General features: G+C 33.6%; 44 protein-coding genes and 1 other RNA gene (2 of these 45 cut by a window edge). 32 read left to right on the forward strand and 13 right to left on the reverse strand.

Annotation, left to right across the window (positions count from 1 at the left end; genetic code table 11):
• The 6 genes from BUE10_RS11440 to BUE10_RS11465 form a co-directional block, all read left to right on the forward strand.
• On the forward strand, positions 1–613 hold the 3' portion of the coding sequence (locus tag BUE10_RS11440; RefSeq protein WP_073485154.1) for a translocation/assembly module TamB domain-containing protein. The gene continues 3,878 nt to the left of window position 1, outside the view; the window shows 613 of its 4,491 coding nt (coding positions 3,879–4,491); its start codon lies off the left edge, out of view; its stop codon occupies positions 611–613.
• A gap of 310 nt (positions 614–923) precedes the next feature.
• Positions 924–1,910 carry a 6-phosphofructokinase gene (gene pfkA / locus BUE10_RS11445; RefSeq protein ID WP_053470187.1) on the forward strand — a complete coding sequence of 329 codons (987 nt, stop codon included), beginning with the start codon at positions 924–926 and terminating at the stop codon, positions 1,908–1,910.
• Between the two features lie 94 nt (positions 1,911–2,004).
• A complete protein-coding gene (gap, locus tag BUE10_RS11450) occupies positions 2,005–3,009 on the forward strand; it encodes a type I glyceraldehyde-3-phosphate dehydrogenase (protein WP_053470186.1) in 1,005 nt (334 codons plus the stop codon).
• A gap of 123 nt (positions 3,010–3,132) precedes the next feature.
• Positions 3,133–3,984 carry an N-acetylglucosamine kinase gene (locus tag BUE10_RS11455; protein ID WP_073485155.1) on the forward strand — a complete coding sequence of 284 codons (852 nt, stop codon included), beginning with the start codon at positions 3,133–3,135 and terminating at the stop codon, positions 3,982–3,984.
• Between the two features lie 8 nt (positions 3,985–3,992).
• Positions 3,993–4,367, forward strand: coding sequence for a methylglyoxal synthase (locus BUE10_RS11460; RefSeq protein WP_073485156.1), 375 nt, complete (start codon positions 3,993–3,995; stop codon positions 4,365–4,367).
• Positions 4,368–4,578: 211 nt separating this feature from the next.
• Positions 4,579–4,953 carry a methylglyoxal synthase gene (locus tag BUE10_RS11465; RefSeq protein ID WP_073485289.1) on the forward strand — a complete coding sequence of 125 codons (375 nt, stop codon included), beginning with the start codon at positions 4,579–4,581 and terminating at the stop codon, positions 4,951–4,953.
• Here BUE10_RS11465 and BUE10_RS11470 read toward each other — a convergent pair.
• Both BUE10_RS11470 and BUE10_RS11475 read right to left on the reverse strand, forming a co-directional pair.
• Positions 4,934–5,314: a RidA family protein gene (locus BUE10_RS11470; RefSeq protein WP_073485158.1), complete on the reverse strand. Its 381-nt coding sequence runs from the start codon at positions 5,312–5,314 to the stop codon at positions 4,934–4,936. The genes BUE10_RS11465 and BUE10_RS11470 overlap by 20 nt on opposite strands.
• A gap of 25 nt (positions 5,315–5,339) precedes the next feature.
• A complete protein-coding gene (locus BUE10_RS11475) occupies positions 5,340–8,042 on the reverse strand; it encodes a putative LPS assembly protein LptD (protein ID WP_073485291.1) in 2,703 nt (900 codons plus the stop codon).
• Positions 8,043–8,124: 82 nt separating this feature from the next.
• Here BUE10_RS11475 and BUE10_RS11480 point away from each other — a divergent pair, with 82 nt between their 5' ends.
• From BUE10_RS11480 to BUE10_RS11515, 7 genes are all read left to right on the forward strand, one after another.
• Complete coding sequence (locus BUE10_RS11480) at positions 8,125–9,240, forward strand: N-acetylmuramoyl-L-alanine amidase family protein (protein WP_073485293.1); 1,116 nt, start codon at positions 8,125–8,127, stop codon at positions 9,238–9,240.
• A 52-nt stretch (positions 9,241–9,292) separates the two neighbouring features.
• Positions 9,293–10,258 (forward strand): MlaD family protein, encoded by a 966-nt coding sequence (locus BUE10_RS11485; RefSeq protein WP_073485159.1) that lies wholly within the window; start codon positions 9,293–9,295, stop codon positions 10,256–10,258.
• A gap of 5 nt (positions 10,259–10,263) precedes the next feature.
• Entirely contained in the window at positions 10,264–11,595 is a 1,332-nt protein-coding gene (locus tag BUE10_RS11490; protein ID WP_073485161.1) for a 4Fe-4S dicluster domain-containing protein, read from the forward strand.
• Between the two features lie 128 nt (positions 11,596–11,723).
• Positions 11,724–12,515: a (Fe-S)-binding protein gene (locus BUE10_RS11495; RefSeq protein ID WP_056203005.1), complete on the forward strand. Its 792-nt coding sequence runs from the start codon at positions 11,724–11,726 to the stop codon at positions 12,513–12,515.
• Positions 12,516–12,645: 130 nt separating this feature from the next.
• On the forward strand, positions 12,646–13,128 hold the full coding sequence (locus BUE10_RS11500; RefSeq protein ID WP_031455874.1) for a hypothetical protein: 483 nt from the start codon (positions 12,646–12,648) through the stop codon (positions 13,126–13,128).
• A 1,004-nt stretch (positions 13,129–14,132) separates the two neighbouring features.
• Positions 14,133–15,269, forward strand: coding sequence for an N-acetyl-alpha-D-glucosaminyl L-malate synthase BshA (gene bshA / locus BUE10_RS11510; protein WP_073485165.1), 1,137 nt, complete (start codon positions 14,133–14,135; stop codon positions 15,267–15,269).
• A 28-nt stretch (positions 15,270–15,297) separates the two neighbouring features.
• A complete protein-coding gene (locus tag BUE10_RS11515; protein ID WP_073485167.1) occupies positions 15,298–15,720 on the forward strand; it encodes a protease complex subunit PrcB family protein in 423 nt (140 codons plus the stop codon).
• 205 nt (positions 15,721–15,925) lie between these two features.
• Here BUE10_RS11515 and BUE10_RS11520 read toward each other — a convergent pair whose 3' ends face one another.
• Both BUE10_RS11520 and BUE10_RS11525 read right to left on the reverse strand, forming a co-directional pair.
• Positions 15,926–16,423, reverse strand: coding sequence for a hypothetical protein (locus BUE10_RS11520; protein ID WP_073485168.1), 498 nt, complete (start codon positions 16,421–16,423; stop codon positions 15,926–15,928).
• Positions 16,424–16,580: 157 nt separating this feature from the next.
• Complete coding sequence (locus BUE10_RS11525; RefSeq protein WP_073485170.1) at positions 16,581–17,405, reverse strand: UDP-2,3-diacylglucosamine diphosphatase; 825 nt, start codon at positions 17,403–17,405, stop codon at positions 16,581–16,583.
• A 188-nt stretch (positions 17,406–17,593) separates the two neighbouring features.
• On the opposite strand from BUE10_RS11525, the gene aroC reads away from it, so the two are divergent.
• Both aroC and BUE10_RS11535 read left to right on the forward strand, forming a co-directional pair.
• The gene (aroC, locus tag BUE10_RS11530; RefSeq protein ID WP_073485172.1) at positions 17,594–18,652 is read left to right on the forward strand and encodes a chorismate synthase; all 1,059 of its coding nucleotides are present in this window, start codon (positions 17,594–17,596) and stop codon (positions 18,650–18,652) included.
• A 51-nt stretch (positions 18,653–18,703) separates the two neighbouring features.
• Positions 18,704–19,990: a dicarboxylate/amino acid:cation symporter gene (locus BUE10_RS11535; RefSeq protein WP_073485174.1), complete on the forward strand. Its 1,287-nt coding sequence runs from the start codon at positions 18,704–18,706 to the stop codon at positions 19,988–19,990.
• Between the two features lie 102 nt (positions 19,991–20,092).
• Here the strand turns inward: BUE10_RS11535 and BUE10_RS24340 are convergent, their stop codons facing one another.
• The gene (locus BUE10_RS24340; RefSeq protein WP_255369093.1) at positions 20,093–20,218 is read right to left on the reverse strand and encodes a hypothetical protein; all 126 of its coding nucleotides are present in this window, start codon (positions 20,216–20,218) and stop codon (positions 20,093–20,095) included.
• Positions 20,219–20,310: 92 nt separating this feature from the next.
• Entirely contained in the window at positions 20,311–20,442 is a 132-nt protein-coding gene (locus BUE10_RS24345; protein ID WP_255369094.1) for a hypothetical protein, read from the reverse strand.
• 359 nt (positions 20,443–20,801) lie between these two features.
• On the opposite strand from BUE10_RS24345, the gene BUE10_RS11540 reads away from it, so the two are divergent.
• Positions 20,802–22,988 (forward strand): response regulator, encoded by a 2,187-nt coding sequence (locus tag BUE10_RS11540; protein WP_073485176.1) that lies wholly within the window; start codon positions 20,802–20,804, stop codon positions 22,986–22,988.
• Here BUE10_RS11540 and BUE10_RS11545 read toward each other — a convergent pair.
• Positions 22,985–24,232 carry a DEAD/DEAH box helicase gene (locus BUE10_RS11545; protein ID WP_073485178.1) on the reverse strand — a complete coding sequence of 416 codons (1,248 nt, stop codon included), beginning with the start codon at positions 24,230–24,232 and terminating at the stop codon, positions 22,985–22,987. The two genes, BUE10_RS11540 and BUE10_RS11545, sit on opposite strands and share 4 nt — an antisense overlap.
• 124 nt (positions 24,233–24,356) lie before the next feature.
• Positions 24,357–25,403 carry a formimidoylglutamase gene (locus BUE10_RS11550; protein ID WP_073485180.1) on the reverse strand — a complete coding sequence of 349 codons (1,047 nt, stop codon included), beginning with the start codon at positions 25,401–25,403 and terminating at the stop codon, positions 24,357–24,359.
• Between the two features lie 97 nt (positions 25,404–25,500).
• Between BUE10_RS11550 and BUE10_RS11555 the strand changes: the two genes are divergently transcribed.
• The gene (locus tag BUE10_RS11555) at positions 25,501–26,382 is read left to right on the forward strand and encodes a hypothetical protein (RefSeq protein WP_073485182.1); all 882 of its coding nucleotides are present in this window, start codon (positions 25,501–25,503) and stop codon (positions 26,380–26,382) included.
• Positions 26,383–26,705: 323 nt separating this feature from the next.
• Here the strand turns inward: BUE10_RS11555 and hutI are convergent, their stop codons facing one another.
• Together hutI and BUE10_RS11565 are read right to left on the reverse strand one after the other, a co-directional pair.
• Positions 26,706–27,941, reverse strand: a complete 1,236-nt coding sequence (gene hutI, locus BUE10_RS11560; RefSeq protein ID WP_073485184.1) for an imidazolonepropionase — start codon at positions 27,939–27,941, stop codon at positions 26,706–26,708.
• Positions 27,942–28,058: 117 nt separating this feature from the next.
• A complete protein-coding gene (locus tag BUE10_RS11565) occupies positions 28,059–29,108 on the reverse strand; it encodes a glutaminyl-peptide cyclotransferase (protein ID WP_073485185.1) in 1,050 nt (349 codons plus the stop codon).
• An 88-nt stretch (positions 29,109–29,196) separates the two neighbouring features.
• Between BUE10_RS11565 and ffs the strand changes: the two genes are divergently transcribed.
• The 5 genes from ffs to BUE10_RS11590 all read left to right on the forward strand — a co-directional run bounded on the left by ffs (position 29,197) and on the right by BUE10_RS11590 (position 31,954).
• Positions 29,197–29,294, forward strand: an RNA gene (ffs, locus tag BUE10_RS11570) — signal recognition particle sRNA small type.
• Between the two features lie 151 nt (positions 29,295–29,445).
• Positions 29,446–30,249: an SDR family oxidoreductase gene (locus BUE10_RS11575; protein ID WP_073485187.1), complete on the forward strand. Its 804-nt coding sequence runs from the start codon at positions 29,446–29,448 to the stop codon at positions 30,247–30,249.
• A 4-nt stretch (positions 30,250–30,253) separates the two neighbouring features.
• A complete protein-coding gene (locus BUE10_RS11580) occupies positions 30,254–30,466 on the forward strand; it encodes a hypothetical protein (RefSeq protein ID WP_073485189.1) in 213 nt (70 codons plus the stop codon).
• Between the two features lie 243 nt (positions 30,467–30,709).
• Positions 30,710–31,366: a fructose-6-phosphate aldolase gene (fsa, locus tag BUE10_RS11585; protein ID WP_056203046.1), complete on the forward strand. Its 657-nt coding sequence runs from the start codon at positions 30,710–30,712 to the stop codon at positions 31,364–31,366.
• 90 nt (positions 31,367–31,456) lie between these two features.
• Positions 31,457–31,954 (forward strand): hypothetical protein, encoded by a 498-nt coding sequence (locus tag BUE10_RS11590; protein ID WP_073485191.1) that lies wholly within the window; start codon positions 31,457–31,459, stop codon positions 31,952–31,954.
• 118 nt (positions 31,955–32,072) lie between these two features.
• Here the strand turns inward: BUE10_RS11590 and BUE10_RS11595 are convergent, their stop codons facing one another.
• The 3 genes from BUE10_RS11595 to BUE10_RS11605 form a co-directional block, all read right to left on the reverse strand.
• Positions 32,073–33,539, reverse strand: a complete 1,467-nt coding sequence (locus BUE10_RS11595) for an MFS transporter (RefSeq protein ID WP_073485193.1) — start codon at positions 33,537–33,539, stop codon at positions 32,073–32,075.
• Positions 33,540–33,709: 170 nt separating this feature from the next.
• Entirely contained in the window at positions 33,710–34,411 is a 702-nt protein-coding gene (locus BUE10_RS11600; protein WP_053470164.1) for a LytR/AlgR family response regulator transcription factor, read from the reverse strand.
• Positions 34,401–35,453, reverse strand: coding sequence for a sensor histidine kinase (locus BUE10_RS11605; RefSeq protein ID WP_073485195.1), 1,053 nt, complete (start codon positions 35,451–35,453; stop codon positions 34,401–34,403). Before BUE10_RS11605 ends, BUE10_RS11600 begins: the two co-directional genes overlap by 11 nt.
• A gap of 270 nt (positions 35,454–35,723) precedes the next feature.
• Between BUE10_RS11605 and BUE10_RS11610 the strand changes: the two genes are divergently transcribed.
• The 10 genes from BUE10_RS11610 to BUE10_RS11655 form a co-directional block, all read left to right on the forward strand.
• A complete protein-coding gene (locus BUE10_RS11610; RefSeq protein ID WP_159439060.1) occupies positions 35,724–38,921 on the forward strand; it encodes a SusC/RagA family TonB-linked outer membrane protein in 3,198 nt (1,065 codons plus the stop codon).
• Between the two features lie 11 nt (positions 38,922–38,932).
• Positions 38,933–40,456 (forward strand): SusD/RagB family nutrient-binding outer membrane lipoprotein, encoded by a 1,524-nt coding sequence (locus BUE10_RS11615; RefSeq protein WP_073485199.1) that lies wholly within the window; start codon positions 38,933–38,935, stop codon positions 40,454–40,456.
• Between the two features lie 76 nt (positions 40,457–40,532).
• The gene (locus BUE10_RS11620) at positions 40,533–41,558 is read left to right on the forward strand and encodes a glycosyl hydrolase family 18 protein (protein ID WP_073485201.1); all 1,026 of its coding nucleotides are present in this window, start codon (positions 40,533–40,535) and stop codon (positions 41,556–41,558) included.
• Positions 41,559–41,886: 328 nt separating this feature from the next.
• Complete coding sequence (locus tag BUE10_RS11625; protein WP_073485203.1) at positions 41,887–44,934, forward strand: SusC/RagA family TonB-linked outer membrane protein; 3,048 nt, start codon at positions 41,887–41,889, stop codon at positions 44,932–44,934.
• Positions 44,935–45,090: 156 nt separating this feature from the next.
• Complete coding sequence (locus BUE10_RS11630; RefSeq protein ID WP_073485295.1) at positions 45,091–46,668, forward strand: RagB/SusD family nutrient uptake outer membrane protein; 1,578 nt, start codon at positions 45,091–45,093, stop codon at positions 46,666–46,668.
• Between the two features lie 102 nt (positions 46,669–46,770).
• Positions 46,771–48,711: a glucosamine-6-phosphate deaminase gene (gene nagB / locus BUE10_RS11635; RefSeq protein WP_073485297.1), complete on the forward strand. Its 1,941-nt coding sequence runs from the start codon at positions 46,771–46,773 to the stop codon at positions 48,709–48,711.
• Positions 48,712–48,868: 157 nt separating this feature from the next.
• A complete protein-coding gene (locus BUE10_RS11640) occupies positions 48,869–50,935 on the forward strand; it encodes a beta-N-acetylhexosaminidase (protein WP_073485205.1) in 2,067 nt (688 codons plus the stop codon).
• A gap of 472 nt (positions 50,936–51,407) precedes the next feature.
• A complete protein-coding gene (gene chiA, locus BUE10_RS11645; RefSeq protein ID WP_073485207.1) occupies positions 51,408–56,141 on the forward strand; it encodes a T9SS-translocated chitinase ChiA in 4,734 nt (1,577 codons plus the stop codon).
• Between the two features lie 147 nt (positions 56,142–56,288).
• Positions 56,289–57,254, forward strand: coding sequence for a TlpA family protein disulfide reductase (locus tag BUE10_RS11650; protein ID WP_234984736.1), 966 nt, complete (start codon positions 56,289–56,291; stop codon positions 57,252–57,254).
• 255 nt (positions 57,255–57,509) lie between these two features.
• Positions 57,510–57,671 carry the 5' portion of an ABC-F family ATP-binding cassette domain-containing protein gene (locus BUE10_RS11655; protein ID WP_073485209.1) on the forward strand. It continues 1,458 nt past the right edge of the window, so the window shows 162 of its 1,620 coding nt (coding positions 1–162); its start codon is at positions 57,510–57,512; its stop codon lies off the right edge, out of view.

Below are 57,671 nucleotides of genomic sequence, written 5' to 3' on the forward strand. Positions count from 1 at the left end.
TCAAAGCGATTTATCTGGAACATTTGCAGAAACGGCTGCGAGTTTGTTAGGCGGCATTATAAAATCGGATAATGACCTTATTAATATAGACTTGAATTTTATATCAGCAGACAGAAGAATAGGACAGGAAGCTGACGGACAGTTTGTGGCCAATATTTCATCGCAGATTAATGAACGAATTTCAATAAACGGAAAAGTAGGGGTTCCCGTTGGAGGAGTAAACGAATCTGCCATTGTGGGAGATATTGAAATTTTATATAGAGTAAACGAAGATGGATCAATGAACCTTCGTTTGTTTAATAAAGAAAATGATATTAATTATATAGGACAAGGAATTGGTTATACACAAGGAGTTGGTATTTCGTATGAAGTCGATTTTGATACTTTCAGTGAACTGGTCAATAAGTTGTTTAAAAGCCATAAACTGGAAAAAGCTATAAAAAATTCAGATGAATTTCAGGATTCTAATTTAAATCCGGACTTTGTTAATTTCAATAACAATAAAAAGGAAGCTGAAAAAAATAAAAAGAAATCAGAAAAAGAAAAAGAAGAGGAGAGTAAACCAAAGCCTCAAAACAATAATGAAGGTCTGATTCCTGACAACGATTTCTAACACATTGTTAAAAAAGAGTATAAAAAAACCATTCGCCGCAACGAATGGTTTTTTTATGCCTAACTTTAGCGCTTTTAGTAAATTTTTGCTAAAGCACTGTTCTTAATATTTTTATAACACTTCATTTAGGTATTGTTATTTTTAAAGAATTAATTAAAAAATGGGGTATTTATTATTTTAAATGAAATTTTTAGTATCAAAAAACTTATTAACGAAAACGTTTGAATTTAACATATTTTACTAATTTATTATAAACAGAACCCGAAAAGTGCTGAATGTTTGCTAAATTTACAACTTTAATACTTAAATAATGTCAAAAACAATAAAAAAAGTAGGTGTTCTTACCTCAGGAGGAGACTCACCAGGAATGAATGCTGCAATACGATCTGTTGTTCGAACATGTGCTTATCATAATATAGAATGCATAGGAATTTATAGAGGGTATCAAGGAATGATAGAAGGCGATTTTAAAGAAATGGGTCCTCGAAGCGTTAATAACATTGTAAATAAAGGAGGAACGATCTTAAAATCAGCTCGTTCTGTTGATTTTAGAACTCCGGAAGGAAGAAAAAAAGCGCACGAAAACCTTTTAAAAGCCGGAATTGATGCTTTAGTAGTTATTGGCGGCGACGGAAGTTTTACCGGAGGTTTAATTTTCAACTCAGAATATAATTTCCCGGTAATGGGAATTCCTGGTACAATCGATAATGATATTTATGGTACAAGTTTTACTCTAGGTTACGATACTGCTTTAAATACTGTTGTTGACTGTATTGATAAAATTAGAGATACTGCAAGTTCACATAACCGTTTATTCTTTGTAGAGGTTATGGGTAGAGATGCAGGTCACATCGCACTTAATGCAGGAATTGGTGCAGGTGCAGAAGAAATCCTTATTCCTGAAGAAGATTTAGGTCTTGACAGATTGTTAGACTCTCTTCAAAAAAGTAAAGCTTCAGGAAAATCATCAAGTATAGTGGTTATTGCCGAAGGTGATAAAATTGGTAAAAACGTATTCGAATTAAAAGATTATGTTGAAGCTAATTTACCAGAGTATGACGTAAGAGTATCTGTTTTAGGGCACATGCAGCGTGGTGGTTCGCCATCTTGTTTTGACCGTGTTTTAGCAAGCCGTCTTGGTGTAAAAGCAGTAGAATCTTTAATTGAAGGAAAATCAAACTACATGGTTGGTCTTAAGGAAGATAAAGTTATTTTAACTCCGCTTGAGCAGGCAATTAAAGGTAAATCTGAAATTGATAGAGAATTATTGAGAGTGTCAGACATTATGTCTACATAATTATATAGAGAAAAGTTTAAAAGAGAAGAAGTTTATTGTGAGGAAATTAGACTTTGAATTAGTATAATAAAAACAAAAGCAAAAATTTAGTAAAATGTCAAAAGTAAAATTAGGAATAAACGGATTTGGACGTATTGGAAGAATCGTTTTTAGAGAATCTTTCAATAGAGATAATGTAGAAGTTGTAGCAATCAACGATTTATTAGACGTAGATCACTTAGCTTACTTATTAAAATATGATTCAGTTCACGGTCGTTTCAACGGAACTGTAGAAGTAAAAGAAGGAAAATTGTATGTAAACGGAAGAAATATCCGTATCACTGCAGAAAGAAATCCTGCTGACTTAAAATGGAATGAAGTTGATGTTGATGTAGTAGCAGAATGTACTGGTATCTTTACAACTATCGAAACTGCAAATGAGCACATTAAAGGTGGTGCTAAAAAAGTTATCATTTCTGCTCCATCTGCAGATGCTCCAATGTTTGTAATGGGAGTTAACCACGAAACTGCAAAAGCTTCTGATTTAGTAGTTTCTAACGCTTCTTGTACTACAAACTGTTTAGCTCCATTAGCTAAAGTTATCCACGATAATTTTGAAATCGTTGAAGGTTTAATGACAACTGTTCACGCAACTACTTCAACTCAAATGACTGCTGACGGACCTTCTAGAAAAGACTGGAGAGGTGGACGTGCAGCTGCAATTAACATTATTCCTTCTTCAACAGGTGCTGCAAAAGCGGTTGGAAAAGTTATACCATCTTTGAATGGAAAATTAACTGGAATGTCTTTCCGTGTTCCTACTGCTGACGTTTCTGTAGTAGATTTAACTGTAAAAGTTGCTAAAGAAACTTCTTATGAAGAAATTATGGCAGTTTTGAAAAAATCTTCTGAAACTGATTTAAAAGGTATCTTAGGATTTACAGAAGATGCAGTTGTATCTCAGGATTTCATTTCTGACAAAAGAACTTCAATCATTGATTCTACTGCAGGAATTGGTTTAAATTCAACTTTCTTCAAATTAGTATCTTGGTACGATAATGAATACGGATACTCAAGCAAATTGATCGATTTATCTGTGCATATTGCAGGTTTAAAATAATATTATATATTTTTACAAAATCCCGTTATCACCAAGTAACGGGATTTTCTTATTTTGTTCTGTCTTTAATTAATGTAAAAAACACACTTATTTGAAGAAAAACTAATTCAAAAAACAAAAAAAATGAAATTAATAGTTGATAGTGGATCTACTAAAGCCGATTGGATTGCAATTGATGATAATGGAAAAGTATTATTCACCACACAAACCTTAGGATTAAATCCTGAAATTCTTGACGGGCCGGAAATTCTTGCAAGATTAAACGACCGTTTTGATATTTTACAAAATAAAAAAAATGCAACACATTTGTTCTTTTACGGAGCAGGTTGTGGAACAGACAGAATGAAAAAAGCTTTAAAGCAAATTTTTCAAGAGTATTTTACTAACGCGATTGTTGACGTTCAGGAAGATACTTATGCTGCAGTTTATGCTACAACTCCAAAAGGAGAAGAAGCAATCGTATCTATCTTAGGAACTGGGTCAAACTGCAGTTATTTTGATGGAAAAGTATTGCACCAAAAAGTTCAGTCATTAGGATATATTGTAATGGATGACTGCAGCGGAAACGTTTTTGGAAAAGAATTAATTAGAAAATACTATTTTAATAAAATGCCTAAGGAATTAGCGGTTGAGCTTGAAAAAGAATACGACGTTGATCCTGATTTTATTAAAAACAAATTATATAAAGAAGCAAACCCAAATGCTTATTTGGCAACTTTTGCTAAGTTTTTAATCAAACATAAAGACACAGAATTCTGCAGAAAAATTATTTTCAAAGGAATGAAATCTTTCGTTAAAAACTACATCAAACAGTTTGATAACTGTAAAGAAGTTCCTGTGCATTTTGTGGGTTCTATTGCTTTTTATCTGAAAGATGAATTACAAGAAACTTTCGATAAATACGAGCTTAAATTAGGAAATGTGTTAAGAAGACCAATTGATGGTTTAATTGCTTACCATGTTGCTAACCAATAATTAAATTTATGGAAATAGCTATAATAGCACACGACGGAAAGAAAGCAGATATGGTTCAGTTTTTAAATAAAAACAAGGCCTTGCTTCTTTTAGAAAAAATTAATCTTATCGCAACAGGAACTACCGGAAGTAAAGCTGTAAATGCTGGTTTTAAAGTACGAAGAATGCTTTCTGGACCTATGGGAGGTGATGCACAAATTGCTGCAAGGGTAGCCGAAGGGAAAACTCAAATGGTTTTCTTTTTTAAAGATCCACTGGCGAGCCATGCCCATGAAGTTGATATTAATATGTTAATTCGTGTTTGTGATGTACATAATGTGCCTTTGGCAACAAATGAAGCTTCCGCACAACTATTGTTAAATGCAGTTGCACTGCAATTATAGATAAATTTTCCTTTTTAACATATAAGCTTAAAGACCGCTGCATATTAGATGTCGCGGTTTTTTTATGGAATTAATTTAAACTTTAAGCTGAAAGGCCTGCTTTTTTTGAGTTTTTAAATGTAAATCCTTGATTTTGACGAATTTAATGTGGGAATTATCTTTTTTTATTTAAATTTGGTAATAATTTTATTATAAATTCATGAAAAAAATCATTGAAATAGCGATTATTGCTCATGATAATAAAAAAGCCGATATGGTTCAGTTTTTAATTAAAAACAGGATCGTATTAGAGAGTGAGAGATTGAAACTTGTTGCGACAGGTTTGTTGGGCAGGAGCGCAGAGAATACAGGTTTAAAAGTAGTTAAATTACTGCCATGTTCTATGGGAGGTGATGCCCAAATAGCAGCAAGAGTAGCAGAAAGTAAAATTAAGGTTGTGCTTTTTTTTAAAGATCCGCTTGCGAGTCATGCACACGGGGTTGATATCAGTATGCTTGTTAGAATTTGCGATGTACACAATGTGCCGCTGGCAACAAATGAAGCAACGGCACAATTATTAGTTGATGCTATTGCACAGCAATTATAGAGATTTCAACATTTACATTTTTTGGCAGACATGCCACTTGTACCGTTTCACGTGCTGGAGCGGTTTTTTCGTTAAAATAAGAACCATAAATAGTGTTAATAGCACCAAAATTGTTCATATCCATAATAAAGATCGTTGCTTTTACAACATTTTCAAAAGTCATGTTAGCCGCTTCTAAAATAGCTGCTATATTCTCCATTACTTGTTTAGTTTCATCATTGATGTTATCAGTAACAAGTTCTCCCGAAGCTGGATTTATAGCAATTTGCCCAGAAGCATAAAGTGTATTTCCTGATAATACCGCTTGATTGTACGGCCCAATAGGAGCCGGAGCTTTTTCTGTAAAGATTATTTTTTTCATGATAAATTTATTTTAAGTCGACAAATTATCGATTTGAAGTACTGCGTTTGTTCCATTTAATGTCACTCAGCATACCCGATTTAATTCCAATGAAGAAGTTCCAGTTAGCGTTTGGTCCCATCGGATTCCAGTTAAAAGCCATTCTCCAGCTTAACAAATCTCTTTCAAAACGGAATTGAGTAAAAGTAACCCCTTTTTGAACAAAATCATAACCTGTAGAAACCCCGCCTTTCCATTTAGGCGTAATATCCATATTCGCAGAAATCATAATAGAGTTTCCGGATATTTTATTTTCTCTGGCAGTATTGGAATAAGTAAGCGAATACGCCATTGTCATATCCCAAGGAATTTTTGAGCTGAAAAACTCGCTTACAACATCTTCGTCGCGTTCCGGTTCATTCGCAAACTGACTATTTCGGCTGTCATTTAAGTCTGTGTTTGTTCCGAATAAATCGTCATTACGACCACCGTTTCGCTGGCTTTGCGTATTTTTTTCTTTTCCGGTTCCCTTATTCGAGAAAGAATAGTTCATGGTTAAGTTTGCACTAGTCATTCTAAACAAACTTCCTCCATTATCAATATTATACTTGTTTATAACATTTCCTGCATTGTCGATAGCATAAGGATTTAAAACAGCTCCAAAATTGACATTCATTTTATTGTCAAAAAACTGCGTTCCCCCGCTTACTACAATTGGCTGCCAGGCTAAAGTCTTTTTTCCGTCTGCGCTAAAATTATAACTTGTATTGAAGTTTAAATTGTTCAGCAGCATTATCTTCTTAGGTTCTGTTTTTGTGCTGTCTTTATCCCTTACTTTGGCTTCAAACGTGTTGCTTAATGAAAAACCTACAATATTTGAATTACTTTGCCCTGGAGCGCCATAAATACCATTTGCGAACCGCGAGTATTCATCGGTTGAAATTTTACCAGACGCATCAACCGTATAATGTTCATAATATTGATCAAAACTTGGCGTATAGGAATACGTAAGACTCGGCCTCATAACGTGGCGGATAGACTGAATCCTTTTGTCCTCACCAAAATTAAATGTACCATAAATAGTAGTTCCTAAATTGGTGCTTAAATTATATGTTCTGTATGAGTCAAAACCATTTACTGTTTTATCATCCACTTTTCCTGCAGTGTCGTCAAAACCTTTTTTAATAGTTTTGGTTACCCAGGTTTCCTGATAGTTTGTAGATGCCCCGGCACTAAAATATTTGAATACTTTAAAGTTAGTACTTATCGGAATAGAGTGCTGCATACCAATTTGTGCATCTCTAAACATTTGAGGCTTAAAAAACAAGGAATCGTAAGTAGTGATATTGTTTTTACCTGTTACGTTATATTGTAAGTTGATGTTTTTGATAAACCCTTTTTTAACTCCGTCTTTTCCAACAAAAGGATAAATACGATCAATACTCCCCTGAAGGTTAGGAAGGCTCATCTGGATTTGCTCTGTCTGTGTATTTTGCTGATGCGTAGCAGATAACGAAATACGAGAACCCGGAATCGTATTAAAAGTTTTGTTGTATGAAATAGACGAACTCAATGTATTGTTCAAATTTGACCCAACGTTAGCCTGATTAATAGACTGTTTAAAGTACTTACTGCTACCCATATTTACAGAGGCACTAAAACTTGAGTTGGGATTAGATTTTGTGTCTTTTGAATGTGACCACTGAATATTGTAAATATTTTGTTTCGAATAATCTGGATAACCTCTTTCGCTGCTAATTAAATTCTCAAATCGAATATTGACATTTCCTCTATATTTATATCGGGTTGCATAAGCCGATTCAAAACGCATGGCGTAACTACCATTGGTATAATAATCTCCTAAAACAGTTAAGTCGTAATTGTCGCTTAAAGCAAAATAATAACCTCCATTTTGTAAAGAGAAACCTCTGGTATTTGAATCATTATAACTTGGAATAATAATACCCGAAACACTTTTTTCCTGACTCAACGGGAAATAACCATAAGGCAATGCCAGCGGAGTAGGGACATCAGCAATAACCATTTGCGTTAAACCGGTAACAATTTTTTTTCCGGGAACAAATTTAATTTTGCTTGTTCTAAAGTAGTATTCCGGATTGTCAATATCCTGAGCTGTTGTAATACGAGCCTCTTTTAGATAATAAACAGAGTCATTTTCTTTTTTGGTAACCGCAGCTTTAATATTTAATTCACCTTGTTTGGTTCTCGAATTATAAATTAATGCTTTTTTAGTTTTAAAATTAAAGCGGATAGAATCGGGCTGGACTTCACTCTCGCCTTGTTTAAAGTTTGGGAACTGCACTAAAGCCCCGGCAGAATCTTTAATTCTTCCGGCATAAACTTCATCCTTTTCATAATTCAAAACAATTATACCAGATTTTAGTTCAACATCTTTATAGTATAATTCGGCTTCGTTGTATAAAGTAATCAGTTTTTTCTTCTGATCGATTTTTGCGTAATCTTTTGCCTTGTATCTAACCTTACCATCGAGGAAAGTCTTGGTAGGTCTGACAGTATCTAATTTTATAGTGTCATTTTGGGTTATTTGAGGCTTATCTGTTTGTTTTGCAGCTGGTAAAGGCTTTTTTTTAGATTTTATCTCTTGCGAATATAAATTACCACATCCCATTGTTAGGAAAAATGATATTAAAACGATATTAAATAAGTTTGTCTGCAAAGGTTTAAATGCTATTTTTGTAAAATTATGGCTTGTTTTTTGACATGTCAAACTTACATATAATTTTTTGGCAAAAATAATCAATTGTAAAAATTATAACAGCTGCATTTTATTAAAATTAACTTTAGGATTTATGAATAGATTAAATAAAATTAAGGTAATCTTTACCTTTTTTCTAACAATAGCGTCATTTTGCACATATAGTCAATCAAATGTTTTTAAAGTAACACTTGATGCCGGACACGGAGATCACGACTTTGGTGCAGTTTACAGCGGGCGGATTGAAAAAAATATTGCCTTGGCTATTGTACTGAAAGTAGGGAAAATTTTAGAACTTAATCCAAATATCAATGTAATCTATACTCGTAAAACAGATGTCTTTATTGATTTGGTCGAAAGAGCCAATATCGCAAATAGAGCCAACTCTAATATTTTTGTTTCTATACATTGTAATGCAAATAAAAATACAGCAGCAGATGGTACCGAAACGTATGTAATGGGTTTAAGTAAAGTTGCATCAAATCTTGAAGCGGCGAAAAAAGAGAACTCGGTAATTACTTTAGAGAAAGATTATAAACGTAAATACGATGGTTTTGATCCAAATTCTCCAGAACAAATGGTTGGAATTACTTTAATGCAGGAAGAATATTTGGATAATAGTATTTCGTTAGCAAGTAAAATTGAAGATAATTTTGAAAGACTTGGAAAAAAAATCAGACAAGGCGGTGTAAAACAAGCACCATTTATGGTACTTCATAAAGCTTACATGCCAAGAGTTTTAGTTGAAACCGGATTCGTATCTAATCCAATAGAAGGAAATATTCTAAATTCTGAAGAAGGACAGGATGATATCGCAAAAGCAATTGCAGAAGCTATTTTGAGCTACAAAAGAGAATATTTTGGTTCAGGAACTTCAGAAGCAGTTGAAGCCAAGCCTGTAAAAGACACTTCAACTCCAAAGAAAGTTGTGCAAACACCTGCGCCTGCAGCCCCAAAAGGAACATTCTTTAAAGTGCAGCTTATAGCAAGTATCAAAAAAACACCTTTAGAACCTAAAAATTTTAAAGGACTAAAAAATGTAACAATGATCTACGAAAACAATATTTATAAATATTTCTATCAGGAAACTTCCGATTATGAAGCTGCGAAAAAATATCTGGAAGAAGCTAAGGATAAAGGATATGGCGCTGCATATTTGATAGCAACTAAAGACGGAGAAAAAATCAGTATTCAGGATGCTGTTAAATAATCCTCGCAAGTTCGAATATTTATACTAATTTTGTAACAAAACACTTAGAATTTTGAAACTAACAAGAGAAATTAAAACGGCTGTATTAGTCATAGCGTCTATTTTATTATTTATCTGGGGCTACAGTTTTTTAAAAGGAAAAGACCTTTTTACTAATTATAAAACATTATATGCTGAATATGATAATGTTGAAGAACTGACACAATCAGCACCAGTTACCATAAACGGACTTGTAGTTGGTAAGGTAAATAAAATCACAATCAATGAAACAACAGGAAAATTATTAGTTGAACTTCAGTTAAAAACAGATTTTCCTATTTCAAAAACAAGTAAAGCATCTTTATATTCAGCAAGTTTAATAGGAGGAAAGCAAATCGCTATTATTCCAAATTTAGCAGATAAAGAACCTGCAGAAGAAGGGCAGACACTTGAGTCTGTTGTTAAGCTGGGATTAACAGAATCTTTAGGGGGTAAAATCGAACCAATTACATTAAAATTGGATAAAATGCTCTTAAATATTGATAATCTGGTTACCGGATTAAACAATGTTTTAGACCAAAAAACACAACAGGATTTAAAGAAAACTTTAGCAGAATTGAGCCAGACAATGGAGCAGTTTCATAGAGCTTCAGGAAGTATCAACAATATTTTAGATACTAACAAAGGCCAGATAAACGGAGTTGTGACAAACTTTAATAAAATGTCAAGCAACTTTAATAAAATATCTGATTCTTTAAATAAAGCCGATCTTGGAAAAACAGTTCGTAACCTAAACCAGACTTTAGCAAAAGTAGATGGTATTATGGCTAGTTTAAATTCTGGAAAAGGTACAGCAGGTAAATTGTTAAGCGACGATGCGCTTTATAACAATCTTGCAAAAACTTCAAAAGAACTTGAATTGTTATTACAAGATGTTCGACTTTATCCAACACGTTACGTAAACGTTTCTCTTTTTGGAAAGAAAAACAAACCTTATGTAGCACCAGCCGGAGAAACAAATTCAACTGATAAAAAATAATTGTAATGAGTTATTTAGATAATATTTTATTCGCCATACTTCTTGTCGTAGGTTTTGGTTTTTTTGCAGCGAGCGTAAAAAAAATCATCCGCAACATTAATTTAGGAGTTGACGTAGATAGAAAAGATAATCCTAAAGCTCGTTGGAAAAACATGGCTTTGATTGCTCTTGGGCAGTCAAAAATGGTGAGACGCCCTGTTGCCGGAATACTTCATATTTTAGTATATGTAGGTTTCGTAATTATTAATATTGAATTACTTGAAATTATAATCGATGGATTAGTAGGAACTCATAGAATTTTTGCTCCTTATTTAGGTGTAGTTTATGATGTTTTAATTGCTTCATTTGAAATATTAGCCATACTTGTAATTTTTTCTGTTACCGTTTTTTGGCTTAGAAGAAATTTTATCAGATTAAAACGTTTTATACATTCTGATCTAACAGGATTTCCTAAAAGCGATGCAAACTACATTTTGTATTTTGAGACCGTTTTAATGATCTTGTTTTTATTAATGAACGCATCTGACCTGCATTTGCAAAATGTTCCGGGAGGAGTTTTTCACAAAGCAGGAAGTTTTCCAATAAGTCAGTTCATCGCGCCAATTTTTAATGGAATGTCAAACGAACTGGTTGTAATATTGTTTGAAGCATTTTGGTGGCTGCATATCGTTGGTATTATGGTTTTTATGAACTATTTATATTTCTCAAAACACTTACACATACTTTTAGCATTCCCAAATACATACTTTGCGAATTTAAAACCAGAAGGACAGTTTGATAATCTGGAATCAGTAACAAAAGAAGTAAAACTAATGATGGATCCAAATGCAGATCCTTTTGCAGCGGCTCCGGTTGATGAAAATGCGGCTCCATCTAAATTTGGCGCAAGCGATGTTCAGGATTTAAACTGGGTTCAGCTTTTAAACGCATATACTTGTACAGAATGTGGTCGTTGTACGTCTTCATGTCCGGCAAATCAAACGGGTAAAAAATTGTCTCCACGTAAAATTATGATGGACACAAGAGACCGTTTAACTGAAGTTGGGAAAAACATAGATGCTAATAAAGGTGTTTTTGTTCCGGATAATAAAACATTATTAAACGATTATATTACACCAGAAGAATTATGGGCTTGTACATCATGCAATGCTTGTGTAGAAGAATGTCCCGTAAATATTAGTCCGTTATCTATTATAATGGATATGCGTCGTTATTTAGTAATGGAGCAGAGTGCTGCGCCAATGTCACTGAATGCTATGATGACCAATATCGAAAATAATGGTGCGCCATGGCAGTACAGCCAGCAGGACCGATTGAATTGGAAAAACGAGAATTAGAGTAGTTTAAATGGTTAATTGTTTAACCGTTTAATCGATTTGAGTAAATATTTAAGGTTTTTAGTAAGGTTATTGTAAAGAGAGCAATTAACCAAATAAACAATTAACCGATTTAACAAAAAAAGAAGATGTCAGAAAGTTTAGTAGTGCCAACAATGGCAGAAATGCTAGCCCAGGGAACACAGCCAGAAGTTTTATTTTGGGTAGGTTGCGCAGGGAGTTTTGATGATAGAGCAAAAAAAATCACAAAAGCATTTGTACGTATTTTAAATCGTACTAATGTTTCTTTTGCAGTATTAGGTACAGAAGAGAGTTGTACTGGTGATCCTGCAAAAAGAGCCGGAAATGAATTTTTGTTTCAAATGCAGGCCATGATGAATATCGAGGTTTTAAATGCTTATGAAGCAAAAAAAATCGTTACAGCTTGTCCGCATTGTTTTAATACTTTAAAAAATGAATATCCTGAATTAGGTGGAAACTATGAAGTTATTCATCATACAGAATTCCTGAAGTCATTAATTGATGACGGAAGACTTACGGTTGAAGGCGGACAGTTTAAAGGAAAGAAAATTACTTTCCACGATCCTTGTTATTTAGGAAGAGCCAATAAAGTATACGAAGCGCCAAGAGATTTAATCCAGAAATTAGACGTTGAATTAGTCGAAATGAAACGCTCTAAAGCAAACGGATTATGCTGTGGAGCGGGTGGAGCGCAGATGTTTAAAGATGCTGAACCTGGAAACAAAGAAGTAAACGTACTGCGTACAGAAGATGCACTAGAAGTTCAGCCGGATATTATCGCTGCCGGATGTCCTTTCTGTAACACGATGTTAACCGATGGTATCAAACATCAGGAAAAAGAAGGACAGGTAAAAGTGTTAGATATCGCGGAGTTAATTGCGAATGCGCAGGATCTTTAGTTTTTAAGGTTCAAAGAGATAAAGGTGCAAAGGGACAAAGTTTTTCAACCTGAAACCTGAAACTTTAAACTTTAAACTTTAAACTTTAAAAAAAATCTAAAATCTAAAATTAACAATTTAAAATTAAAAAATGTATATACCTTTTGAAAATTTACCTGGTGAATCAAGAGTTTGGATTTACCAATCGAACAGAAAATTTTCTGAGGAAGAGTTTTCTGAAATCGAAACAGATTTAAAAGCTTTTGTAGAAGAATGGGCCGCACACGGAACAAGTCTTGAAGCATCATTTTTGCTAAAATACAATCGTTTTATAATATTAGCCGTAAATCAGGACGTTCAGGCTGCTACAGGCTGTTCTATTGATAGTTCGGTAGAATTTATTCAAGGTTTAGAGAAAAAGTACAATGTCGATTTATTAGACAAAATGAACGTTACTTTTAAACTTGGAGAACATATTGCACACAAACCATTAATTGATTTCAAGAAAATGGTAAAAGATAAATCAGTTTCTGAGAACACAATTGTTTTCAATAATTTGGTTAACAATATCGAAGAATTCAACGAATCGTGGGAAGTTCCTGCTGCCGACAGCTGGCACAGCAGATTTTTCTAAGAGAAATTTATAATATATTTGAAAGGCATGAAATTTTAGATTTTGTGCCTTTTTTTGTTTTGATTGTTTCAAGTTTCAGGTTTCAGGTTTCGCCAAAGTTTGTCATTCCGAGGAGATTGTTAAATCCGACAGGTTTTAAAAACCTGTCGGGTTTCGTTGCGTAATCTTTGTGAGTTTTTTTGTTTTTTTTACGTAAAGCTTGTTATTCCGAGGAACGAGGAATCGCACTAGAGAATCGACAAAGATTGGCGATTATGTTTGCGAAGATGGATTAAAATCCATCCCTACAATATAACTTGTTCCTACGGAACGCTGCATATAAAATTCCGAAGGAATGATTTATTTTGTAGTAACGGATTTTAATCCGTTGAAGACATAGTAAGCCCAATTATCATTCCGAGTAACTAGGAATGACAAGAATATCTAATTTTAATAATTTAATATTAAACATGAGGAAAGTTTTGAATATTTGTAGCGTTTTGTATTTTATTTGGACTTCAATAATACTAACCTTAATTTTTAATGGAAAAATAGTTTTCGGACAAGGAATTGGAGACATGTTTTATGTAATATTATTAGTCATTTTGCAAATTATATTCGGGTATATTTTTTTTCTAAACATTAAAAAGAAAGTTACTTTACCTTTAATAGTGACAATTTTATTAATCGTATGTGTCTTGCTGTTTACCTTGAAAATGACAATTTATAGAGGAATAGAGTATCCTTGGAACGGTAGTGTTTTTTTTGAATAGAATCATTTAAATTATTTTCTTATAAAAACAAAAACGTCTAATCTAGCCCCGATGGAAGCGGTATCCTTTTATGGTGGGGTTCGCCATAAAAGATTTAGTGTACAGCGGGACTACTGATCTTTTTGGGAGATATTGTCCTGCTTCTAAAAATATTTATCAACCAGATTTAATCTAATTTTGTCGAAAATCTAACAATTTAAAAGCCTAATTAAACGTGATTTTTGAGTACTTTCGTAGAATTAAATTTAATACATGAAAATAGCAATAGTTTGTTATCCGACATTTGGCGGTAGTGGTGTAGTTGCTACAGAACTAGGTCTCGAATTAGCCAGACGCGGACACGAAATACATTTTATAACTTACAGTCAGCCAGTAAGATTAGCGCTTTTAAACCCTAATGTTCATTATCACGAAGTAAACGTTCCTGAATATCCTTTATTCCATTATCAGCCGTATGAATTGGCTTTGTCAAGCAAATTGGTCGATATGGTGAAATTGTATAAAATAGAAGTTCTGCATGTGCATTACGCTATTCCCCACGCTTATGCGGGTTATATGGCGAAACAAATGCTTAAGAATGAAGGAATTAATCTTCCGATGATTACAACGCTTCACGGAACTGATATTACGCTTGTTGGAAATCATCCGTTTTACAAACCTGCGGTAACTTTTAGTATCAATAAGTCTGATTACGTGACTTCGGTTTCTCAGAGTTTGAAAGATGATACGCTGAAATTGTTTAAAATTAAGAATAAAATTAAGGTAATCCCGAATTTTATTGAATTGGATAAAGTTAGAAAAGACCCAACGGAACCTTGTCACAGATATGTAATGGCAAAGGAAAATGAGCGAATCGTAACACACATTAGTAACTTTAGAAAAGTAAAACGTATTCCGGATATTATCAAGATTTTTTATAATATTCAGAAAGTAATGCCGGCTAAATTAATGATGGTGGGCGATGGACCTGAAAAAGAAAGAGCAGAGGTTTTGTGTATGGAACTGGGAATTTACGACAAAGTAATTTTCTTTGGGAACAGTAATGAAATCGATAAGATTTTATGCATGACTGATTTGTTTTTACTTCCGTCAGAAACAGAAAGTTTTGGTTTAGCAGCCTTAGAAGCAATGGCTTGCGGAGTTCCTGTAATTTCAAGTAATTCAGGAGGCTTGCCGGAAGTTAATTTTGATGGTGTTTCAGGATATTTAAGTGATGTTGGAAATGTCGACGAAATGGCTGCAAATGCAATCAAAATTTTAAAAGATGACGAAACTTTGAATAAGTTTAAAATCAATGCCTTAGAAGTAGCTAAGAACTTTGATATTAAAAATATTCTGCCTAAATATGAAGCTTTGTATCAAAGAGCAATTGACGATTATAAAGAATAGAAACATTAATTTTAAAAATTTGAACGTAATGAAAAAAGTAATTTCGGTTTTAGTAATTTTTGTTTTGATTTCCTGCGGAGCTAAAAAAACAACAGATTCAAAAGCTTTATATGAAGTTTTAACTGAACAGTCTGATGGAGGGGGAAATATTAAATTTTTCGAAATTTTGACAGAACCTAACGAGATCAAAATGCTTGAAAATGATCCGCTTCTGGCTGCTAAAATGAAGCAGACTGATATTGCCAATTCTAATTATGTTATCCTTAATATGGGTGAGAAAAACACCGGAGGATATTCTATTGAAATTGAAAAGGTTGAAGAAACGGATAAGAATATTATCATTACAGTAAAAGAAAAAAATCCTGCTCCAGATGCAATGGTAACGCAGGCTATAACTTATCCTTATACAGTTGTAAAAATACATTCTAAAAAGGAGATTATTATTAAGTAAGTTATTAGTAAAGAGTGACTGGTAAATAGTTATTAGTTATTAGTGAAAAGTTAGATGTGAAATGTCAGGCTGAGCGTAGTCGAAGCCCTTTTTACCTTTAAAGCCCTTCGACTACGCTCAGGGTGACAATAATTTTTCAAAACATAAAAAAAACCTGTCGCATTACAACGACAGGTTTCTTCTTACAATTATTTTTTATTTTTAATTAGAATCTGAATTTGACACCTAAACCAACGTCAAATCCGAAATTGTCATCGTCATAGTATCCAGAACCGATTTCAGGTCTTGCATCTAATGACAGTGTGATAGGCACTTCTTTAAATCTATATTCGATACCAATATCTCCGGCCGCAAAAACATAAGTTCCGCTGTCATTGTATCTGTAATTATTGTTGTAATAATCGTGATCCCAGGCAGCAAGTCCACCACCTACACCAGCGTACCAGTTAAATCCTCCATCGATGTTCCAAACCCATTGGTAAAGAGCAACAGCTTTTATAGCGTCTACATCACTGCTGTTTCTCCAGCCTAAATCAAACTCAAGTCTGTTTTTTTGGTTCAATCCCAGCTGATATGATACTTCACCTCCAAATCCGTTATTGTCTCCTAAACGTAATCCTAAAGCGTGTTTTGAAATTTCTTGAGATTGAGCCGTAAATGCTAATCCCAAGAGCATAATGGCAGATAAAATAATCTTTTTCATAAAATGGTTAATTAATTTTTTTCAAATGTATAATCGTACTCTATGTAAGAACGTATAACATTTTTAGAAATTGTTATATAATTCACATTTTGTAAATGTAAATTACATAAACTTAAAATAGTTAACCTTTGTGAATGCTTGTAAATACTGGCGCATTTTACTTTTTAAGAATGATATTTGATAGCATTTGAGAGGTCAAAATATCTTCCATTTCAAAAAGATTTTCTTCTTCTGTAAAGTCTGTATGGGTGTATGAGTATAATTTCCAACGCTTTTTATGATACTCAAGAGCCGTTAAATTTTCGACCCAGTCGCCAGAATTTAAGTATAAAGTAGAACCGTGTTTGTTCTCTTTAGTAAGGATTTTTGGTTCATGAATATGCCCGCAGATTACATAATCGTAATTTTTCTCGATAGCCAGATCAGTTGCTGTAGTTTCAAAATCCGAAATAAATTTTACAGCCTTTTTTACGCTGGCTTTTATTTTTTTAGAAAAAGAGTAAGGTTCGCGGCCTAATTTTGCCAGACACCAGTTAGCAAAACGATTCATCAAAATTAAATAATCATAACCTAATCCGCCTAGTTTTGCAATCCATTTAGAATGCTGTACAGATGCATCAAAAACGTCTCCGTGAAAAATCCAGGCCTTTTTATCGTCTAATTCTATAACTAATTTATCGACCAAAGAAAAATTTCCCATGTTCATGTCGCTGAATTTTCGAAGAATCTCGTCATGATTTCCAGTAATGTAATACACTTTTGTGCCTTTAGAAGCCATCCCGATAATGCGCTGGATTACTCTTAAATGTGATTTAGGAAAATAAGATTTTCTAAACTGCCATGCATCAATTATATCTCCGTTTAAAACTAAAATTTTAGGTTTAATGCTTGATAAATAGTTGTTTAGTTCTTTAGCGTGGCTTCCGTAAGTTCCCAAATGGACATCAGAAATAATGACCAATTCGACATTTCGTTTTTTCAATTTTTCTTAATTTGAAGTTCCACAAATGAAAGAAAATCTATCAGAATTTGTTTTATCAAAAGGTTACTAATTCGGAGGCAATCTTAATAAATTGTGATTTTTAAAGTGTTTAATCTTTAATTAATATTACCAATTTTTAATTTTTTAATTTAATTCATAAAACTTACATTTGCTCAAAACAAATTACAATGGCAGGAAATAGCTACGGCACCCTATATAAAGTTACAACATTTGGAGAATCTCATGGTGAAGCTTTAGGCGGAATTATAGACGGTTGTCCATCAGGAATACAGCTTGATTTTGAAGCGATTGAAGTTGAAATGTCTCGCAGAAAACCGGGGCAGTCGGCTATCGTAACACAAAGAAAAGAACCAGATGCGGTTCAGTTTTTATCTGGAATATTTGAAGGAAAAACGACCGGAACACCAATTGGTTTTATTATCCCAAATACCAATCAAAAATCAGACGATTACTCGCATATAAAAGATAATTACAGACCAAGTCATGCTGATTATGTGTATGACCAAAAATATGGTTTTCGTGATTACCGCGGCGGCGGAAGAAGTTCTGCGCGTGAAACAGCAAGCAGAGTAGTAGCAGGTGCAATTGCAAAACAAATGCTTCCTCAAATAAAAATTAATGCTTACGTTTCTTCTGTTGGCCCAATTCATTTAGATACACCTTATCAGGAATTAGATTTCTCTAAAATCGAAAGCAATCCTGTTCGCTGCCCAGATGAAAAATCGGCAGCTATTATGGAAGAATATATTCGTGATATCCGCAAGCAGGGAGATACTGTTGGCGGTGTAGTTTCATGTGTAATTCAAAATGTTCCGGTTGGTTTAGGTGAACCTGTTTTTGATAAATTACATGCAGAATTAGGAAAAGCAATGCTTTCAATCAATGCAGTAAAAGGTTTTGAATACGGAAGTGGTTTCTCTGGTTCTGAAATGAAAGGAAGCGAACACAACGATTTATATAATCCTGACGGAACTACAAAAACAAATCTTTCTGGCGGAATCCAGGGCGGAATAAGCAACGGAATGGATATTTATTTTAGAGTAGCTTTTAAACCTGTTGCGACTATCATGCAGACTCAGGATTCTCTGGATAATAAAGGAAATATTACACCAATGACCGGAAAAGGACGTCATGATCCGTGTGTGGTGCCTCGTGCAGTACCAATCGTTGAGGCGATGGCTGCGATTGTTTTGGCTGATTTTTATTTAATCAACAAAACATATTAATAAAAGTAAGACAGTGAGGGTCTTATATTTTAATAATTTAAAAGTAAATTAATGCAAATTACAGAAACTAAAAAGAAATCATTTTTTTCGGGATTAACGGGGCAAATTATAATTGCAATGGTGCTTGGGGCAGTTTTGGGAATTATTATCCATAATTCAATTTCACAAGAAGCAGCAGTATCGTTTAGTAATAAAATAAAAATGCTGGCTACGATCTTTATCAGATTAGTACAAATGATTATTGCGCCTTTAGTTTTTACCACATTAGTAGTAGGAATTGCAAAGTTAGGTGATATTAAAACTGTTGGAAGAGTTGGAGGAAAAGCACTTGGCTGGTTTTTTACAGCTTCTTTTGTATCCTTATTAATCGGATTATTTTTTGTAAATATTTTAGAACCGGGTGTTGGTTTAAAGCTTGATCATGTTGATATGGCTGCTGCCAGCGAAGTTACAGCTAAAACAAAAATATTATCTGTTGAAAATTTTGTTGAGCATATTGTTCCTAAAAGTATTTTTGAAGCAATGGCAACTAATGAAATCTTGCAAATTGTAATATTTTCTATCTTTTTTGGATTAGCAGCTGCTTCATTGGGAAGTACGGTAAAACCAATTATAAATGCCTTTGATAAAGCTTCGCATATCGTTTTAAAAATGGTAAACTATGTAATGAACTTTGCTCCAATTGGAGTTTTTGGTGCCATTGCAGGAGTATTTGCTATTAGAGATGCAGAAGAATTAATTATTACTTATTTTAAATTCTTCGGATCATTTTTAGTAGGTATCGGGACCTTATGGGTAGTCTTAGTTGTAGTAGGTTATATTTTCTTAAAAGGAAGAATGACCGAATTATTAAAACGTATTACAGGACCATTAGCGATTGCTTTTGGAACAACAAGCAGTGAAGCCGTTTTTCCTAAATTAACAGAGGAATTAGAAGATTTTGGTGTTAAAAACAAAATTGTAGCCTTCATGCTGCCATTAGGTTATTCGTTTAACCTTGACGGAAGTATGATGTACATGACTTTTGCCAGTATCTTTATCGCTCAATTTTATGGCGTTCATTTAGATGTAGGGACGCAAATGGCTATGCTTTTGGTTTTAATGTTAACCAGTAAAGGTATTGCTGGTGTACCAAGAGCAAGTTTAGTAATTGTTGCAGCGACTTGCGGAATGTTTAAAATTCCGGTTGAAGGTATTGCCTTGATTTTACCAATTGACCATTTCTGTGATATGTTTAGAAGTGCAACAAATGTACTTGGAAACGCGCTGGCAACTTCGGTTGTTGGAAAATGGGAAGATGGTAAAGAAGAGAAATTGGATATAGCAGAAGAGAATTAATATATTCTTTAAAACATAAAAAAACCGTAACAGACTTTTGTTTGTTACGGTTTTTTATTTTTATAATAGTTTGCGGCTGAACAAAATCAGTCCATAAACTTATTAAGCAGCTACTTTTCCTTTTCTATCAGCTTCATCAGGTGCTGGTGTGTCACCGCCTGTAATAGTTTTTTGTTGTGCTTTAGTCAATTTTTCAGTTTCTGCAAATTTTAAAAAGTTTTCTAACATAGTTTTTTAGTTTTAGTTGCTCCAATCTTCTAAAACACTTGGGGCATGTGTTTTTTTATTTCTATAAAAGTTGAATAAAATCAACTAATAAATTATTTTGCTGCAACTTTACCTTTTCTAGAATCTTCTGACTCTGGAGCTAGTGCTTCACCACCAGTGATTGCTTTTTGTTGTGTTTTAGTCAATTTTTCTGTTTCTGCAAATTTTAAAAAGTTTTCTAACATAGTTTTTTAATTTTAGTTGCTCCAATCTTCTAAAACACTTGGGGCTTGTGTTTCTTAATTTTGTTAAAAATAGCATTATTTTTCATGATTATGATGTTTTTATTAAATATTTTATAATAAAAAGCACATTAAAAGTAAAGATCTTGTCTTGCAATGTTTTAAAGCTTTGAAAGAGTTTTTGTTGAGAATAGTAACTTAAGCCTATAAACTTTAAGTTTCATAAATATTTAAATGCCTTTTTTAAGTATTTTTAGAAGCGAAAAATAGTAGAATGATTATTGAATCTTTAGGTTATTAAGGCAATACTGTTACTGTGTATTATGATAATAATGTATATTTGAATAAACATATCCCAAATTATGCTTCATTATAGATTTTGTTTTTTAATTTTTACTTTTTTAAACATACTATGTCTTGAGTCGCCAGCTCAAAACCATGCTGTATCTCTTATAAAAGTTAAAGACATAACTCAAGAAGCTTGCGATTATTTAGACGAAACTAATTACGAAAAATCCTTAAAGAAATCCGGAATTGCCCTGCAGTATGCATTTGATCTAAAAAATGATACGCTGATTTCAAGGAATTACAACATAATCGGAATTAATTTTCACGATTTGGGCGAAGTTAATAAAGCTGTATTTTTTTATAAGAAGGCATTATTCTACGCAGAACGATCTAATATTGTTAGCTTAAGAATGATGATAACCAGTAATTTAGGTAATTTGTATTTTTTTGAAAAAAGAATGTACAATGACGGAATTACGTATTATAAAGAGTCATTAAAATTTGGAAGACAGCAAAAATACCTCAAAGAAGTTGCCATAACCAATCTTAATATAGTCTGGTCGTATTTCAAGATTGGAAACTATAAAGAAGGATTACCTTATTTGCAATACATCAATAAACATCAAAATGATTTAAAAGGAAAATCAAATGATATTGCTTTAAATTTTTTAAATGGAATGTATTGGGCCAGTGAAAATGAAAATGATAAAGCAACTGCCTATTTTATAAAAGCAATTTCTTGCGGTAAGTCTCAAGATGAAAAACCAGATTTGGCATATGCGCATTTAGAGTATTCAAAATTTTTAAGTAAAATAGGAAAACACAAAGAAGCGTATAATAATCTGGTTATATATAATAAAATTACAGGTGAACTCTATAGTCAGGAAAAGCTTAAAAAAGCCTCTATAGCGGGTTTAAACTTAGAACTGGATGAATACAAAAGACAGATTGAGAAAATTGAAAATGAAAAAACATCTCAATTACAAAGTTTAAAAAAATCAAGGATCATTGTAATCCTGTTTATCCTTATTTCGTTGATTCTGCTTTTTTTAATTGTAACCTTAATTAAGAATATCGGACTTAAGAAAAAGCACAATTTAGAGCTTCTAAAAGCAAAAGAAATGGCAGAAGAAGCCTCTGTGCTTAAAACTCAATTTATTTCTACGATAAGCCACGAATTGCGTACTCCGTTGTATGGCGTTGTCGGGATAACCAATATGCTTTTAGAAGAACACAAAGAGTTATCTCAAAGTGAACATTTAAGTGCTTTAAAATTTTCTGCCAGATATTTGTTATCTCTTGTAAATGATATTTTGCAAATCAATAAAATTGAAGAGAATAAAGTCGTTCTGGAAAGTTTAACTTTTAATATTTCAGATGAGATAACGGTGATCAAGAATTCACTTTCTTTTTTATCTCAAAAAAATAACAACAAAATTAATGTTGAAATTGATCACGCAATCCCCGAATATTTAATTGGAGATAAACTGCGTCTGGCTCAAATTTTAATGAACCTCGTAAGCAACGCTTTAAAGTTTACTAAAGATGGTGAAGTTGAAATTAGAGTTAAACTGGATAGGATAGAAGGTAAGTTTTATCATCTGGATTTTTTGATAAAAGATAATGGTGTTGGAATTGCTGCTGTCGATCAAAATAAAATATTCGAGAAATTTGTTCAGGTAGGAAGAAAAGAAGAAGATTACCAGGGAACAGGATTAGGTTTAAGCATTGTAAAACGCTTATTAGGGCTTTTTGGAAGCTCGATCAGTCTAGAAAGTGATCTTGGTGCAGGAACTTCATTTTCATTTTCTATTCCTTTTGAACATGATCCTCTCAAAACAAAAAAAATCATTGAAAATATCGAAGTCGATTTAACTTCAAGCGATATCTACAAAATTCTTATTGTCGAAGATAACCTCATTAATCAATTAGTAACCAAGAAAATTATTGAAAAAAATAATTTTGTCTGCAAAGTAGTTGATGACGGTTTTGCTGCTCTTTCAATATTAGATAAAGAAGAATTTGATCTTATCTTGATGGATATTAATATGCCGTTAATGAACGGATTTGAAACCACAAAAAGAATTCGCCAGCTTGGTATAAAAACCCCGGTTGTAGCTTTAACCGCTTTTGATAAAGATGAAATTACAGATGAAGCAGTTTCATCAGGAATGAATGATATTATCGTGAAACCTTTTGAACCTGTAAAGCTGTTTAAGATTTTAAATTACCTTATAAATGAATCAAAAAACGCTGGTTAATACCAGCGTTTTTTATTTTGTTTTGAAGCATTCGATTTTCTCGATTTGTGAGCACCGCCGCTTCGGTTTGAATTTTTAGGCTTTTCGCCGGCTTCTGGACTTCCTGCATGCCATGGATAAGGATGATCTGTAATGATTTTTACATCTACTTTTATTAATTTCTTAATATCCTTCCAGTAAGGCTCTTCGTCTTTACCGCAAAATGAAATCGCAATTCCGCCATTTCCTGCACGTCCGGTACGGCCAATTCTATGAACATACGTTTCAGGGATATTCGGTAAATCAAAGTTAATCACATACGGTAACTGGTCAATGTCAATTCCCCTCGCTGCAATATCTGTGGCCACTAAAACGCCAACTTCTTTGTTTTTAAAAGCATCCAGAACACGTTGTCTCGCATTTTGCGATTTATCTCCGTGAATCGCTTCTGCCGGAATATCTTTTTTGCGAAGTGCTTTTACAACATTATCCGCACCATGTTTCGTTCTTGAAAAAACCAGCACATTTGATAAATTTTCGTTTTTAATCAAATGATATAATAAGTTTCTTTTTTCTGTTTTGTCAACAAAATAAATACGCTGCTCTACATTTTCAGCAGTTGATGAAACCGGAGAAACTTCAACTTTTTCAGGATCTTGCAAAAACATTTCTGCCAATTCGCGAATTGCAAGAGGCATTGTTGCAGAGAAAAGTAAAGTTTGTCTGTTTTTAGGTGTAAGTTTTACAATCTTTTTTACATCGTTTATAAAACCCATATCCAGCATTTGATCGGCCTCATCTAAAACTAAAGTGTGTAAATGATTCAAATCCAGAAAACCCTGTTTTTGTAAATCTAATAAACGACCCGGAGTCGCAACTAAAATATCAATACCATTTTTTAAGGTATCAACCTGCGGATTTTGAGAAACCCCGCCAAAAATCGTTAATTGTGTTAAATTGGTATATTTTGCATAAGTGTCAAAACTCTGTCCAATCTGCACCGCTAATTCACGAGTTGGGGTAACGATAAGAGCACGAATTACTTTGGCTTTTTTTGATGAACCTACAATTCGATGCAGTTGATGTATAATTGGAATAGCAAATGCGGCAGTTTTTCCCGTACCAGTTTGAGCACAGCCAATTAAATCCCTTCCGGCTAAAACAATCGGAATCGATTTTTCCTGAATTGGAGTGGGGTTTAGGTAGCCTTCTTCAAATACGGCTTTTTGTATACTTTTTGAAAGTGATAAATCTTCGAATAACATATCTTACTAATTAAGAACTTTAGTTTTAAGTACTAAATTCTGTGCAAAGATAGGTTTATTCAGTTAACCGTTGATTTGAATCTTCTATTATTTGGGAAATATGTGGCTGCAGACCACTTGCTCTTCAATAAATTTTATCTTTTTCGTTGTTCGCTTTTATAAAATCAGTTACTAAATAACCAATTAATTTTCCAATTAAATTATTGTTTGGAGAATCGGCAAGATCTGGCGCGCCTTCACAAATATGTAAATAGGTCGCATTTCTGTGCTGTGCAAAAAATGAAATAAACTGTCTTAATTCTTCTACCGAAAAACCGCTTATTGTCATAGCGCTGCTGGCGATATTAGGAATTGCGTCTAAATCAATTTCAATTCCAAATGAATCTGTCTTGATAAATTCAAGAGCCAGAGCCATTTCCCTCTCAAAATCTTTTTCCTTGCGAATATTTACGCTGTCATACGTATTATAACGAACACGATCTTCAAGTTTTTTAATAATATCTAAAACGCTTTTTGAAGTATAATTTTCGTGAAGCCCAAAAATGAAGTATTTTTTAAGGAAACCTTCTTCATAAGCATAAGAAAAACCATTTCCGCTGTGACGGCCTTCCAGAATCCTAAAATCAGAATGCGCATCAAAATTAATGGCATTAATAGGTTTTCCTTTGGCTAAAGCCGAACCTTTAATATTTCCGTAAGCGTTATTATGACCGCCTCCAATAATAATTGGAGTTTTTCCCGCTTTAATTATAGTAAATATGATATGCGAAACTTCTTTGTCGATTTTTTCGACTAACTGGCTTAGTTTAGAACGATCGTCGATATCATTAAAATCTAATTTTTCGACATCACGCATTTCTTCAGAAACATCTAAGTGTCCTAAAATAATAATCTGACTTCCTTTACAAAATCTATTATGCTGAATATTTGCAATGCTTTTAATAGCGCTTTTCCAGGCAGATGCCGCTCCGGGTCTTCCGTAATTCGCTCGTACACCAATATCTTCAGGAATTCCTAACAACACATACTTCGCCTCCGATTCTTGCAAAAACTTGATTCTATCTACTTCTTTAGGAAGCACAATCATTTTTTCTCCGAATTTTATTTCACCACTACGATGATTTGTGACTTTTGCCAAATCATTGACAGTAAAAGGAACTAATTTCTCCATGAAAAAAATTTATTTTCCAAAAATAATATAATTGTTACAACTTACGTTATTAAGATATATTAATTCTTAAATTTGTTATTAAAGAAAATTATTCAATATGGAAAACCCAACGAACAACAACAATTCAAGTCTAAAAGCGGTTATAGCGGTTTTAGCAGTCCTACTAATTGGTAGCTTAGTGTATATCTTTAAACTTTCTTCTGATACTGAAGTGGTTAAAACAGAATTGACAACGTCAATGACAGAAAAAGAATCTGTTATGAAAGATTTACAGGAATTAAAAGCAACTTACGATGCTGCAATTGCTGAAAACACGTCAATGTCTGATGAATTAATTCAGGAAAGAGATAAAGTTGTCGCTTTAATGGCAGATTTAAATAAATCTAAAGGTGACGTTTCTAAATACAGATCTCAAGTTCAGGCAATGCAGGGCAAAATGAAAACTCTTGTTGCTGAAAATGACGAATTGAAAAAACAAAATGGTGTTTTAACAGTTCAAAGAGATAGTACAATTACAGTTTTAGGGGAGTCTAAAAAATATAACGAAGTACTTGTAGGTCAAAATGAAGAGCTTGCAAAAACAGTTGAAAGAGGTTCTAAATTATCTATTACGAACACTAAAACTGCAGCTTATAAATTAAGAAGCTCTGGAAAACAAATTGAAACAGACAAAGCAAGCCGTGCTGATGTTTTAAAAGTAAGTTTTACAATTGCTGAAAACCAAATTGCAAAATCTGGAGATAAAACATATTATGTTCAGGTTATCGATGCAAAAAATAACGTTTTGGGCGAGAAAAAAACGGAGAACTTTGGTGACAACTCTTTAACATACAGCTTTAAAACTACTGTAAAGTATGAAAACAAAACTGTAAATGTTACGGAAGATTTACCAGGAAAAGATTTTGCTAAAGGAACTTACTTTATCAATGTTTTTGATAATGATGAATTAGTTTCTAAAACTAGTTTCAGCTTGAGATAAATTCTCATCGTCGTTTAAGTAAAAATACCACTTAAGATATTAAAGGTCTGTGATTTTCTTCACAGACCTTTTTTAATTTTTATGTTTTCTGGTGTTTGGCTGAAAGCGTGTTTAGCGATACGTTTCCCGTGGTTGAAACCACGGGCTATATTTGAGAATGTTATTTTATATGCATAGGCAGCGGTTTTAATCGTTGCGGATATGTGGCGTTTGAAAATATGTTTCCCGTGGTTGAAACCACGGGCTATATTGAAGAATGTATAATTATTGATGTTGTGATATAGGCAACGGTTTCAACCGTTGCGAATCGTATGTATAAGTTATTATATAATTTCACCCTCAATAATAACATCTTCAATCAAATTGCTTCCAAAAGCATAAGGAATTTGGTAGTAAGATGAAATTGGTTTCGTCACAATTAAATTGGCTTTTTTACCTTTTGTGATACTTCCGTGCGTATCAGAAAGTCCCATTGCGTAGGCGCCGTTTATTGTAGCAGCATTAATGGCTTCTTCTGGCGTCATTTTCATTTTAATGCATGCCGTTGCCACAACAAAATTCATGTTTCCGGATGGAGTAGAACCGGGGTTAAAATCGGTTGCTAATGCGAGAGGTAAACCTGCTTTTATCATTTCGCGTGCCGGTGTATACGGAATGCTTAAAAAATACGAACAAGACGGTAATGCAACCGGCATAGTTTCTGTACCTTTTAAAGCTTCAATATCTTCTGGATTCATTATTTCAAGATGATCGACAGAAAGCGCGTTAAATTTAACTCCAGCCTGAATTCCGCCAATAGAATTAAACTGATTCACATGAATTTTTGGCTTTAAGCCGAATTCAATTCCGGCCTGCATAATTTTTTCTGTTTCTTCAACAGAGAAATAACCGCTTTCGCAGAAAACATCCACGTAATCTGCCAGCTTGTTTTGAGCAATTTCAGGAAGCATTTTAGTTATAATTTCATCAATATAACCTGCTTTGTTTTCTTTATAATGTGTTGGAAAAGCGTGTGCGCCAAGAAAAGTTGTTTTTATAGAAATTGGATAATTTTCTGCCAGTTTCTTAATTACACGAAGCATTTTTAATTCGCCTTCAATAGTTAATCCGTAGCCGGATTTTATTTCTACAGCTCCAGTTCCTAAACGCATAACTTCTTCAAGACGAAGTTTGGACTGTTCATAGATTTTTTCTTCAGAAGTTTCGTTTAACTTTTTAGCCGAATTTAAAATACCGCCGCCACGATTGGCGATTTCTTCATAAGTAAATCCGTTAATGCGATCTACAAATTCCTGTTCGCGGTTTCCTGCATATACAATATGGGTATGGCTGTCGCACCAAGTCGGGAGAACAATGCGACCCTCAGCATTAATAACTTTGTCAACTTTGATTTCGGGTAAATTTTCCATCGAACCAAAATCAGCAATTAAATTGTCTTTTATAATTAAGAAAGCATTTTTAATCGTAGGAAGTTCTGCCATCCCAGCCCCCGAAACTTTAGAAACAGAAGTTTCACGGACTTGAAGCAGTTCTTTTATGTTTTTTATTAATGTTGTCATTGTGGATATTGTTATAAAACACAAATTTGCTTCGCCTGTTCCCTACGGTCGAGTCACAAATTATCACGAACTAATCCGTGAAATCTGTGAAATTCGTGTTTTTATTCTTTATGTTTTTTATTCTGAAACTGTGATTTCAAACATTTTCTCCCAGTATTTACCTGTAACAAAAATGGTTTTAGTTTGAGGATTGTAAGCAATTCCGTTTAAAACTTCTGCTTTTGGAGCTTTAATAAATTTACGTAAATCAGAAAGGTTTAATATTCCTTCAACTGCGCCAGAAGTTGGATTTACAACCGCAATTGCATCTTTTTGCCAAACGTTTACATAGAATTTTCCATCGATTAATTCTAATTCGTTGATTGCTTTAATTTTTGAAGAACCGGAATATACATTGATATAATCAATTAATTTTTGAGTATTTGGATCCATTTTCCAGATTTTCTCAGTACCGTCAGAGTGATAAATATATTTGTCATCATGTGTCATTCCCCAGCCTTCAATATCTTTATCGTATTTGAAAGTTTTCTCTAACTTGAAAGTCTTAGCATCATAAATAAAACCTGTTTTTTCCTGCCAGCTTAATTGAAATAATTTGTCATTGATAAAAGTAATTCCTTCTCCAAAATATTCTTTAGGAAGATCAACCTGCTTAATTACTTTTCCGGTTTTATAATCAACAGATCTAAAGTATGAATCTTCTTTTTGACCTGTACTTTCGAATAAAACGCCATCATGAAACTCTAAACCTTCAGTAAAAGCTTCTGGATCGTGTGGAAAAGTATTTACTATTTTATATTTTAATGCTTTAGGTTGAACATCAGAAACAACTTCAATTCGTTTAGTTGCATCAGAAGAATCACTTCCAAAATAAGCAGTAGCTTTTAAATATTGATAACCTAATTTTTGATCTTTTAACTCAAATTTAAATTTCTCAGCACCTTTTGCAGTTCCCACTTTTTTGTCGTTAACAAAGTAAACAATGCTGTCGATTTCTTTCGAATTTGGGTTTAAAATTCCAATTGAAACCGCTTCTTTTGGCAGAAAATGCGCTGGAAAAGCAGAATCATCGATAGTAAATAAAGAATTTTCACCTTTTTTTGTGCCATTACATCCAATTAATGTAATTCCTAATAAAATGACAGTTAGGAAGTTATATTTTTTCATAGTTTAAAATTTGAATAAGCCAATATACAACGATATTTTTATAGCAGCAAAGCTCTTGCAAAAATATAAAAAGATTGTATATTTGCACCGGCAAGTCCTACACGACCAGCTCCTGCAGACTCCCCCAGGATGGGAACATAGCAAGGGTACGTGGTTGAGCGGTGCGATGTAGGTCGCTTGCCACTTTTTATTTTTTAGAATTTGTATAAAAGTAGTCTTCCTTCGGGAGGATTTTTTTATTTTTGGACCTTTCGTAGGGTTAGAAGTTAAATGTTAGAAGTAAAAAGATTTCTCTGCATCAAACTCATAGCTCATAACTTATAACTCAAAACTCAAAATGAATAAAGTCGTTTTAATTACAGGAGGATCATCGGGAATTGGTAAATCTATTGGAGAGTTTTTACATGCAAAAGGTTTCGTTGTATATGGAACGAGCAGAAACCCTGAAAAAGTTTTAAATTCAGTTTTTCCATTAGTTGCTTTAGATGTCCGAAATGCTGATTCCATTAAAACAGCTGTTGCAAAAATTATAGAAAGTTCTGGAAGATTAGATATTGTAATTAACAATGCTGGAGTTGGAATTACGGGACCTTTGGAAGAAATTCCGATGGAAGAAATTAAAAACAATTTTGAAACAAATTTCTTTGGTCCAATTGAAGTAATGAAAGCTGTTTTGCCACAAATGCGTGAGCAAAAATCAGGTTTGATTATCAATATCACGTCTATTGCCGCTTATATGGGATTGCCTTACAGAAGTGTTTATTCGGCTTCAAAAGGAGCTTTAGAATTAATTACCGAAGCCTTAAGAATGGAAGTAAAGCAATTTGGAGTTGAAATTACGAACGTTGCTCCGGGTGATTTTGCAACTAATATTGCATCTGGACGTTATCATGCGCCAGTTTTAAAAGGTTCTGCTTACGAAAAAGTATATGGAGATACACTTTCCACCATGAACGAACATGTTGATGCAGGAAGTAATCCAAATGAAATGGCGGAGGCGATTTTTAAAATCATACAAAAAGACAAACCAAAAATTCATTACAAAGTGGGTGTTTTCATGCAGAAATTTTCAATTATTTTGAAACGCACACTTCCGGATAAAGTCTATGAAAAAATGCTCATGAATCATTATAAATTATAAAAGAATGAATGAAATTTCTACGTATTTCCCTATGATTTTTTGGATTCTAATTATTGTTGTTGTTGTTTGGATAGTAATTCGCAGAATACTTTTACAAATAAGCGATAAGATAAACAATGCAGAAGTTTATAAAGAAAATACTTTAAAAGTTCTGGAAGAAATTAGAGATGAATTGAAAGAATTAAATAGAAATAATTCTAAAAGTAGTGTTTTTTAGCTACGTGTATTTTTTTGATATATCTTTTTTAAAGAAAATATTTGCAAAAAGTATTGCATTATTTAAAAATGTAAAAAATACACTTATTTTTAACATATAATTTGAAAATGGTTTTAATTTTAAAAAGGTTATTGATATTGATTTCGTAATTTTGCAGCTAGAATTTCTTCAGATATTTTGTTTGAAGAAAGATTTACAAAAATAGAAATACGAAGAAACCATTTTTAATTAAACAAATAAATTATGAAATTTTTTATTGACACAGCTAACCTAGATCAAATTAAAGAAGCACAAGCTTTAGGTGTTTTGGATGGTGTAACGACAAATCCGTCATTAATGGCGAAAGAAGGAATTACAGGAAAAAATAACATTTTAAAGCATTATGTTGACATTTGCAATCTTGTAGAAGGTGATGTAAGTGCTGAAGTAAACGCTCTTGATTATGATGGAATGATCAAAGAAGGTGAGGAATTAGCTGAATTACATGACCAAATCGTTGTAAAATTGCCTATGACTAAAGAAGGTGTTATGGCTGCAAAATATTTTTCTGATAAAGGAATTAAAACTAACGTAACTCTTGTTTTCTCTGTAGGACAAGCTCTTTTGGCTGCTAAAGCCGGAGCTACTTATGTTTCTCCGTTTGTGGGTCGTTTAGATGATATTTCAACTGACGGATTAAACTTAATTCAGGAAATTAGAGAAGTTTACGATAACTACGGTTACGAAACTCAAATCTTAGCTGCTTCAGTACGTCACACAATGCATATTGTAAATTGTGCTAAAATTGGTGCTGACGTTATGACTGGGCCTCTTTCTGCAATTTACGGATTGTTGAAACACCCGTTAACTGATATCGGTTTAGCTCAGTTTGTTGCTGACTTCGAAAAAGGAAACAAGTAATCCTTAGATACTTATAAAAATTAAATCGTCTTTTTTCTAACGAGAAAAGACGATTTTTTTTACTTTTATATGAAACTTAAATTGTTGATTATGAAAGTGATATTGATAATTTTGTCTTTTTTTGCCATTAGTATTTCAATAAATGCACAGACGGCTGAAATATTGAAAAGTGTAAATGATGCCGGCGATGTGGCCACATTTGAATTAGATTGTTCTGTAGCATTTCAACCTTTAGCAAAAGGGCTTCGGTATAATATTACAAGGCATGAATTCAAAGGCCCTGAAATGAAAAATTCGTATAGACTGCTTCTTGTCATGGACGGATTTTATTCTAAAACCTTAAATAAAGAAATGACGATTTCGGCTGTTTTAAGCAATGGAACTGTTATCCAAGCAAAGAAAATTATTGAAGATGATGGCTTTTTTGATGGAGCTTGTACTTTAAAAATAAAAGATCCGCAAGCGCTTGCAGAAGAGAATATTGAGAAAGTTATTGTTCATGCAGATAAAGATGTTGTCTATCAAATATCAGAACAAAACAGGGAGATTTTTAAGAAGAACCTGAGTAATGTTATTAATGCTAAATAAAAGGGATTAAGGTTCTGAGTTGCTAAGATACTAAGGTTTTCTTTTGTGAATAAAAAAATCCAAATTCCTATTGTAAAATTGGAATTTGGATTTTTTTTATATTGTTATTTCTAAAATTTTAGTGACCGCCGCCTTCGCTTTGAACGTGGCTGATTCCTTGTCTTTTTAGTATTTTAGGGCAATAGAAACCGTAGAATCCTAAATAAGCAAAACCAATAAGTGGTACTATATAAGAGAAATGTGTCCATGTAATTCCTAGAATTCCTCCTGGGCTTGTTACATCAAGATCACAAATACTTCCTTGAACTAAAGGAATAACTCCTCCTCCAAGAATCATCATAATTAAGAATGAAGATGCTTTTCCTGTATTTTTACCTAAACCTGCAATCGCTAAATCGAAGATTGAAGGCCACATGATTGACAAGAATAATCCACCAGAAATAAAGAAGAATTTAGCAATTGAAGGGTCTGGCCAAGCTAATCCGGCAACCATCATTAATAATCCTGATATTCCGAAAAGCATTAAAGTTTTTCCGGCATTTTTTCCTCCAACAAAACTTACAGCTATAAATAATAAAATCCAGATTGGGTAAATGTAGAATGAAGAAACGTCGTGTGCAGCAAAAATGTTAGCTCCAATGATTACTCCAAATGCTAAAGCTGGTACAATGAATTTTAAAGCCGTATTTACTAAAGTAGAAGTGTTGAAAACGTTAACACCACCATTCCAACGTCCAATCATTAAACTTCCCCAATAAAGGGCGATAAATGGTGCGATTGCATCTTCTAATACATTTCCGAATTCTGCTGTATGTAATAAAGCTGGTAAATTACTAATGATAGTTACCTCAGTTCCTACATAAATAAAGATACCTAACATTCCTAAATATAATTGTGGGTAATCAAGAATGTTGAATTTTTCGTGTGCTGTTTTAACAACTTCTTCCTCTTTTTCCGGATCTTCGATTTTAGAGAAGTTCATGAAAACTGCCACTACGATAAAAGCAAGACCAAGAATGATAAATGGCAATTTAATATCTTCTAAAGAAAGAGATGTGTTTTTGTTATCTCCCATTCCGAATAAAGCAATACCTAAAAGAATTGCTCCAATAGTAGTTCCGAATGAGTTGATACCTCCTGCTAAAGTTAAACGGTGCGCTCCTGTGGCAGGACTTCCCATTTTAATTGCTAAAGGATTTGCTACAATTTGTTGAATTGAAAAACCTAAACCAACAGTAAACAAAGCGGTTAAAAAGAAAGGGAAACTTTCCATTGTTGCAGCCGGAACGAATAAAAATGATCCAACAGCCGAAAGAATTAAACCAGCTGAAAGTGTTTTTTTATAACCGAATTTTTGCAGTACATCTAATTTTAAAGAAACTAAAAAGAAGATAATTGAACCTACAAAATATGCAGCATAAAATGCCCAGGCTACTAATTGTGATTGTACCTGAGATAAAGTAAATACTTTTTTGAATACTGGAATCAGGATATCATTGGCAGAACCAACAAAACCCCAAAAGAAGAAGACGATTATCAATGAGATAAACTGTCCCCATTTGGTTTGAACATTTTCTGAACTCATAATTGTAATTAAGGTTAATTTTTTAATAAAATTGTTTTTTGAAGACCGTAAATATATTTGTTACATGAATCAAAAAAAAATTATTGATCGAAAATAATGTTAAATTTAAACGAACAACCTTATTTATTCAACAATGTGTTAATTTATATAGAGTTAGAAATGTTAAAGTTTTATTCGAGAATTCTGTTTTTTACGTCTTTACTATAATTTCTTCCTATTGGAATTGTGTAAGACTGAATTTGAATACGGTTTCCTTCGATAGATTTGACTTTATTTAAGGCAATAACGTAGGATTTATGGATGCGTAAGAAACGATCTGCCGGTAATTCTTCAGATAATGAAGTCAAAGATTTATGCGTAATATAGGTTTTATCAGGCGTTACAACCTTTATATATTCTTTCATTCCTTCGATAAAAAGAATTTCTTCAATATTAATTTTCATCATCTTTTTATCAACCTTAATAAAAATATGCGAATCGCCTTTGGCTACATCAATTTTAATATTGTTTTTTAAATTGAATTCGGTTGTAATTTTATTAATGCATTTGATAAATCTCGGAAGCGGAATAGGTTTTACTAAATAATCTAAAACATCAAGATCATAACTTTCTGCAGCAAATTCTCTAAAAGCGGTTGTGATGATAACTTTGGTTTTGTTTTCGATTAAGCTTATCAGCTCAAAACCAGTCATCATGGGCATATTAATGTCTAAAAAAACGGCATCTACAGAAGTGCTGTTTATGAAATCCAGAGCTTCTAAAGAATTATTGAATGTGCCGATAACTTCAAAATCTGTAAAATTGTTAAAATAATTCTGCAGCACTTTGATTGCTAAGGGTTCATCATCAATCAGTACACATTTAATTTTCATTATGGATAGGTATTTGCAAACGAATTATATAGTAATTCAGTTTTATTTTGTCTTTTAAACTGAAATTATTCTTGTAAATTAATTTTAGTCTCTTCTTTGTGTTAACTAAACCAATGCCGCCTTTTGACTTAACATTTTGTGAAATTACAAAATTATTTAAGATTTCAAAGTCTAACATTTTATTGTCGATAACTTTACAATTGATTTTAATTTTAAAGTTATTATTATTGACTCCGCCATGTTTGAAAGCATTTTCGACCAATGAAATAAATATTAAAGGTGGAACCACAATGTCTTCAATGTTTGATTCTAAATTTACGGTAACTTCCACATTTTCAAAACGAAGCTTTTCAATTTCAATATAATTTTGAATGTAATCGATCTCTTTTATCAGCGGTACAAACTTGGTTCCTTTTACATCATACAGCACATATTCCATCAAATTAGAAAGCTTGATAATTACATCCGGAACTTTATCTGAAGATTCTAAAGATAAGGCATAAAGATTATTTAATGTATTGAAAAAGAAATGCGGCTGAATTTGATTTTCGAGATATTTCAGCTTGATTTTAAACTGATTTTCTCTCAGAGATCTGTTTCTTTCCCTTTCGCGAAGCCAGGTTAAAGTCAAGTACACTGATGACGCCATTGCCAAAACGTACAATTCACCAATACAAACTGCTACAATATGGTTGATTTCAAAAGGATGGTATTCTCTGTTGGCTTCCGGCCAGATATTTTCGGATATAATATAATAGGTAAGCGCAGTTTTTAATAAATAAATTCCAAAAAGGCTTACAATTAGTGCGAGTGTATAGGTTATATATTTTTGTTTAAGAACATATTTTGGGACTAAAACGAAAAGGTTAAAATATACTAATGGTATATGAAGCGAAAACTCAATTAAGTTCGATTTAAACGAATACGGATAGTCGTTAAAGTAAGCGCCCCATCGTAAAAAGTTGAGAGCGAAATAAGAACCCCAAAACCAGATATGATTTTGCAGTTTTATGTCAAATTTTAGTTTTTGAATTTCGTTCAACTTTTTTTAACGTTTTGTTATTATTTGTAAAGCTTTGTAATTACTGTGCAACTTTACACAATTACTGGCTAAATCGCAATTCTTTTGAATAAAATTTTGTAAAAAAAGCTAATTAATATCTTATTTAAATAGGATAACGTTTTCGTATAGCATAATGTTGAATGTTTTATGTCGTTCGTTTAACAAATTTAACTGTTCGTATAAAATATTTTTTTTAACACTCCCTTAACAATAAATTTATCGCTTAACTAATCAAAAACCATGATAAAAATGAAACAAATTATGTTAATCCTTATGATTGTCTTTACGGCGCAATTGTCTGTTGCGCAGGTAAAAACGGTCAAAGGTTTGGTAAGCGATCAAAATGGTCTGCCGCTGCCGGGTGTAAGTATTCTTATTCAAGGTACAAAAACGGCAAGTCAAACCGATTATGACGGTGTGTATACGATTCAGGCATCTGCAGGAGATGTTCTTGTGTTTTCGTATATCGGTATTAAAACTAAAACTGTAACAGTTGGATCTTCTGCAACTGTAGATGTTGTGCTAACTCAAGACGCACAAAATTTAAATGAAGTTGTTGTTACAGCGTTAGGGATTAAGAGACAGAAAAAAGAATTGGGTTATGCCGTTCAGGATGTAAAAGGAGACCAGTTAAACAAGGTTATTACGACCAATGTAACTACAGCTCTATCAGGAAGAGTTGCGGGTGTTGATGTTTCTATACCAGCTACGGGTGTTGCAGGAAGTACAAGGGTTATTATTAGAGGTATTTCGAGTATTGGTGAAAGCAATCAGCCTCTTTATGTGGTTGATGGAGTTCCTATTGACAACTCTGGTTTAAATAATGATCAGGCTGCAACAAGTAAATGGTTTGACGGTCGTGATAACGGAGATGGAATCTCTGGAATCAACCCAAACAACATCGAAAGTTTAACGGTACTTAAAGGAGCTGCCGCTGCGGCTTTGTATGGTTCACGAGCTTTGAATGGTGTAATCTTAATTACTACTAAAAAAGGAACTAAAGGAAAACTTCGCGTAGAATTAACAAGCGGGGTGAATTTTGACCGAGTAAATGCTAAATATTCAGATTACCAAAGTGAGTATGGTACAGGATCAAATGGTGCACTGCCGGATCCTACAAGAGCCCCAACAGAAATTTACGGCTATACTACAAATGCCTGGGGACCTAAGTTTTCTGAATCAGTAGGGCAGCAGGTAAAAATATTTGATGGCTCAATGAAACCGTATGCAAAAGTAAACAACAACATTCAGGATTTCTTTGGAACAGGGTTTACTACAACAAACGGAATTGCTATTTCTGGAGGAAATGACAGCGGATTTGTACGTTTTGGTTACAATAACCTGAAAAATGATGACGTGGTTCCAGGATCAGGTTTAGAAAGAAACGATGCAACATTGAATGCTACTTTAAGATCAGAAAAATTTACTTTGGATGCTAACGTAAATTATATTGCTGAAAACACGAATAACAGACCAGGTTTAGGAGATTCTCCTAATAACGTAGGATATTCATTAAGCGGATTAGCTCCAAACATTGATCAGGCTTGGCTGAAAAATTATAAAAATAATGATACAGGTCAGATTTATCCATGGAACAACAATGTTTATTTGCTGAATCCATATTTTGTGACAGAAGAAAATCATAACTCATCTGTAAAAAATCGTTTTATAGGAAATGTTACAGGGACGTATCAGTTGAAAAAATGGATTGCTCTTACTTTTAGGACAGGTCTTGATACTTATGCTTTTAGTGCAAAAGATTTCATGGCAGCCGGAAGTACCTGGCCAGGAAGAGATGAAGGATATCTTGGTTTAAACAATATTAATGTATCAGAAATGAATACAGATATTATTGCGACTTTGAGCGATATTAAACTAGCTAAAGATTTAACTTTTTCTGGGATTTTAGGTACAGCAAGAAGAGATTTTAGAAGAGAACAAAATTCAAGATTTGGAACAAAAATTATTGAACCGGGTACAGAGTACATCAGTAATTTTGTGAATAAAACTGAAAATGCTCCGGTTGAAACAAAAACTAGAACAAACTCAGTTTACGGATCTACAAAATTAGATTATAAAGGATATTTATATGCTGAGTTTACAGGAAGAAATGATTGGTTTAGTGTGATTTACAGCGGTGATGAAAGTGCATTCTATCCTGCGGGTTCATTAGGGTTTGTATTCTCAGATGCGTTTAATATTCAAAACGATACTTTCTCGTATGGTAAGTTTAGAGCATCTTGGGCACAGGTTTCGAATTCACCGGGAGCTTATAAAAATGCGTTGAACTATACTACATTTTCTTCATACGACGGACAAAGTGTTGTAAACATTAAAAATACTGCGGCACCAAACCCTAACTTAACCTATCAGTCAAAAACAGGAGTTGAGTTTGGAGTTGAAACTGCTTTCTTCAAAAACAGATTAAAAGCAGATATTACAGTATATCGTGAAGATACATCAGATCAAACACTTGATTTGCCTTCATCTGCAACATCTGGATATGAGTTTATTTCTGTAAATGCTGGAAAATTGCGTAACGAAGGGATCGAGATATTCTTATCTGGTACTCCAATAAAAACAAATAGTTTTGAATGGGGGATCGACTTGAACTTCTCAAAAAACAAAAACTCAATTCTTTCATTGCATCCAGATATTAATACTTACACTATTTCTGAAGCTCGTTGGGCTGGAGCGGCTGTTGTGGCTCAGGTTGGCGGACAATACGGAACTATTATGGGTAGAGATTTCTTAAGAAATGAAAATGGAGAAAAAGTAGTAGCTGCAAATGGTTTACCATTATTTACAGATGAAAAAGTAGCTTTAGGAAAAGGACTTCCTGACTGGGCTGCCGGTTTAACTAACAGATTTACTTACAAAGGAATTACACTTCAGTTCTTGATCGATATGAAATTTGGTATGGATGTATACTCTATGACAAATTCATTAGCTGCAACAAAAGGACTTTTAGATGTAACGACAGAAGGCAGAGATGCGTATAACCATGCAAGAGCAGAAGCCATTGCTAATGATCCTAACTTTAGCCAGTCTACATGGGTTCCTACAGCAGGTTATGTTGCAGAAGGAGTTGTAAACACAGGAACAGCAGCTAATCCGGTTTATGTTAAAAATACAAAACCTATTAACCCTCAGGATTACTGGAATACGGTATTCAACAATTCACCAGCACCATTTGTTTACGATGCATCTTATGTGAAATTAAGAGAGATAAGTTTAGGATATACTATACCATCAAGCGTTTTTGGTAATTCAAAAATAAGTTCAATTTATGTATCGGCATTTGCAAGAAACTTATTGACTTTCAATAAAGATCTTCCAAATATTGACCCTGAGTCAATGTATACTTCTGGAAACGGACAAGGTTTTGAATATGGCTCATTACCATTTAGACAATCGTACGGTTTTAATATTAAAGTTGCATTCTAAAAAAAGAAATTATGAAATTTAAACAAATAATTATAGCCGTACTCACATTGTTTATTGCAGTAGGCTGTACCGAAAATTTTGACGAACTGGAAAAAGATCCGGTTGCGTTGTCTGCAAATCCAGCTGGGCAGCTTACGTTTACCCAATTGTGTATGTCGGGTGACGGATTTTACCAATGGAGAACCAATTTAATTTATTCAGGAGGTTTTGTGCAGCATTATGCGGGAGCATGGAACGTGACTGAGTTTGGAAGCAAATTCAAAAAAGATGATGGTTATGCAACTGCTCTTTGGAGAAACGGTTACCAAAACGAATTAAAAAACGTAGTTGATATCCTTGAAAAAACAAACGGAGATCAATCAGCCGTAAATATGAATGCTGTTGCTAAAATTATGAGAGTAATGGTGGCACAGCGTATTACAGATATTTACGGAGATATTCCTTATTCTGAAGCCGGATTAGGTTTCTCAAAAGGAATTGTAACGCCTAGATATGATACACAGGAAGAGATTTATATGTCATTCTTTCATGATTTAGAAGAAGCTTATAATCAGTTAAATGCTAATGGCGGATCTGTAAAAGGTGATTTGTTCTATGCTGGAGATATCACTAAATGGAAAAAATTAGCCAATACTTTAAGACTTCGTTTAGGAATGAGAATTTCGGAGATTAAACCGGCAGAAGCAGAAAAACAAGTAAAAGCTGCTTTAGCGGCAGGTGTTTTTACAAGTAATGCTGATAACTGTATTATGAAACATTTAGATGCAACTTTTAATGATGATCCTGCTTCTATTGATTTTAGAGGAAATGGATTAGCGTATGCACTTGTTGGTAATGAAAATGGGGATCATTTTAGTACTTTGGTAATTGACTTTTTAAGAGACAACGGAGATCCAAGATTACCAATGTATGCAACTCCAAAAACAACAAGCAGTCTTGCTTGGGGAGCACCATTGCAGCCGGGTGAAACACCATATGAAGGTGTAAAGCCAGGACTTTTTCAATGGGAAGTTCCAATGGGAGCAAGCTCAACATCTGGTATTCAATCTTACTTTAAGCAAAAAACAACACCATTTTTACACGTAAGTTATTCAGAATCTCAATTGTTACTTGCAGAAGCTGCATTTAGAGGCTGGGTTGCAGGTTCTGCAGCAGACTATTACAAAAAAGGAGTTGAAGCAGGTATCAAACAATTAGAGATTTATGGAGCGACACCTGCTACACAAGCAGCGATCGATACCTATTTAAATGCTAAACCATTAGTTGCTGGACAGGAGTTAAAACAAATTTCAACACAGCTTTGGATTACTTATATCTTTAATAGTATTGAAGCCTATTCAAACTGGAGAAGAACAGGATTCCCGGTATTGATTCCAATTACAAACCCTGATTCTGAAACAAACGGAGTTACACCAAAACGTTTGTACTATCCTAATGATGAGATGCAGAAAAATGAGAAAAACTATAAAGAAGCATTATCCAGAATGGGAGGAACAAATGACTGGTTGAATAAAGTTTGGTGGGATGCAAACTAAATAAAATAGCAACCTACAAAACATAAAGTTATGCCTAATGAGGTCATATTTTCATTCTAATTAAATTTAAAAAATTATGATAAAAAATAAAGCCTTATTAGGCATCCTTTTTTATATAAGTTCTCTTTTTTCAGTATACAGCTGTACAAACGAAAAAGAGCATAATCCAGAAGAATCTAAAACTAAAACAGCAAGAGTCGTTGGATATTTATCCACAGATAGTTTCAGTAAAATTTCTTCAATACAGTTTTGTAAGCTAACGCATTTAAATATTGCATTTGCAAACCCTGATAAAGATGGAAATATACTATTTACAGGAGATATTGATGCTGTAGTCAAATACGCAAAATCAGTTAACCCGAATATTATTGTAAGTATCTCATTGGCTGGCGGTGTTATTTCTGAAGAACAGGCTAAAAACTGGTCGTCATTAATTGATAAATCTGAAAACCGTCCGGCATTCATACAAAATATTCTAAAATTTGTAAAAGACCATAATTTAGACGGTGTCGATGTTGATCTCGAATGGGACGCAGTAACATCTGGTTACAGCGGTTTTGTGGTTGAATTAAAAAAGAGCCTGGCAGATGATAAAAAACTTCTTACTGCAGCTTTACCCAATAGTGTGCGATTTGTAAATATAAATTCGGCAGCATTAAACGCTTTTGATTTTATAAATATAATGGCGTACGATAGTACAGGACCATGGAGTCCGACTAAAGTTGAACAGCATAGTTCTTATGAATTCGCAAGAAGCGGAATCGAATTTTGGCATAAACAGCAAAATGTCCCAAGTGAAAAACTTACGCTTGGAGTTCCTTTCTATGGATATAATTTCACTTTTCCAGAAGTAACAAGTTCAACTTTTGGACAAATAGTCGAGGTTGGAACTCAGTTTGCTGACCAAGACGAAATTGGAAAAATATATTATAATGGAAGACCCACAATTTCCAGAAAAGTAGAATATGCTGCAGAATATACAGGAGGAATAATGATTTGGGAATTGGCACAGGATTCTTTTACTGAATATTCTCTATTAGATGTAATTCATAAAAAATATTCTTCTTTAAAATTTAAAACTTCGGGTTTGTGTGGTAATTAAATAGCTCTCTTACAGCTTTTTAAAATTAATAAGTTTTTCGCTTCTTTTTAATTCAATAATTAGAAAGAAGCGATTTTTTTTATTTAAATACCAGATTTTTAAATATTTGCTGATTTTAAATATTTTTTAATGAATTGTAAATTTTTTGAATAAAAATAGTCGTAAATGGGGTAAAATCTGCTTTTAATAGAAACGAATACGTTTTCGGTTCGCAGATTATTGAATGTTTTATGTCGTTCGTTTAAAAATTGTAGCTGTTTGTATAATATATTTTTTTTAACAATCCCTTAAGAATAATTTTACGTCATAACTAACAAAATAAATAAACATGAAAAAAATTTTCTTAATCTTTATGATTGTTTTTACGGCGCAGGTTTCGCTTGCACAAGTAAAAAATGTTAAAGGTGTGATTACAGATTCTGATGGGATGCCGTTACCGGGTGCATCTGTTGCTGTACAAGGAGGTCAAAAAGGTGCTACTACCGATTTTGACGGATTGTACTCAATTGAGGTTCAAAAAGGACAAACATTAGTTTTTAGCTATGTTGGCCTAGAAACACAAAATATAGTTGTAGGCGATGCTGCTACAATTAATGTAAAAATGGGACAAGCAGCGTCAAATGCATTAAATGAAGTAGTTGTAACTTCATTAGGGCTTAAAAGATCAAAGAAGACTCTTACTTATGCAGCACAAGAGGTTAAAGGTGATGAAGTAACAAGAGTAAAAGATGCCAACTTAATGAACAGTTTATCTGGAAAAGTTGCTGGTTTAATTGTTGGGAAAAGCTCAGCTGGAGCCGGTGGTGCAGTAAAAGTAACTATTCGTGGTAACTCATCTGCTACAAATAACCAGCCTTTATATGTTATTGATGGAATTCCATTATTGAACTCTAACTCTGCTCAGGCTAATCAGGTTTTTGGTGATACAGCTGGAGGAAATAGAGATGGTGGAGACGCAATCTCAATGATGAACCCTGATGACATTGAATCTATGACAGTTCTAAAAGGAGCTTCTGCAGCTGCTTTATATGGTTCTCAAGGAGCAAATGGTGTAATCTTAGTAACAACTAAAAAAGGAAAAGAAGGAAAAGTAACAGCCGCTTATAATGCAAGTGTTTTTGTAGATAATGTGGTTTCTTTACCAGAATTTCAAACTAATTATGGGGCAGCTCCATCATCTGATAAAACTTGGGGTGCTGCTAAGAAATCTCCTGACCATGTAAAAGGTTTTTACAACACTGGTTTAACGATGATTAACTCTGTATCTGTAAATGGAGGATCTGATAAAATGACAACTAGCCTTACATATGCAAACACTAAAGTTGATGGAATAATCCCAACAAACGAGTTTAAGAAAAATAACATTGCACTTCGTCAAAGCGTTAAGTTATTTGATGATAAAGTAACTGTAGACGGTTCGATATCTTATGCAGAGCAAAAGATTATAAATAAACCAACAAATGGGTTGTATTTTAACCCATTGACTGGAGTTTATTTATTTCCAAGAGGAAATGATTTTAATGATTACTACAAGAATTTTGAAGTATTCGATCCAGCAAGAAATTTAATGACTCAAAGATGGCCAGCTCAAACATCGGATATTATTCAAAATCCAGGATGGATCTTAAACAGAAATAGATCTATCGACAAAAATCAATCTTTAATTACTTCTGCAGCTCTTACCTATAAAGCAACTGACTGGTTAAGTATTAAAGCAAGAGGAGGTTATAATAAATTTTATAATACTTTTGATAAAAGAATGTATGCCGGAACTAATGAAACATTGGCTCCATCTACAGGTAGATATATTTACTCAGATAGTGAAAGTTCTCAATTGTATGGAGATTTAATAGCTACTATCAATACAAAATTCAATGAAGATTTCTCATTCAGTGCTAACATTGGTACAAGTATTACAAAATCTACAATTAATGACGCATATATAAGTGATTCAGGTCAAAAAAATGGATTAATCAATGCGAACTGGTTTAATACAGGAAATTTTGTGTCTGCTGAAAGAAATGCACACACTATTGGAGGTAAAAAAGAAGTTCAGTCTCTTTTTGCAAGCGCAACTTTTGGCTATAAAGACATGATTTATCTTGATGTAACGGGAAGAAATGATTGGTCTTCAACTCTAGTAAATACAGATAACATAAGTTTCTTTTATCCTTCTGTAGGTTTGTCTGCAATTCTAAGCCAAATGGTAACATTACCAGAAGCAATTAGTTATGCAAAAGTAAGAGGATCTTTTGCTCAGGTAGGTAATGATGTTAATGCTTTTTTAACTTCACCAGTAAATACGCTGGTTGGTGGTCAAGTTACACCGCCGCTGGTAGGTCCAAAACCTGGAACTTCTTTGAAACCAGAAATGCAAAATTCATATGAATTTGGAACAGAATGGAGATTTTTAAATAACAGAATCGGATTTGATTTCACTTATTACAGAAACGTGACAAAAAATCAATTAATTACTGCTCCAGCTCCAATTCCAAATACTACAGGATATACGAACTATGCATTTAATGCTGGTCGTATCGAAAATAAAGGTTTTGAAATTACACTTACAGGTAAAGCAATTGAAACAAACACATTTTCTTGGGATCTTGGATTAAACTATGCTTCAAACAAAAATACAGTACTTGATTTAGGTACAGGAGCAAATGGTGATGTAAATACTGTTATTTTAACAAATGGAGATCCAAATAGCTACAGATATGTTTTAAAAGTTGGAAAACCTTTTGGTGAAATTCAAGGAAAAAATATTTTAAGAAATGCTCAAGGTCAAATGGTACTTGATGGTGTTGGTGCTGCGGCTAAGATTCAAAAGACTGATTGGGTAGATTTTGGAAGCTCAAATCCTGATTTTATGCTAGGTTTTTCAAACTCATTCAAATACAAAAAGATATTCTTAAATGTTCTTATCGATGGTCGATTTGGAGGTAATGTAATGAGCATGACTGAAGCAATGCTTGATTCTTATGGTGTTTCTAAAGCTTCTGGTGCTGCAAGAGATGCTGGTGGAGTTAAAATAAATGCAGTAGATTCTAATGGAAATGCAGTTACTACAATGAGCGCTCAAGATTATTATAGTTCAGTTGGAGATAGAGCTGGTGCTACAGGAGAATATATGTACAAAGCGACAAATATTAAATTAGGTGAACTATCGTTAGGTTACACTTTTGATTTCAGCAAAACCTCAATTTTCAATGCAGTGAATGTTTCTCTTGTTGGTAAAAACTTATTTTTCTTCTACAAAGATGCTCCGTTTGATCCAAACGTAACATTAAGTTCTGGAGAAGGATTACAAGGTGTTGATATTTTTGGAATGCCTTCAACAAGAAGTATAGGTGTTAATTTAAATTTAACTTTCTAACTTATAAAAAAAACACAAAACCTTTTGGTTGTTGTAAGATGATGTTTGTTCTCAGAATGTTGAATGTAGAAAAGAAACGAACAATTAACCTTAAATAAGAATAGGGTAGCTTATAAGACAATAAAAATGTTTTTAAATAACAATAAAAATTCACAGATGAAAAATAAATTATTAATGTTTAGTGCAGTTTTAGCCCTTTCATTAGGCAGCTGTACAGGTGACTTTGAAGATATAAATACCAATGAAACTGGTTTTACCAATGGTCAATTAGAACAAGATTTTAATCAGGTAAAAGCTCCTCTTAAAACTATGCAGAGAGGAATGTATATCTTGGTTGCAGATGATTGGCAGGGAGATATTCAGTTTAATTTAAATGCAGATATTTTTTCTGGATATATGGGAACCCCTCATGATTTTGAAGGGAATACAAATAATTCAACATATGCTCTTTTAGATGGATGGAATGGTGCTGAATGGGTTCAGAAGTATCAAAGAGAGATGGTTAATGCTTATAATCTTGAAAAATTAACAAAAGAGAAATACCCTCAGTTTTATGCTTGGTCTCTTATCTTAAAAGTTTATGCAATGCATAAAACAACAGATTATTATGGACCGATCGTTTATTCAGGTTTTGGAAACGCTGACGGATCAACGCCTTATGATTCTCAAAAAGCAGTTTACGATCAATTTTTTGCTGAGTTAAAAACTGCAATTGATATCTTAACTCCAAAAGCGGCTGATGCTTCTGCTACTTTTTTCGCAGCAGGAGATGCAACTGATGGAACGACAGCGGGCGGAAATATACAAAAATGGGTAAAATTTGCTAACTCTTTAAGACTACGTTTGGCAATACGTATTTCTAATATCGATCCTGTAAAAGCAAAAGCCGAAGGTGAAGCAGCATTGGCAGGTTTAGGTGTTATTACTTCTAATGCTGATAACATGGCTTATATTGCTGAGCACCCTGTTAAAACATATACAGGTCCATGGGCAGATATAAATGCAGGTGGGGCAATTGTATCTATAATGAATGGTTACAATGATCCAAGAAGAGCAACTTTTTTCCATACAGCTACCGGAGGTGTTTATCAAGGTATTAGAATGGGAACTTTAGTTGATGCTAATTATAGAACTGCTAAAGCTGACTTGTTCTCAAAAGTTGGACCTATTGTAGAAAATAACTTGATTCCTTGGTTTAATGCGTCTGAGTCTCACTTTTTGAAAGCTGAAGCTGCATTAAAAGGATGGAATGTTGGAGGATCTGCTAAATCATTCTATGAGTCAGGAATTGCAGTTTCTTTTGCACAATTAGGCGCAGGTGATGCTTCTACTTATATTAGTGATAATACTTTATTACCAGCTAATTTTACTGATCCATTAAATGCAGCTAATAATATTGCAGCACAAAATTTAGTAACTGTACAATGGTCTGATGCAGCATCTAATGAGGTAAAACTACAAAAAATCATTACACAAAAATGGATTGCTGGTTTTCCTGACGGTCAAGAAGCTTGGGCAGAAACAAGAAGAACTGGGTATCCAAAATTATTCTTGCCAGTAAATAATTATTCTGGAGGAAAAATTCCTCTTGGAACATTTGTAAGAAGATTGAATTTCTATGTAAATGAGAAAACTTCTAATCCAACTGGTTATGCACAAGGTGTTAGCCTTTTAGGAGGTCCTGATACTGGAGGAACAAGACTTTGGTGGGATACTGGAGTGAACAAATTCTAAAAAAAATAAGATTTTAAGTTTGGTTAGTAAACGGTATAAGAAATGCAAATTGCTTATACCGTTTCAAAAACCAAAATTGTACATACCAAAAAAAGAAAAAAAATGAAAAGTGCTTTAGAAACAAAACCTGATATCAGCTATAAAAGCGCCGGAAAATTTGAAGAAACACGATTTGAAAAAATTCACAACGAAATCTTCAAAAGTTCTGCTGAAGCATCGGTAATTGTAGCGCAGGAAATCGCTCAGTTAATTAGATCTAAGCAGGAAAAAAATAAATCTTGCGTGCTTGGTTTGGCAACAGGATCTTCTCCTATAAAAGTATATGAGGAATTAGTTAGAATGCACAGAGAAGAAGGACTAAGCTTTAGCAATGTAATCACTTTTAACTTGGATGAATATTATCCAATGAACAGAGAAAACAATCAGAGCTATCATTATTTCATGCACCAGCATCTTTTTAATCATATTGATATTAAACCTGAAAATGTTAATATTCCTGATGGTACAGTTTCTATTGATGAATTAAATCAATATTGTATCGACTATGAAATGAATATTAAACAAGCTGGAGGTTTAGACTTTCAGTTATTAGGAATTGGGCGTACAGGTCACGTTGGTTTCAACGAGCCGGGTTCACACATCAATTCCGGAACAAGAATTATTACACTGGATCACATTACAAGAGTAGATGCTTCATCTGACTTTAACGGAATCGACAACGTTCCAAAAAGAGCCATTACAATGGGAGTTTCTACCATTATGAGATCTAAAAGAATCGTATTAATGGCTTGGGGACAAAACAAAGCTGATATCATTAAGAGAACAATTCAAGGAGATATTAGTTCAGAAGTTCCTGCGACATTTTTGCAAAATCATTCAAATGCAACTTTCGTATTAGATCAGTCTGCAGCATCAGAGTTAACGCGTTTTAAAACGCCTTGGCTTGTTGGAGAATGTATTTGGACACAAGAATTAAAAAGCAAAGCGATTGTTTGGCTTTGCCAAAAAACAAACCAGTCTATATTAAAATTAACAGACCGTGATTACAACAACAACGGAATGTCTGATTTATTAGCACAAGAAGGTTCTGCTTACGATTTAAACATCAATATGTTTAATGTATTGCAGCACACCATTACAGGATGGCCAGGTGGAAAACCAAATACAGATGATTCACATCGTCCGGAGAGAGCCAATCCAGCTAAAAAAAGAGTTATCCTTTTCAGTCCGCATCCAGATGATGACGTGATTTCGATGGGAGGAACATTTTCAAAATTGATTAAACAAGGTCACGATGTACACGTTGTATATCAAACCTCTGGAAATATTGCAGTTACAGATGACGAAGCATTAAAATTTGCTGAGGTTTGTAATGATTTCACTGGTGGAAATCTTCCAAAAGACATCAACTTTAAATCTGTAATTGAATTTTTAAATAACAAATCAGAAAATCAAATCGATTCTCTGGAAGTTAGAAAACTAAAAGGATTAATTAGAAGAAGAGAATCTTACGCAGCAACAAGATACATTGGTTTAAAAGATGAAAATACACACTTTTTAGACCTTCCTTTTTACGAAACAGGACAAGTTAAAAAGAATCCGTTAGGGCCAGAAGATATTGCTATTGTAAAAGATATTATTGCAAAAATAAAACCGCATCAAGTATTTGCCGCAGGAGATTTGGCAGATCCGCACGGAACGCACGAAGTTTGTCTGAATGCTATTTTTGCAGCAATGAAACAATTAAAACCAGAAAAATACATGGACGACTGCTGGCTATGGCTTTACAGAGGAGCTTGGCACGAGTGGGATATTCATGAAATAGATATGGCGGTACCGCTTTCTCCGTCAGAAGTTTTATTAAAACGTCATGCCATTTTATACCATCAGTCTCAAAAAGACAGGGTAATGTTTCAAGGAAACGATTCTCGAGAATTCTGGGTAAGAGCCGAAGATCGAAATAAAAATACAGCTGTACTGTATGATGAATTGGGACTGGCAGAATACGAAGCTATTGAAGCTTTTAAACGTTTTGATTATTAAAGTTGTTTTTTTTTAGATTCGGGTGAGAGCGAATCAAATTTCAAAATTCAGATGGACCTCAAAGCGATAAGTGAGGTAAGCAGAAGTCTTTCTGAGTTTTGTTTTTTTCTAATTTAAATGGATGTTTTAGAAAAGCATCTGACCAAAAAAATTAAAAATGAAATATTTATTTGTACTACTATTAGCGGGTGTAACAGCTGGTGCTCAAGTTAAAAAGGAGCAGTTGAACCTTATGCCCTGGCCTCAGAATGTTGTTGTAAACGATGGAAATTTTACTTTAAGCAAAAACTTTAAAGTTAATATTTCCGGAAATCCAAATCCAAGAATTTTTGGTGGAGTAACTCGTTTTTTGCGCCGATTAGATGGTAGAACAGGTATATTTTTCGAGCAGGGCTTTATTTCTAAACTAAACGAATTTCCAAACGCTGAATTACAGATCAATTGTGATAAAAACGGAAAAATTGGTTTATACGAAGATGAAAGTTACAGCGTAGATATAAAATCAAACAAAATAATAATTAATGCAACGAGCGATTTAGGCGCTTTGCACGGATTAGAAACGTTGTTACAGCTGCTGCAAAATGACAACAAATCATTTTATTTTCCGGTATCTCAAATTTCAGATTTTCCAAGATTTACATGGAGAGGTTTAATGATTGATGCAGCAAGACATTTTCAGCCTGTAGATGTAATCAAAAGAAATATTGATGCATTGGCAGCGATGAAAATGAATGTTTTTCACTGGCATTTGGTTGATGATCAAGGCTGGAGAATTGAAACTAAAAAACATCCAAAATTAATCGAATTAGCTTCGGATGGATTGTATTACACACAAGAGGAAATTAGAAATATCGTAAAATATGCTGATGAGCGCGGTGTTTTAATAGTTCCCGAAATAGATGTTCCGGGTCATGGATCTGCAATACTTACGGCTTATCCGGAAATAGGAAGTAAAGTGATCACGCTGACAGGAGGAACTTCTGAAAAAAATATTCAAGGTACAGCAATTAGTACCTATGGAATTGAAAGAAATGCGGGTATTTTTTCACCAACATTAGATCCTTCAAATCCTAAAACGTATAAAATATTAAATGAACTTTTTGACGAGGTATGCCCATTATTTCCCGGAGCTTATTTTCATATTGGGGGAGATGAGAACGAAGGGAAAGATTGGGATGCCAATCCAAAAATTCAGGAATTTAAAAAGAAACACAATTTAAAAACCAATCACGAATTACAAACGTATTTCACGATGCAGTTGGCTCCGATGCTTAAAAAACACGGAAAACAATTAATGGGCTGGGAAGAAATTTTAACAAAAGATCTTTCAAAAGAAGCAATTGTACATTCATGGAGAGGTCCTAATGAAGGAGTTACAGCCGGACAGTCATTAGTTGATGCTGTAAAAAAAGGCTATAAAACAGTTTTATCAAACGGATATTATATTGACTTAATGTACCCGGTTGCAAGTCATTATTTAAACGACCCAATGCCAAAAGGAGCTGATCTAACGACAGAAGAAAAAGCAAGAATTTTAGGCGGCGAAGCCACAATGTGGACAGAACTTACAACTCCTGAAACGATAGATTCAAGAGTTTGGCCAAGAACAGCTGCAATTGCAGAAAGGCTTTGGTCTGCAGAGAATATTACAGATCTTGCCAGTATGCGTAAACGCCTTGAAAATGTTTCTTTTAGATTAGAAGAATTAGGATTAACGCATATTAAAAACAAAGATGTTATTCTAAGAAATATCACGAATAATCAAAATGTAGAATTTGTGAATGAGTTTTCTAATGTTTGCGAACCATTAAAAGGATATACAAGAAACAAAGGCGGAACAGAATATCAAATGTATTCTCCGTTTACACTTTTTGCTGATGCGTGTACACCTGATGCTAAAGAATCTTTAGCTTTTAATGATGCAGTAACACAATATTTGGCCAATAAAACAGAAGAGAATAAAGCAAAAGTTGCCTCATTTTTTAATAAATGGATTACCCTAAATAATGGATTAATTGAGTTGAGTGCAAATGCACCTTTAGTACAGCCAATACTTCCTTTGTCAAAAAAATTAAGTGATGCATCGCAGGAATTACTACTTGTTTTAGACAATAAATCGACTCTAAAAGCTGCAGATTTAAAAAGCTTAATAGAGCAATGTAATACAAAAGATCATGCTGACGTCGAGCTGTCAGTTTATGAGAGTTTAAAGAAATTAATTTAAGGTTTGGTTTGAATTAGTATTTAGTAAGTTTAAGTTACCACTAATGTTTTGAGTGCAAGTTATCTCTGCCAGATATAGCCTCTGGTAGAGGTAATTATGTTAAACTTCGCAAATCTCTTTACAACCTTTGAATAATAAAGCATAAAAAAATAACCACTAACGGAGTATTAACATTTTAAAAAACCAAATAGAAAGAATACCCAAACATGACAACAAAAGAGTATAGATTGATGAGTCGTCCCAAATTTATCATTTGTATTTAATATTAATTTTTTTAAAAATTATAAATAAATATCAATCACTACTATTTGCTATTGATTATGAAGAATCAGTAATAGTAATATTTATCTATAGAATTTAATTTGAGTTTATTTCCAATCAACACAGCCTTCCAACCTGAGTTGAGCGAAACCCGGCAGTATTACTGCTGCGGCCCAATTATTTATTTTCTATTAACCAATATTTATTAATTATGAAACATTATTACAGATTGCTCTTTTTGTTACTGTTTCCCTTACTTGCGTTGGCCCAACCCGCCCACGGAAAGAAAGTAGTGGGATATTATGCACAATGGTCTATTTATGCCCGGGATTTCAATGTTCCGAAAATTGATGGAAGTAAAATTACGCATTTGAATTATTCTTTTTATGGCACAACGTATGATCCCGCACATCCGGAGAATACAAAATTAAAATGTTTGGATACCTATGCCGATTTTGAGCATATGGAAGGTGGAATCCCTTGGGATGCTCCGGTAAAAGGAAACTTTTATGACTTGAAAAAGTTAAAAGAAAAATATCCTCATTTAAAAGTCTTAATTTCTGTTGGAGGCTGGACAAAAGGCCAGGATTTATCTCCAATTGCTGCAAGTCCTGTGGCAAGAGCCGCTTTAGCTGCAGATATGGCAAACTTCATTGTTACTTATCCTTTTATTGATGGTTTTGACATCGATTGGGAATATCCTCTTTCGGGCGGAACTGACGGAACAGAAATTGTAAATGGCGCACCTGTTCCTCCGCAAAAGTACAGTCCTGACGATAACAAAAATTTAGTGCTTTTATTGAAAGCAATGCGTCAGGCAATGCCAAATAAAGTGGTTACAATCGCAGCAGGAAACAATGTTCGAAAAGTATCACAGCAATATTTGGGGCCAAACAACAGATCTCAATACGGAATGACTGAAGACATTTCAACTTATTGTGATTATATCACTTATTTCGGATATGATTTTGGTGGAAACTGGTATGACAAAACATGCTACAATGCTCCTTTATATGCAAGTGGAAATCCTAACGATCCGTTGTATGGTGCAACACAATCTGAATCACTTGATGAATTAACTAATCAATATCTAAATGTAATTGGTTTCCCTGCCAATAAATTAATCATGGGATTACCATTCTACGGAAAGAAATTCGATCACGTTGCAACTAACTCAACAAATGGATTATTCGTTTCGGCTCCAAGAGATATAGTGGGAGGATGTACAAATCCGCAAAACCCTATTGGAACATGGGATGGTTCAGGGGCGTGCGAGCGTTCAGGAAGTATCGAAATTTGCGATTTAGTCGGAAATCCGGTTACAAACTCACATGCTTACTTAGATCCAAATACAATGCAGGTTACACCAAGTGCAGCTTCTGCAGGATGGGTTAGATATTTTGACAATACGACTAAAGTTCCTTATTTATATAACGCTACTTTAAAACAGTTTATCTCTTATGAAGATAAGCAGTCGATGGATTTAAAAGTACAGTATATTAAATCAAGAAACTTAGCTGGAGGTATGATTTGGGAATTATCTCAAGATACAAGAGGCTCAATTCCAAATTCATTATTAACTCAGGTTGATACTTCTTTTGGAAGCGTTGTTCCGGGAACAGTAAGTATTTCTGGTTCTGCAAAAAACGGTTCAGCTTTAGTTACAGATGTTACAGTTGAATTGCGTAATGCTAGTAATGCAGTAATTCAGACAATAGTTTCGGCTACAGGGAATTTTACATTCAACAGCCTAACTTCTGGACAAAATTATACAGTTACAGCTTTAAAAGCGACTTATACTTTTACTCCGGTAACTTTAACAAACGTTGTTGTGAACCAAACAGGAGTTATCATCAACGGAACACAGCCAACTTATACAGTTAGCGGAACAGTTCTTAACGGATCGACTCCAGTTTCTGGTGTAACAGTTTCTGCAGTTTCAGGAAGCTCAACATTAACAGCAGTTTCAAATGCAAGCGGAGTTTACAATGTTGCAGGTTTAACAGCAGGTTTAAATTATACAGTTACAGCTGCGAAAACAGGATTCTCTTATACTCCGGCTTCAACAGTTTATAATGCAATCGATGCAAATAAAACGTTGAATTTCGCACAAGGACCAGCAGTTGTAACTTACACAGTAAGCGGAACAATTCTTAACGGAACAACCCCAGTTTCTGGCGTAACTGTTACGGCAGCTTCTACAGCAGGAAATATCACAGCGGTTACAAATGCAAGCGGTGCTTACTCACTTACATTGGCTTCTGGCGGAAATTATACCGTAACAGCTGCTTTAACTGGACAGACTTATACTCCGGCTTCAACAGTTTATTCAAACTTAAATGCGAATAAAACATTAAACTTCTCACAAGATGTTATTGTAGTTCCTTCAAACAAAATTAGCGGAACAGTTAAAAACGGAACAACTCCGGTTGCTGGTGCAAAAGTAGAAATCGTTTTACCTTGGACAGACAGCACACACAACTGGAAAAGCGTTTTGGCAACAACAGATGCACAAGGAAAATACAGTTTTGATAATTCAGTTGTAGCAGGTTATACACAAATTTTAAGTTTGAAATTAAACTCTTGGGAAAATGGAGAAACAGCTTATTTTCCAAATAATTTGGCAAACTTCCCAGTTCCAGCAAACCCAACGGTTTATAACTTTAATACAAGCTCTACTGCAAAAGCAGCACAAGTTCAGGCAAACTTAATCAGCGGAACAGTTAAAAACGGAACAACTCCGGTGGCTGGTGCAAAAGTAGAAATCGTTTTACCTTGGACAGACAGCACACATAACTGGAAAAGTGTTTTAGCAACAACAGATGCATCAGGAAATTATACTTTTGATAATTCAGTTGTAGCAGGTTATACACAAATTTTAAGTTTGAAATTAAATACATGGGAAAATGGTGAACAGACTTATTACCCAAATAACTTAGCCAATTTTGCAGTTCCAACAACGCCAACGGTTTATAATTTTAATAGACAAGCGGTAGTTGCGACTAAGCCAGTTGTTACCATTACAGCGCCAACAGCTTCGGCGATTGCTATAAATTTAGGATCAGCAATTAATTTTGTTGCAACTGTTGGATTAAGTGCTGTTGATGCTACTACAATCTCATCTGTTGTATTTAGTTTGGATGGACAAACTATAAGTGCTAGCAATTCTTCAGGAACTTATACAGCGGCTTGGACGCCAGTAGTAAATCAGTTTGGAGTTTCTCATACGTTAACCGTTACGGCTACTGCATCAAACGGAACAACAGAGTCAAAAACATATAGTTTTGCATTAACTTGTTCAGGTGCAAACTGTCCTAATTCATTACCTGTAATTACTTGGAATTCACCATCTGCTACTGTATACCAAAATTCTTTTCAGGCTGTGCCAATTTCAGTTACAGCTGTAGATAGTAACGGATCGGTTTCAGGTGTTACGATTACAATAAATGGAGGTACATTTAACATGACAGCAGGTACAAATAATACTTATACGTATAATTTTACACCATCTGCTTATCAGGATTATCCAGTTGTAATCAAAGCAACCGATAATCAATCTGGTGTAACTACCTTAAACAATACCATTAAAATTGCGCAAGTAGGTACAAATAGATTCATTCCGCTTCCTTCTAAAATTATTTTAGGATATGCACATTCTTGGGAAAATGCTGGTGCTCCATTTTTATATTTTTCTCAAATGGTAGGAAGTAAGTTTAACGTAGTTGATTATTCTTTCGTAGAAACAGTTAATCGTGATGGTTATACACCAGTATTAACTACAAATGACAATAGATATTTGACCAATGGTGTTTTCAATAAGCAATTGTTGAAAAATGATATAAAATCCTTAAGAGATAGCGGCGTTCCTGTTATTGTTTCTATTGGAGGTCAAAATGGTCATGTTGTTTTAGACAATGTAACTCAAAAAAATATTTTTGTTAATGGTCTAAAAGCCATTATTGACGAGTATCAATTTGATGGAGTTGATATTGATTTTGAAGGCGGATCTATGAATTTTAGTGCAGGAAATTTAAGAGATATTTCTTACGCGGGTATTTCTGCTTATCCAAGATTAAAAAACGTAGTAGATGCTTTCAAAGAATTAAAAGCTTACTATGGCCCTGGGTTTTTATTAACTGCAGCTCCGGAAACACAATACGTACAAGGAGGGTATTCTACCTATACAGATACTTTTGGTTCATTCCTGCCAATCATTCAAAATTTACGTAATGAATTAGATTTGTTAGCGGTACAATTGTACAATACAGGAGGAGAAAACGGATTAGATGGCCAATATTATGGTTCAGCTAAGAAATCAAATATGGTTACAGCCTTAACAGATATGGTGATAAAAGGATATAATATTGCTTCAACAGGAATGCGTTTTGATGGTTTACCGGCCTCAAAAGTTCTTATTGCATTACCGGCTTGTCCGAGTGCAGCAGGCAGCGGTTATTTAACACCGCAAGAAGGAATAAATGCTATGCATTATTTAAGAACCGGAACTACTTTTTCTGGAAGAACATACACTATGCAGCCAGGCGGACCATATCCTTCTTTAAGAGGTTTAATGACTTGGTCTGTAAACTGGGATGCATCTTCTTGTGGTAATTCATCTGAATTATCTAAAGCGTATGCAGCTTATTTCGCATCACAAGGGGCAGCAAAAACATTAGCGCTTGATGATATTTCTTCAAAAAGCAATGCAACGATAGCATATTTTAAAAACAATGCATTATCAGTTTCAAATGAAAATGAAGAAATCGCTCAGGTAGATGTGTTCAACATAGTTGGACAAAATTTAGTAAGTCACAGAAATGTTCAAAACAATAAAGAAGTATTGCTTCAAAGTCATAGTTTCTCAACTAAGCAATTGTTTTTAGTTGTAGTAACAGACAAATCTGGAAACAAGAAATCATTTAAAGTAATGAACTTTTTAAACTAGAATAAAATGATTGAAAATTTAGAAATAAAAGTATTGGGACGGTTAAAATTGAGTTTGGTTATTTATTTTTTAATCTAATTTTTATTTCGAATAAATGCCGTGAATTGAGGAGATTTGTTATTTGGTTTTCTCTTTAAGGATCGCATTATGAACCTGGTAATTATATTGCCAGGTTTTTTTATGTTTAAAAGTGAAGTAAACACAAAGTATGTCATTGCGAGGAACGAAGCAACCGCACTTGCTGAATTAATTGTTAGTGAGATTGCTTCGTTCCTCGCAAAGACATTGCATGAAAAAAAATCAGTACTTTTGACTCCAGAATTATCGCATAAAAACTTCATGAAAAAATCAATCACTATTATAATCACATTTCTATTTTTTACTTCTTCTTTCAGCCAGAATAAATTTGGAAATCCGGAAGTAAATCCAATTCAAATTCAAAAAACTTTTGGAGATTGGTCTGCCTACCAAAGTAAAAATATAATGCTTTCCAGAGATTTTATTGCACTTGATATTTCTTCAAAAGAAATTTCAAAAGAAGCTTTTTTAGATCAATTAGCAAACGGAAATTTTATTCCAATTCGATTAAAATCAGAAGATGCAGTTTACTATTATAAGTTATTCAAAATTCAGCCAAAAACAGATACCAGTATAAAAGCAACGATCAATCAAATAGGTTTTGACGCTTTTAAAAATTACAAGATGGAAGGAACTGCTTTTCCGTCATTTTCATTTAAAGATTTAGATGGAAACGTGGTTTCAAACGAAACCATGAAAGGAAAAATTATTGTGATAAAATGTTGGTATATTCACTGTACGCCCTGTATAAGAGAATTTCCGCAGGTAAATAAACTAACTTCAGCATACAAAGACCGAAAAGATATTCTATTTATAAGTTTAGCCGAAGATTCACCAGAACAATTAAAAGCATTCTTAGCCAGAAAACCACTTTCATATGCTGTAATTCCAAATATGAAAGAATACATGAATGAATCTTTACAGCTAAATTCATTTCCAACACATTTTATTCTAAACAAAGAAGGATTAATTTCTAAAGTCCTGCCCAATTTCGAAAGCCTAGAAGTGGCTTTAGCAAAAGAAAGCAAACTGTAGATTTTTGAAACCATATAAGTAAGAGATTATAAGTTTGATTTAAAACCAATAATTAAAGATATGGTTTGTCATTTCGAGGAACGAGAAATCGCACTAGTTATTCTATAAAGATTGGAGATTTTGCTTGTGGAGGTTCTATTGCGATTTCTCGTTCCTCGAAATGACATAAAAGAAGGAAAAACTTAGACCCTTTGCACCTTTGCAACTCTGAACCTTTTTCACTACTTTTGCACCAAATTAATTAAAAAGACATTCATGTTAACAGTCAATAATTTATCAGTTCAATTTGGCAAACGAATTTTGTTTGACGAAGTAAATACCACATTCACTCACGGAAATATTTACGGCGTTATTGGAGCCAATGGTGCTGGAAAATCTACATTTCTAAAAATTATTTCAGGCGATATGGACCCAACT

This window comes from Flavobacterium sp. CF108 (assembly GCF_900129795.1).
Lineage (GTDB): Bacteria > Bacteroidota > Bacteroidia > Flavobacteriales > Flavobacteriaceae > Flavobacterium.

Coding starts and splice junctions, on each gene's coding strand:
- BUE10_RS11520 (WP_073485168.1), bottom strand. CDS start 16,423: ATGAAAAAGATTATTTTATCTGCCATTATGCTCTTGGGATTAGCATTT.
- BUE10_RS11555 (WP_073485182.1), top strand. CDS start 25,501: ATGGAAAACCCAACGAACAACAACAATTCAAGTCTAAAAGCGGTTATA.
- chiA (WP_073485207.1), top strand. CDS start 51,408: ATGAAACATTATTACAGATTGCTCTTTTTGTTACTGTTTCCCTTACTT.
- BUE10_RS24345 (WP_255369094.1), bottom strand. CDS start 20,442: ATGTTAGAAAACTTTTTAAAATTTGCAGAAACAGAAAAATTGACTAAA.
- BUE10_RS11455 (WP_073485155.1), top strand. CDS start 3,133: ATGAAATTAATAGTTGATAGTGGATCTACTAAAGCCGATTGGATTGCA.
- BUE10_RS11565 (WP_073485185.1), bottom strand. CDS start 29,108: ATGAAAAAATATAACTTCCTAACTGTCATTTTATTAGGAATTACATTA.
- BUE10_RS11490 (WP_073485161.1), top strand. CDS start 10,264: ATGAGTTATTTAGATAATATTTTATTCGCCATACTTCTTGTCGTAGGT.
- BUE10_RS11610 (WP_159439060.1), top strand. CDS start 35,724: ATGAAACAAATTATGTTAATCCTTATGATTGTCTTTACGGCGCAATTG.
- BUE10_RS11470 (WP_073485158.1), bottom strand. CDS start 5,314: ATGAAAAAAATAATCTTTACAGAAAAAGCTCCGGCTCCTATTGGGCCG.
- BUE10_RS11480 (WP_073485293.1), top strand. CDS start 8,125: ATGAATAGATTAAATAAAATTAAGGTAATCTTTACCTTTTTTCTAACA.
- BUE10_RS11630 (WP_073485295.1), top strand. CDS start 45,091: ATGAAAAATAAATTATTAATGTTTAGTGCAGTTTTAGCCCTTTCATTA.
- BUE10_RS11595 (WP_073485193.1), bottom strand. CDS start 33,539: ATGAGTTCAGAAAATGTTCAAACCAAATGGGGACAGTTTATCTCATTG.
- hutI (WP_073485184.1), bottom strand. CDS start 27,941: ATGACAACATTAATAAAAAACATAAAAGAACTGCTTCAAGTCCGTGAA.
- BUE10_RS11580 (WP_073485189.1), top strand. CDS start 30,254: ATGAATGAAATTTCTACGTATTTCCCTATGATTTTTTGGATTCTAATT.
- BUE10_RS11540 (WP_073485176.1), top strand. CDS start 20,802: ATGCTTCATTATAGATTTTGTTTTTTAATTTTTACTTTTTTAAACATA.
- aroC (WP_073485172.1), top strand. CDS start 17,594: ATGGCAGGAAATAGCTACGGCACCCTATATAAAGTTACAACATTTGGA.
- BUE10_RS11460 (WP_073485156.1), top strand. CDS start 3,993: ATGGAAATAGCTATAATAGCACACGACGGAAAGAAAGCAGATATGGTT.
- BUE10_RS11615 (WP_073485199.1), top strand. CDS start 38,933: ATGAAATTTAAACAAATAATTATAGCCGTACTCACATTGTTTATTGCA.
- nagB (WP_073485297.1), top strand. CDS start 46,771: ATGAAAAGTGCTTTAGAAACAAAACCTGATATCAGCTATAAAAGCGCC.
- BUE10_RS11535 (WP_073485174.1), top strand. CDS start 18,704: ATGCAAATTACAGAAACTAAAAAGAAATCATTTTTTTCGGGATTAACG.
- pfkA (WP_053470187.1), top strand. CDS start 924: ATGTCAAAAACAATAAAAAAAGTAGGTGTTCTTACCTCAGGAGGAGAC.
- fsa (WP_056203046.1), top strand. CDS start 30,710: ATGAAATTTTTTATTGACACAGCTAACCTAGATCAAATTAAAGAAGCA.
- BUE10_RS24340 (WP_255369093.1), bottom strand. CDS start 20,218: ATGTTAGAAAACTTTTTAAAATTTGCAGAAACTGAAAAATTGACTAAA.
- BUE10_RS11600 (WP_053470164.1), bottom strand. CDS start 34,411: ATGAAAATTAAATGTGTACTGATTGATGATGAACCCTTAGCAATCAAA.
- BUE10_RS11495 (WP_056203005.1), top strand. CDS start 11,724: ATGTCAGAAAGTTTAGTAGTGCCAACAATGGCAGAAATGCTAGCCCAG.
- bshA (WP_073485165.1), top strand. CDS start 14,133: ATGAAAATAGCAATAGTTTGTTATCCGACATTTGGCGGTAGTGGTGTA.
- gap (WP_053470186.1), top strand. CDS start 2,005: ATGTCAAAAGTAAAATTAGGAATAAACGGATTTGGACGTATTGGAAGA.
- BUE10_RS11550 (WP_073485180.1), bottom strand. CDS start 25,403: ATGGAGAAATTAGTTCCTTTTACTGTCAATGATTTGGCAAAAGTCACA.
- BUE10_RS11650 (WP_234984736.1), top strand. CDS start 56,289: ATGAACCTGGTAATTATATTGCCAGGTTTTTTTATGTTTAAAAGTGAA.
- BUE10_RS11500 (WP_031455874.1), top strand. CDS start 12,646: ATGTATATACCTTTTGAAAATTTACCTGGTGAATCAAGAGTTTGGATT.
- BUE10_RS11625 (WP_073485203.1), top strand. CDS start 41,887: ATGAAAAAAATTTTCTTAATCTTTATGATTGTTTTTACGGCGCAGGTT.
- BUE10_RS11590 (WP_073485191.1), top strand. CDS start 31,457: ATGAAAGTGATATTGATAATTTTGTCTTTTTTTGCCATTAGTATTTCA.
- BUE10_RS11640 (WP_073485205.1), top strand. CDS start 48,869: ATGAAATATTTATTTGTACTACTATTAGCGGGTGTAACAGCTGGTGCT.
- BUE10_RS11620 (WP_073485201.1), top strand. CDS start 40,533: ATGATAAAAAATAAAGCCTTATTAGGCATCCTTTTTTATATAAGTTCT.
- BUE10_RS11515 (WP_073485167.1), top strand. CDS start 15,298: ATGAAAAAAGTAATTTCGGTTTTAGTAATTTTTGTTTTGATTTCCTGC.
- BUE10_RS11575 (WP_073485187.1), top strand. CDS start 29,446: ATGAATAAAGTCGTTTTAATTACAGGAGGATCATCGGGAATTGGTAAA.
- BUE10_RS11545 (WP_073485178.1), bottom strand. CDS start 24,232: ATGTTATTCGAAGATTTATCACTTTCAAAAAGTATACAAAAAGCCGTA.